The 57671-nt window shown below is 40.9% G+C and carries 41 protein-coding genes (1 of these 41 running past the window's edge); 27 read left to right on the top strand and 14 right to left on the bottom strand.

Features of this window, described 5'->3' with window-relative positions:
- Both RMY16_RS12295 and RMY16_RS12290 read left to right on the top strand, forming a co-directional pair.
- Nucleotides 1-185, top strand: partial view of a hypothetical protein gene (locus RMY16_RS12295; RefSeq protein ID WP_322736590.1) — the 3' end only. Its footprint begins 364 nt before the window's first position; the window shows 185 of its 549 coding nt (coding positions 365-549); the start codon falls outside the window, past its left edge; it ends in the stop codon at nucleotides 183-185.
- A gap of 355 nt (nucleotides 186-540) precedes the next feature.
- Nucleotides 541-2268, top strand: a complete 1728-nt coding sequence (locus RMY16_RS12290; protein ID WP_322736589.1) for a ShlB/FhaC/HecB family hemolysin secretion/activation protein — start codon at nucleotides 541-543, stop codon at nucleotides 2266-2268.
- Nucleotides 2269-2321: 53 nt separating this feature from the next.
- Here RMY16_RS12290 and RMY16_RS12285 read toward each other — a convergent pair whose 3' ends face one another.
- The gene (locus RMY16_RS12285; RefSeq protein ID WP_322736588.1) at nucleotides 2322-3299 is read right to left on the bottom strand and encodes a D-glycerate dehydrogenase; all 978 of its coding nucleotides are present in this window, start codon (nucleotides 3297-3299) and stop codon (nucleotides 2322-2324) included.
- 118 nt (nucleotides 3300-3417) lie between these two features.
- On the opposite strand from RMY16_RS12285, the gene RMY16_RS12280 reads away from it, so the two are divergent.
- The 7 genes from RMY16_RS12280 (at nucleotide 3418) to RMY16_RS12250 (ending at nucleotide 14193) form a co-directional block, all read left to right on the top strand.
- A complete protein-coding gene (locus RMY16_RS12280; RefSeq protein ID WP_322736615.1) occupies nucleotides 3418-6000 on the top strand; it encodes a BsuBI/PstI family type II restriction endonuclease in 2583 nt (860 codons plus the stop codon).
- A gap of 208 nt (nucleotides 6001-6208) precedes the next feature.
- Nucleotides 6209-7264 (top strand): glutathione S-transferase family protein, encoded by a 1056-nt coding sequence (locus tag RMY16_RS12275; protein WP_322736587.1) that lies wholly within the window; start codon nucleotides 6209-6211, stop codon nucleotides 7262-7264.
- Entirely contained in the window at nucleotides 7261-8145 is an 885-nt protein-coding gene (locus tag RMY16_RS12270) for an aspartoacylase (protein ID WP_322736586.1), read from the top strand. The genes RMY16_RS12275 and RMY16_RS12270 overlap by 4 nt, the downstream gene beginning before the upstream one ends.
- Nucleotides 8146-8677: 532 nt before the next feature.
- A complete protein-coding gene (locus tag RMY16_RS12265; protein ID WP_322736585.1) occupies nucleotides 8678-9661 on the top strand; it encodes a polysaccharide deacetylase family protein in 984 nt (327 codons plus the stop codon).
- A 385-nt stretch (nucleotides 9662-10046) separates the two neighbouring features.
- Nucleotides 10047-12479 (top strand): dynamin-like GTPase family protein, encoded by a 2433-nt coding sequence (locus RMY16_RS12260; RefSeq protein WP_322736584.1) that lies wholly within the window; start codon nucleotides 10047-10049, stop codon nucleotides 12477-12479.
- A 116-nt stretch (nucleotides 12480-12595) separates the two neighbouring features.
- Entirely contained in the window at nucleotides 12596-12976 is a 381-nt protein-coding gene (locus RMY16_RS12255) for a KGK domain-containing protein (RefSeq protein ID WP_322736583.1), read from the top strand.
- Between the two features lie 191 nt (nucleotides 12977-13167).
- Entirely contained in the window at nucleotides 13168-14193 is a 1026-nt protein-coding gene (locus RMY16_RS12250; protein WP_322736582.1) for an LD-carboxypeptidase, read from the top strand.
- Between the two features lie 160 nt (nucleotides 14194-14353).
- On the opposite strand, the gene RMY16_RS12245 is transcribed toward RMY16_RS12250, so the two are convergent.
- The 3 genes from RMY16_RS12245 to RMY16_RS12235 form a co-directional block, all read right to left on the bottom strand.
- Nucleotides 14354-14875: a hypothetical protein gene (locus RMY16_RS12245; protein WP_322736581.1), complete on the bottom strand. Its 522-nt coding sequence runs from the start codon at nucleotides 14873-14875 to the stop codon at nucleotides 14354-14356.
- 71 nt (nucleotides 14876-14946) lie between these two features.
- The gene (locus RMY16_RS12240) at nucleotides 14947-15384 is read right to left on the bottom strand and encodes a hypothetical protein (RefSeq protein ID WP_322736580.1); all 438 of its coding nucleotides are present in this window, start codon (nucleotides 15382-15384) and stop codon (nucleotides 14947-14949) included.
- Between the two features lie 128 nt (nucleotides 15385-15512).
- Nucleotides 15513-16376, bottom strand: coding sequence for a DUF2382 domain-containing protein (locus RMY16_RS12235; protein WP_322736579.1), 864 nt, complete (start codon nucleotides 16374-16376; stop codon nucleotides 15513-15515).
- 618 nt (nucleotides 16377-16994) lie between these two features.
- On the opposite strand from RMY16_RS12235, the gene RMY16_RS12230 reads away from it, so the two are divergent.
- From RMY16_RS12230 to RMY16_RS12210, 5 genes are all read left to right on the top strand, one after another.
- On the top strand, nucleotides 16995-17450 hold the full coding sequence (locus tag RMY16_RS12230) for a CAAD domain-containing protein (RefSeq protein ID WP_322736578.1): 456 nt from the start codon (nucleotides 16995-16997) through the stop codon (nucleotides 17448-17450).
- Nucleotides 17451-17713: 263 nt separating this feature from the next.
- Nucleotides 17714-18196: a hypothetical protein gene (locus RMY16_RS12225; protein ID WP_322736577.1), complete on the top strand. Its 483-nt coding sequence runs from the start codon at nucleotides 17714-17716 to the stop codon at nucleotides 18194-18196.
- 392 nt (nucleotides 18197-18588) lie between these two features.
- Entirely contained in the window at nucleotides 18589-19353 is a 765-nt protein-coding gene (locus tag RMY16_RS12220) for a hypothetical protein (RefSeq protein WP_322736576.1), read from the top strand.
- 276 nt (nucleotides 19354-19629) lie between these two features.
- The gene (locus RMY16_RS12215; protein WP_322736575.1) at nucleotides 19630-21117 is read left to right on the top strand and encodes a helix-turn-helix transcriptional regulator; all 1488 of its coding nucleotides are present in this window, start codon (nucleotides 19630-19632) and stop codon (nucleotides 21115-21117) included.
- A 202-nt stretch (nucleotides 21118-21319) separates the two neighbouring features.
- Nucleotides 21320-22939: an NAD(P)/FAD-dependent oxidoreductase gene (locus RMY16_RS12210; protein ID WP_322736574.1), complete on the top strand. Its 1620-nt coding sequence runs from the start codon at nucleotides 21320-21322 to the stop codon at nucleotides 22937-22939.
- A 126-nt stretch (nucleotides 22940-23065) separates the two neighbouring features.
- Here the strand turns inward: RMY16_RS12210 and RMY16_RS12205 are convergent, their stop codons facing one another.
- Nucleotides 23066-23332: a hypothetical protein gene (locus RMY16_RS12205; protein WP_322736573.1), complete on the bottom strand. Its 267-nt coding sequence runs from the start codon at nucleotides 23330-23332 to the stop codon at nucleotides 23066-23068.
- A gap of 347 nt (nucleotides 23333-23679) precedes the next feature.
- A complete protein-coding gene (locus tag RMY16_RS12200; RefSeq protein WP_322736572.1) occupies nucleotides 23680-24804 on the bottom strand; it encodes a THUMP domain-containing class I SAM-dependent RNA methyltransferase in 1125 nt (374 codons plus the stop codon).
- A 274-nt stretch (nucleotides 24805-25078) separates the two neighbouring features.
- On the opposite strand from RMY16_RS12200, the gene RMY16_RS12195 reads away from it, so the two are divergent.
- Nucleotides 25079-26473, top strand: a complete 1395-nt coding sequence (locus RMY16_RS12195) for a hypothetical protein (protein WP_322736571.1) — start codon at nucleotides 25079-25081, stop codon at nucleotides 26471-26473.
- Nucleotides 26474-26717: 244 nt separating this feature from the next.
- Here the strand turns inward: RMY16_RS12195 and RMY16_RS12190 are convergent, their stop codons facing one another.
- Both RMY16_RS12190 and hemW read right to left on the bottom strand, forming a co-directional pair.
- Nucleotides 26718-27605: a UTP--glucose-1-phosphate uridylyltransferase gene (locus RMY16_RS12190; RefSeq protein ID WP_322736570.1), complete on the bottom strand. Its 888-nt coding sequence runs from the start codon at nucleotides 27603-27605 to the stop codon at nucleotides 26718-26720.
- Nucleotides 27606-27615: 10 nt separating this feature from the next.
- Nucleotides 27616-28797: a radical SAM family heme chaperone HemW gene (gene hemW, locus RMY16_RS12185; RefSeq protein ID WP_322736569.1), complete on the bottom strand. Its 1182-nt coding sequence runs from the start codon at nucleotides 28795-28797 to the stop codon at nucleotides 27616-27618.
- 422 nt (nucleotides 28798-29219) lie between these two features.
- Between hemW and RMY16_RS12180 the strand changes: the two genes are divergently transcribed.
- Nucleotides 29220-30296: a PIN/TRAM domain-containing protein gene (locus RMY16_RS12180; RefSeq protein WP_322668409.1), complete on the top strand. Its 1077-nt coding sequence runs from the start codon at nucleotides 29220-29222 to the stop codon at nucleotides 30294-30296.
- A 63-nt stretch (nucleotides 30297-30359) separates the two neighbouring features.
- Here the strand turns inward: RMY16_RS12180 and RMY16_RS12175 are convergent, their stop codons facing one another.
- A complete protein-coding gene (locus RMY16_RS12175) occupies nucleotides 30360-31157 on the bottom strand; it encodes an Rpn family recombination-promoting nuclease/putative transposase (protein ID WP_322736568.1) in 798 nt (265 codons plus the stop codon).
- Nucleotides 31150-31335, bottom strand: coding sequence for a hypothetical protein (locus tag RMY16_RS12170; RefSeq protein ID WP_322668411.1), 186 nt, complete (start codon nucleotides 31333-31335; stop codon nucleotides 31150-31152). Before RMY16_RS12170 ends, RMY16_RS12175 begins: the two co-directional genes overlap by 8 nt.
- A gap of 481 nt (nucleotides 31336-31816) precedes the next feature.
- On the opposite strand from RMY16_RS12170, the gene RMY16_RS12165 reads away from it, so the two are divergent.
- A complete protein-coding gene (locus RMY16_RS12165) occupies nucleotides 31817-33766 on the top strand; it encodes an amino acid transporter (protein ID WP_322736567.1) in 1950 nt (649 codons plus the stop codon).
- Here RMY16_RS12165 and RMY16_RS12160 read toward each other — a convergent pair.
- The gene (locus RMY16_RS12160; protein WP_322736566.1) at nucleotides 33751-33957 is read right to left on the bottom strand and encodes a hypothetical protein; all 207 of its coding nucleotides are present in this window, start codon (nucleotides 33955-33957) and stop codon (nucleotides 33751-33753) included. The two genes, RMY16_RS12165 and RMY16_RS12160, sit on opposite strands and share 16 nt — an antisense overlap.
- Nucleotides 33958-34186: 229 nt before the next feature.
- On the opposite strand from RMY16_RS12160, the gene RMY16_RS12155 reads away from it, so the two are divergent.
- A complete protein-coding gene (locus RMY16_RS12155) occupies nucleotides 34187-37429 on the top strand; it encodes a PAS domain-containing protein (RefSeq protein WP_322736565.1) in 3243 nt (1080 codons plus the stop codon).
- Nucleotides 37430-37526: 97 nt separating this feature from the next.
- Nucleotides 37527-38099 (top strand): 2OG-Fe(II) oxygenase, encoded by a 573-nt coding sequence (locus RMY16_RS12150; protein ID WP_322736564.1) that lies wholly within the window; start codon nucleotides 37527-37529, stop codon nucleotides 38097-38099.
- A 35-nt stretch (nucleotides 38100-38134) separates the two neighbouring features.
- Here the strand turns inward: RMY16_RS12150 and recR are convergent, their stop codons facing one another.
- Nucleotides 38135-38692, bottom strand: a complete 558-nt coding sequence (recR, locus tag RMY16_RS12145; RefSeq protein ID WP_322638705.1) for a recombination mediator RecR — start codon at nucleotides 38690-38692, stop codon at nucleotides 38135-38137.
- Nucleotides 38693-38763: 71 nt separating this feature from the next.
- On the opposite strand from recR, the gene RMY16_RS12140 reads away from it, so the two are divergent.
- The 4 genes from RMY16_RS12140 (at nucleotide 38764) to RMY16_RS12125 (ending at nucleotide 51672) form a co-directional block, all read left to right on the top strand.
- Entirely contained in the window at nucleotides 38764-39015 is a 252-nt protein-coding gene (locus RMY16_RS12140; protein WP_322736562.1) for a hypothetical protein, read from the top strand.
- 236 nt (nucleotides 39016-39251) lie between these two features.
- On the top strand, nucleotides 39252-43388 hold the full coding sequence (locus RMY16_RS12135) for an amino acid adenylation domain-containing protein (protein WP_322736561.1): 4137 nt from the start codon (nucleotides 39252-39254) through the stop codon (nucleotides 43386-43388).
- Nucleotides 43389-43396: 8 nt separating this feature from the next.
- Nucleotides 43397-46669 carry an amino acid adenylation domain-containing protein gene (locus RMY16_RS12130; protein WP_322736560.1) on the top strand — a complete coding sequence of 1091 codons (3273 nt, stop codon included), beginning with the start codon at nucleotides 43397-43399 and terminating at the stop codon, nucleotides 46667-46669.
- Between the two features lie 293 nt (nucleotides 46670-46962).
- On the top strand, nucleotides 46963-51672 hold the full coding sequence (locus tag RMY16_RS12125; RefSeq protein ID WP_322736559.1) for a non-ribosomal peptide synthetase: 4710 nt from the start codon (nucleotides 46963-46965) through the stop codon (nucleotides 51670-51672).
- A gap of 131 nt (nucleotides 51673-51803) precedes the next feature.
- Here RMY16_RS12125 and RMY16_RS12120 read toward each other — a convergent pair whose 3' ends face one another.
- Nucleotides 51804-52721 carry a histone deacetylase gene (locus RMY16_RS12120; protein ID WP_322736558.1) on the bottom strand — a complete coding sequence of 306 codons (918 nt, stop codon included), beginning with the start codon at nucleotides 52719-52721 and terminating at the stop codon, nucleotides 51804-51806.
- Between the two features lie 109 nt (nucleotides 52722-52830).
- Here RMY16_RS12120 and RMY16_RS12115 point away from each other — a divergent pair, with 109 nt between their 5' ends.
- Nucleotides 52831-53856, top strand: coding sequence for a mechanosensitive ion channel family protein (locus tag RMY16_RS12115; protein WP_322736557.1), 1026 nt, complete (start codon nucleotides 52831-52833; stop codon nucleotides 53854-53856).
- Nucleotides 53857-53906: 50 nt separating this feature from the next.
- Here the strand turns inward: RMY16_RS12115 and RMY16_RS12110 are convergent, their stop codons facing one another.
- Nucleotides 53907-54686, bottom strand: coding sequence for an MBL fold metallo-hydrolase (locus RMY16_RS12110; protein ID WP_322736556.1), 780 nt, complete (start codon nucleotides 54684-54686; stop codon nucleotides 53907-53909).
- A 111-nt stretch (nucleotides 54687-54797) separates the two neighbouring features.
- Here RMY16_RS12110 and RMY16_RS12105 point away from each other — a divergent pair, with 111 nt between their 5' ends.
- The 3 genes from RMY16_RS12105 (at nucleotide 54798) to RMY16_RS12095 (ending at nucleotide 57600) form a co-directional block, all read left to right on the top strand.
- Nucleotides 54798-55235: a VOC family protein gene (locus RMY16_RS12105; RefSeq protein WP_322736555.1), complete on the top strand. Its 438-nt coding sequence runs from the start codon at nucleotides 54798-54800 to the stop codon at nucleotides 55233-55235.
- Between the two features lie 299 nt (nucleotides 55236-55534).
- Nucleotides 55535-56428, top strand: a complete 894-nt coding sequence (locus RMY16_RS12100; RefSeq protein WP_322736554.1) for an alpha/beta fold hydrolase — start codon at nucleotides 55535-55537, stop codon at nucleotides 56426-56428.
- Between the two features lie 128 nt (nucleotides 56429-56556).
- A complete protein-coding gene (locus RMY16_RS12095; protein ID WP_322736614.1) occupies nucleotides 56557-57600 on the top strand; it encodes a serine/threonine-protein kinase in 1044 nt (347 codons plus the stop codon).
- The last annotated feature ends 71 nt before the right edge of the window (nucleotides 57601-57671 follow it).

Below are 57671 nucleotides of genomic sequence, written 5' to 3'. Positions count from 1 at the left end.
CTCGCGGATTAGTTTTTTTGGGATATAACCCTGTCTATGCTGGAACTTCCACAAGACACCCTACTTATGCTGCTGATAATTTTTTATTTGCTATTGAGGATGATGGTTCATTTACAGCTTTTACTTGCGATGATCGACGACAATGCTCGCCTGTAGATGTGGAAGAAATGATATCTCAATCCTAAATAAAGATGGCGCAAATTATTTGCCTTTTAAGTTCCCTAGTGATTAGTGAACTGACAAATAGGCGCTTGCGCTATCACATATTTTTTTGTTAATGCATTTATTGTCTTATTTATCAATACGTAAGTACTAAATATTAAAATGACCAAATTGGATCTTGATGATTGCATAAAGGTGCAATCATCAAGCAACCCATCATGGTATTTTAATTAAGTAATAATACTTGATAAATATCTAACTAGTAATGCGATCGCTAAGTCAGTTGGTGGAAATAAAAAGAAGTATGTTACGAAACGTAAGTATATCTAAAAACCTTATCAATGACAAATGATCACCCTTTCAAATCATAAATAAACAATGAGTTCATACTTTCGGTTTTCAAAGCTTTTTTTCATATTACTTACCTGCATCAGCATCACTCCACTTGCAGTATTTGCACAATCAACACCCCCGCCAGGAGTTACAATTCCCCCCGATACACCGGGAAAAGTTGAAGAAACTCTACCCCAACCATCACCAACACCAACTCTTCCACCTACACCAGCGACACCAACTGTCCCCATACTCCCATCACCCCCACAGGAAAATCTACCTGATAACATCTTTCCTAGCGGCGAAAGTTTTTTTGTCAAAGAAATTCAAGTCACAGGCTATTCTGTTTTAAAAGATGAAATCATTAAGTTAAAACAGCCTTTAGAAAATAAAAACATCACATTTGAGCAGTTATTGCAACTGCGATCGCAAATCACTAAACTCTATGTTGATAATGGCTATATTACCAGTGGTGCATTTATTTCTAACAATCAAAATATCGCTAGCGGTGTCGTGCAAATTCAAGTTGTCGAAGGCGAACTCGAAGGAATTACCATTTTAGGGTTACAAAGATTGCAGCCTGGGTATGTGCGTTCCCGGATTAAACGGCTTGCAGGTAAGCCTTTAAATAAAAAAAGCCTCGAACAAGCGCTACAATTATTACAACTTGACCCGGTGATTCAACGAGTTAATGCTGAGTTAACCGCAGGTAGCACTCCCGGAAATAATATTTTACAGGTGACTATTACCGAATCGCCACCATTCCACCTTGGCGTTACCTTTGCAAATAACCAATCAACTAGCGTCGGCTCAGAACAAGGGAGTGTTTTTCTTGCTCACGATAATTTATTAGGATTTGGGGATAAATTTAGTGCTGAATATGCTGGTAGCGAAGGTTTAGACATTTACAATATTAATTATTCTATTCCCTTTAACGCCTTAGATGGAACCATTGGTGTCCGCTACAGCAACAGCACTAGCCGCATTATTGAAAGCGAATTTCGTGATTTAAATATCCGCAGCGAAGCCGAAACCGTTTCTTTTAACCTCCGTCAACCGCTAATCCACACGCCAAACAGAGAATTTGCTTTGGGTTTAGCATTCGATTTACGGCGCAGTCAAACCTATATCCTGAATGATATCCCCTTCTCCTTTACCGAAGGGCCCGAAGATGGGGAATCACGAGTTACGGTAATCCGTTTTTCTCAAGATTGGTTACAACGTAATGCTAACAGTGTTTTAGCGGCGCGATCGCAATTTAGTTTTGGGATTGATGCAATTGATGCAACCGTTAACGATAGTGGTACTGATGGGCGTTTTTTTTCTTGGGTGGGACAATTTCAATGGGTACAACGGCTATCTCCTCGCATCTTGATGCTAGCCAAAGTTAACACTCAACTTACTCCTGATTCCTTACTTTCGTTGGAAAAAATTAGCATTGGAGGAGTTGATACAGTGCGCGCTTACGATCAAAATCAAATTGTTGCTGACAATGGGGTAGTTGGAGGTGTGGAAGTTCGGATTCCCCTGGCTTCAAATGTGGAGACACTACAGCTAATCCCATTTTTTGATATCGGTACAGCTTGGAATAATCGCGGTATTAATCCCGACCCACAAACTATTGCTAGCTTGGGATTGGGCTTGAACTGGCAACCTTTTAACGGTTTGGTATTGCGTGCAGACTATGGTATACCATTAATGGGCACAAGCGATCGCGGTAGTTCGCTACAAGAGAATGGCTTTAATTTTTCAGTGCGATATCAGCCTTTTTAAAAGCGAGATTTCTAGATTGAGTAGGTAGGTATATAATTCACATCAGGCGTGAATTATGAATTATAAATTTCAGGATTGACACAATTAGCCAAACGATCGCCCCTCAACCCGGCAATTAAATTAGCGATCGCCATTGAAGCCATTTTTGAGCGCGTTTGACGGCTGGCACTGCCGATATGCGGTGCAATAATTAGATTTTCTAAGGTCAATAACAGGCTATTACTAGGAATCGGTTCTGGTTCGGTGACATCTACAGCCGCAGCAGCGATTTGACCACTGGCAAGGGCGCGATACAGAGAATCTGGATCTACAATAGTTCCTCGCGCCGTGTTAATCAAAATAGCCGATCGCTTCATCAATTCAAATTGGCGATCGCTAATTAAATGATAAGTATCATCAGCCGATGGTGTATGCAGAGTTACAAAATCCGAATCTTGCAGTAAGTGTTCTAACGTAGCAAACTCCACACCTAAAGATTGTTCTAACTCTGGGCTACATCGTTGCCTACTCGTATACAATATCTGCATTTCAAACCCTTTGGCACGACGAGCAACTGCTTGACCAATCCGCCCAAAACCAACAATCCCCAAGGTAGCACCCGTAACATTTGGCCCCAACAACAAATCTGGTTCCCAAGTTTGCCACAAACCTGCACGAGTAAATCTATCTGCCTCCACTACTCGCCGTGCAGCTGCCATTAGTAATGCCCAGGCAAAATCTGCGGTAGCATCGGTTAACACCCCAGGAGTATTACCGACGGGAATTTTTCGCGCCGTAGCGGCAGCAATGTCAATGTTATCGTAACCTACTGCCATTTGACTGATGACTTTGAGTTTCCCAGACTCAATGAGTTGGCGATCGATTTGGTCAGTTAGCAGACATAGCAATCCATCTATTTCCTTGACTTTTTCTAGTAAAATTTCGTATGGAGGGGGTTGGCGTTCTGGCCAAACTTCCACAATAGCGAGCGATCGCAATTGCTCTAATTCGATGGGTAAGTGACGAGTGACGAAGACTTTAGCTTGAAGCATAATTTTAAAATAATTTTTGGAAAAAGAGACGCTTCTTGCATCGGTTTCTCCTTAAAATATCATGGCGTAAATTCAAAACCTGATAAAGTTGGTTTTTATTCTGTGAAAATGAGCCGTGATGTTCCAATCAAGCAGTAGAGAGTCTACAGACAATAATCACAAGCCGTTGGAATTCAAAAGCTTGTCGAAATGTTCTGCTAGAAACTTACTTGGTGAAGTAGACCTTCTGAGGATTGGTGCAACCTTGAAACAGGATCAAAAGCAAAAAGGAAAACTGGGTCAATTTTTGACTCCTGCTCCAGTCGCAGAATTAATGGCTGGGATGTTTGACAAACTCGATCTTCCTCAAATATCTCTACTTGATGCTGGAGCAGGAGTTGGCTCATTACTTGCAGCCTTTGTGGCTAAACTTTGTTACAGCCAAAAACGCCCAGCCAATTTAAATATTGTTGCCTATGAAATCGATCCTTTTCTGATTGGGTATTTGCATCAGACATTGAAATTATGTGATAGAGAATGTCAAACAGCTGGTATCTCTTTAAACTATGAGATCCGAGATACGGATTTTATCAAAGATGCAGTCAGACTTATTCATCCTAGTTTGTTCGATAATCCTGACAATTGCAGATTTACTCACGCTATTCTTAATCCCCCATATTTAAAAATTAATGCTCATTCCAAAGTTCGTGATTTGTTACGTTCTATAGGCTTAGAAACCAACAATCTATATACAGGTTTTATCGCTGCTACGGTTCAGCTTCTTGAATCGAGAGGGGAGCTTGTAGCTATTTCGCCGCGTAGTTTCTGTAATGGGCCATATTTTAGAGACTTCCGCAGAATGTTTTTGGAAATGATGGCTTTAGACCAGATACATCTTTTTGATTCCAGACAAGAAGCTTTTAGTGATGATGAAGTTTTGCAGGAAACAATTATTATTCATGCTGTCAAACAAAAACCAAAATTTGACAATGTAACCATCAGTACAAGTTCAAATGCTGATGATGATTTTATGCTGTCAAATTCCTTAGCTTATACAGAGATAGTTCTTCCCAACGACTCGCAACAATTTATCCACATTATCCCCGATACACTAAGTCAGCAGGTCATTGAAAAAATGGCTAATTTTACCTGTACATTAAAAGATCTAGAATTAACTGTATCAACGGGACGTGTTGTAGATTTTCGTGCTAAAAAATATCTGTGTTTAATACCAAAAGAAGACACTGTTCCCTTGATTTATCCATTGAATTTCTCAGAAGGATATGTTGAGTATCCCAAGGTAACTAAAAAACACCAAGCTCTGGTATATGCAGAACAAACTCTCTCTCTTTTAGTACCTAATGAACATTATGTTTTAACTAAACGATTCTCCTCCAAAGAAGAAAAAAAACGAGTTGTTGCCGTTGTATATGATGCCAACAAAATAAATTGTTCTTGGGTAGGTTTTGAAAATCACCTGAATTATTTTCACAAGGACGGAAGAGGACTTAATCTTACCCTAGCACGTGGTCTTGCTGCTTATCTTAACTCTAGCCTCGTTGACGCATTTTTTCGGTTGTTTAATGGACATACTCAGGTTAATGCAACCGATTTACGAAATTTAAAATATCCGACAATAGCACAACTAATGACCGTAGGGCTATATATTACTGAGCATTTCCCATCACAGAAAGAAATTGATCAACTTGTGCAAGAAGAGTTATTGAGTATGAACAACAAGTCTGAAAACAACCCCTTAATAATTAAAACTCGTATTGATGAAGCACTGCAAATTCTAATTGAACTTGGACTTCCACGGGCACAACTAAATGAACGTTCAGCCTTAACTCTTTTGGCTTTACTTGATTTAAAGCCGACTCTTCCTTGGGAAAGCGCTGCATCTCCGCTAATGGGAATTACGCCAATGATGGAATTTATGGCACTGCACTATGGCAAAACATATAAACCTAATACACGGGAAACTGTTCGCCGCCAAACAGTCCATCAATTCTTAGATGCAGCTTTGATAATTGTAAATCCAGATGCACCTGAACGCCCCATTAACAGTCCGAAAACAGTATATCAGATTGAAGAAAGTGCGCTTGAACTCTTACGTACTTATGGAACTACTGAATGGAAAAAGAGTATTCATACATACCTTACTTCAGTTGAAACTTTGAAAAAACGATATGCTCAGGAGCGGGAACTATCACGTATTCCGATAGTAATTGAAGGAGAGGTAAAAACTCTATCACCTGGTGGACAGAATATTCTGATCGAAAAGATTATTAAGGAGTTTGCAGAACGTTTTATACCTGGAGGAAAACTGATTTATGTTGGTGATACAGATGAAAAATTCGCACATTTTAATGAAGTGGCATTGAGAGATTTAGGTGTTACCATCGATTCTCATGGTAAAATGCCTGATGTGATTATCCACCATCTAAAAAATGATTGGCTAGTTTTAATTGAAGCTGTAACTTCTCATGGGCCAATTAACCCGAAACGAAAGAAAGAACTTGAAGTTATCTTTGCCAGTTTAAAAATTCCCCTTGTAATGGTAACAACCTTTTTAAGTCGGAAAGCGATGGTGGAGTATTTGGCTGAAATTGCTTGGGAAACCGATGTTTGGGTTGCTGAAGATTCTACTCATCTCATTCACTTCAATGGAGAATATTTATTACAGGCTTACAAAGTAGATAGAGACTCTGAAACAAAATAAACTATTATTGAAAATAAGCGATCGCTAGATTACAAGTTGCTGTAAAAGCAATATCGGTGTTCACAATATAGCTCCAACAGTTCAGGCAAAGCGTAGTAAAGTAAAGTAAGGAATCTCAAGATGTGTGTAAGTATGGGAACCTACTGACTATAAATTTAACAGCATATACAGCAGTAACGTTGATCGCTCCCAAAGCAAAATTGTCGCCATGACTAACTCAACTCCAATGGATGACGAGAAAAAGCTCCCCAAGAAGAAAGGCAAGTCGCTTCCTCCCAAGCTGATTATCTGGGTAGGAAAGTTTGTCTGGACGACTATGTGGCAGATAATGATGTCAAACCTTGCTCCTCGCAATCAGTCGGGAGCATATATTCGTCCTAATAGTCAGTTTCGTAAGTTCATTGGCATAGAAGAAGGGAATCCACACCCACCAGCAACGGGGCGCTACAAACTTTATGTTGGGCTGGGCTGTCCTTGGGCACATCGAACTTTAGTTGTGCGATCGCTTAAAAAACTCGAAGCGGTAATATCAGTGTGTATCGTCTCTCCTTCGCCCATTGAAGGCGGTTGGATATTTAACGAGGAAGAAGAAGGTTGTCGCACACTGGCTGAATTTTATCAGAAGGCAGAACCCGGCTACAGTGGGCGCTCTACAGTGCCAGTACTATGGGATAAGCAAACAAAAACTATTGTTAATAATGAGAGTTCAGAGATTATCGTCATGCTGAACTCTGAATTTAACGAGTTCGCCAACAATCCGACGCTAAATCTTTACCCAGAAGAACTTCAAGAGAAAATTGACTGGTGGAATGAAAAGATTTATCACGCGGTAAATAACGGGGTGTATCGTTGTGGCTTTGCCCAGACTCAAGAAGCATACAATCAAGCCTGTAATGAACTGTTCGCAACTCTCGATGAGATTGAACTTGCATTGCAGACTAATCGCTATCTCTGCGGTGAACATCTGACACTTGCAGATGTACGTTTATTCACGACATTATTTCGGTTTGATAGTGCCTATTATGGGCTGTTTAAATGTAATAAGCAGCGGATTCGAGACTATCAGAATCTTGGAGCTTATCTGCGCGATTTGTATCAGCTTCCAGGTGTAGCTGACACTTGCGACGTAGAAACTGTGAAGCGAGACTACTACGGAAACCTATTTCCACTCAATCCCGGTGGAATTATTCCCAATGGTCCTGATATGTCCTATCTTAATCAACCGCACGATCGCGATCGCATCGGCAAAGTGAATGCTTCATGAACCAGATTAATCGAGTTGCAATTGTCGGTGGAACTCATGGCAATGAATTTACAGGAGCCTACCTAGTCCAGAAATTTGCTCAGTTTCCCGATTTAATTACTAGACCAAGTTTTGAGACAGTCACTCTGTTGGCAAACCCTCATGCTTTTGCCGCTGGAAGACGATATGTAGAGAAAGATTTAAATCGCTGTTTTCTCAAACAAGATTTACAAGATCCGACTCTGGAAAGTTACGAAGAATTGCGAGCTAAATCAATCCAGGCGACTCTAGCATCAAATGGGGATAAACAAGCAGATTTTATCTTAGACTTGCACAGCAGTACAGCTAATATGGGTCTGACAATTATTCTTGATAACAGTCATCCCTTAAATTTAAAATTGGCTGCTTATCTAAGCCAGCTTAATCCTTTAGTTAAAGTTTATCGCTGTTCTTTTAAATCAATTGCAGAAAACCCATTTGTAAATTCTCTATGCGAATTAGGCTTTGCGTTCGAGGTTGGCCCAATTGCCCAAGGACTTTTAAAAGCAACCCTGTTCAAACAAACAGAGGAACTTGTTCGCGCCCTTCTGGACTACTTAGAACAGTTTAACCAGGGTAAAATTCCATCAAATAACGAAACCTTGATTCTCTATGACCATTTATCAGTTGTAGACTACCCAAAAAAATCTGATGGTACAATCTTTGGGATGATTCATCCAGAGCTTCAGGATAAGGATTATCAAGCCTTAAACCCAGGAGATCCAATGTTTATAACTTTTGACGATCAAACAATTGTTTATGAAGGTGCATCTACTGTTTGGCCAATTTTTATTAATGAGGCAGCTTACTACGAAAAGGGAATTGCCATGTGTTTAACCCAGAGGCAACAAATCAACATCTAGTACCGCAAGGCGGAAGTCAAAAGTATTATGGAATAAGCTCTTTACGGATTTTAAATGGTTGCTCTATTTCCGCCGTCGCGTACTAGCTAGGATGTGGCTCGCAAAGTACACACAAGTCTTTTAGAGTGGCTCCACAGACTTTTAATCCCCCCAACCCCTCTCGAAAAACAAAGTATTCCCTCAAAGGCTCAAAAAAGACTTGTGTTGCGGACAAAAGTACTTGTGTTGCGGACGAAAGTACTTGTATTGTGAACCAAAGTACTTGTGTGTACACCGTAGCTCCCAAGGGAGAAGGGGTTAGGGGATGAGGGCGTGAGGGATTTGCAAAATGCCTGTCCGATATAGTTTTCGGCTTAAGTTGACATCAATGCAGATGGATTCACACTAAGCTAGACGCACCAAGGCAATTCCCAATCCAAAATCTAAAATCTAAAATGGTATCAGCCCCCATCGAACTATGGAACTTGACCAATAAAGCCCAAGCCTTAGACTATAATTAACGCTTAAAATTGTCCAAATAATTTAACTCCTAATGAAAACAAAGCAAAAAGGAAACAAACCAATAGCCAGTCTTTCTTTAGATTTGGATAATATTTGGTCTTATTTAAAAAATCAGGGCGCTCCGGGTTGGGAGAATTATCCTTCTTACCTGGATATCGCAGTACCTCGTTTCTTAGATATTCTCAAGCAATGGGATTTGACAATCACAGTATTCATTGTCGGTCAGGATGCAGCGCTAGAAAAGAATACCAAAGCAATACAAGCGATCGCTAGCGCCGGTCACGAAATTGGCAACCATTCATTCTATCACGATCCTTGGCTACATCTGTATTCAGAGAATGAAATTGAACAAGAGGTGGCACTCGCCGAAGAACATATTAAGCGTGTCACTCATCAACATCCTATCGGCTTCCGGGGGCCAGGATACAGTTTTTCTCCCGCAGTATTGAAAGTTTTAGCACGACGAGGATACGAATATGATGCTTCAACTTTTCCCACATTTTTGGGGCCTATAGCACGAGCATATTATTTAATAACTTGTAAATTGAGCAAGGAAGAACGTAAAAAACGGGAAGCGCTGTTTGGTGGTTTTAAAGAGGGTTTGCAGCCGCTAAAACCTTACCATTGGCATCTAGATAAGGATAAACTGACTGAGATTCCCGTTACTACCATGCCAATTTTTAAAGTGCCAATTCACTTCAGTTACATAATGTTTCTGAGTACATTTTCTTCAGAAGTGGCGTTACTCTACCTGCGAATTGCTCTCTGGCTGTGTAAAATTACACGCGTCCAGCCTTCTTTGCTACTCCATCCTACAGACTTTGTAAGTCAAGAAGATGTGCCAGAACTCTCATTCTTTCCTGGTATGAGTGTTCCCACCTACAAAAAGCTGGCAATAGTGAACAAAAGTTTAGAAATTATATCGAGTCAGTTTAATGTTTTGACTGTTGGACAACACGCTAAATTTGCAGCCGATGGGCGTAAACTGCCTGTATTAGTGCCTCAAAAGAGATAAAAATACGATTTATTACCAATTACGAACAGCAAACAAATTAGAGACAATTTAAACTAGTTTTCCTAAAGAGGCTGGTTTCGATAAATGAGTCTGAAACCTGCTTCCAAAACGCGAATACGATTCTAGCTATCGCCATAAGCAGTTAAGGTAATAGCTAGAACTTGTCTATCCATATTTAGTATAAGAGACTTCTAGTTAAAAAATATTCCATAGTAGGGGTGCAAGGTCTTGCACCCCTAAAAATATACGAATAATTTGTGATAATTAGTCATTAATTAGTAGTAATTTCTAGCAAAAAACCACATATAATTCTCAGGAAATTTACTGAACCATCAAGACAATAAATATTACTAATATATAGAGAAATATTGTCAGGATGCTGAATATGTCAGATTTACCGCTTCAGTGCCAAAACTTGAAAGAGCAGGTTGAATCTATATTACAACTTTTACAACAAGAACCAACACTACGTTCCCAAGATATTACACCTGTACGAACTTCTTTAAGTAAGGCGATTTCTCCCAAGTTTGAAATTGTATTTGCAGGTGCTTTTAGCGCTGGCAAATCAATGCTAATCAATGCACTATTAGAAAGAGAATTGCTCTATAGTGCAGAAGGGCACGCTACAGGGACAGAATGCAAAATCGAGTATGCAGAAGTAGATAAAGAACGTGTTGTTTTGACGTTTTTAAGTGAAGCAGAGATTCGAGAACAAGTAGCTTCTTTGTGTCAGCAGTTAGGATTTAAGACAGTACCTAATATCAACCAACCTGATTTAATTAACTTGCTACGTCAATATTCTGAAACAATTATTCAACAGGAGGGTGGTGAGAGTCAATCAGAACGTGCAAAACAAGCGAAGGCGTTAATGTTGTTGCTAGAGGGATATATAGCAAATAGCGATCGCATCAACACGGTGACTAATGCTACATATTCAATGGAGCAATTTAACTTTTCCAATCTCAAAGAAGCTGCTGGATATGCGCGTCGTGGTAGTAATAGTGCGGTATTGAAGCGGATAGAATATTACTGCAATCATCCTCTGCTACAAGATGGCAATGTAATTATTGACACACCTGGTATAGATGCGCCAGTAGAGAAAGATGCACAACTAACTTATGCCAAAATTCAACATCCTGATACTTCGGCGGTGGTATGTGTGCTAAAACCTGCTTCGGCGGGTGATATGACAAAAGAAGAAACAGAACTTTTGGAATTAATGCGCGAGAATGGGGGAGTACGCGATCGCGTTTTCTATGTCTTCAACCGCATCGATGAAACTTGGTATAATACTCAGCTACGGCAACGATTAGACGATTTAATTAGTGGGCAATTTGCCAATTCTAGGAAGGTTTATAAAACCAGTGGATTATTAGGATTTTATGGCAGTCAGATTAAACAGACAAGCCCACAAGATAGATTTGGTTTAGATTCTGTTTTTGCAGAAAGTATTAAAGGTTTAGATGGTAAAGAAGAAACACCACAATTTGTCTATGCATTTAACAACTACTGTGTAAATTCAGGAAAGCTATCTTCCAGTAAATTCCGTGTCTCTGTGAACGGCTTTGAAACTCCAAATCAAAATTATGTGCGGATTCTGGGAGATTGGGGAAATGAACTGATAAAACAGTTAATTCAAGATAGTGGTACTGAAGAATTTCGCACAGCTATTACTCGTTATCTTACGGAAGAAAAGCGTCCACAATTATTTAAAAATCTTGCTGATGATTTAGAAGATATTTGTATTAAGCTCAAAAAAAATTATCAGAATGTCCAACGCAATTTAGATAGTCAGCCTCAAGAAATTGAGACGATGAAGGCGCAAGAGTTGCAACACCTAAATCAGCAATTACAGCAAATTGGGAGAGAATTTAGCGAGCATATCAAAGAAGAAGTTAACCATGTAATTAATCAGTCCTGTGATGCTTTTGAAGCAGATTTTAAGCAATTGCAATCACGAATGATTCGCCGCTTAGATGAATTGCTAGATACTTTTTCTGTAGCTTATGCTTATCGACGTGCAACCATTAGTCATCCTCGAAACGCTACCGCACCTTTGATTGCTATTTTAGTAGAGGCATTTTATTACTTAGCAAATCAATTAGAAGATATTTTGATTGAATCTTCTCAACAAGTAGTTGCAAATTATTTCCAGCGGTTGACTGAAAAGATTCGCAAGTCAGAATATTATCGCCAGCTATATCGTTTATTAGATCATGATGGTGGAATTGAACAAGAGATCAAAAATTTAGAAAAAGTAGTTACTCAAGCATTAGTAAGTGCAGCTAGCGTAGAGTGCGATCGCTTTGTGCGAGAAAGTCCTAGATTTTATGATGAAGGTACTTTTTCTATATATCAATTTCGCCAAACTTTATCCCAAACTTCTCAAGGTTACGACGCTGAAAGTATCGTGGAAGCAGAACCAGCCATTAGGCAGTTATTGAAGTTAGATTTTGAACCAAAAGTTTCCCAAACTATTCGTAAATCTTTCCGTCAAACCATTAATCAAACATTGAAAACTCAATTGATACCAATGGCAAATCAGCAAGCAGATGAGATTTTGCAGCAATACCCACAAGCGCGTGCTTATTTAGAGAAAACATTAGAACAAGAAGCTGAAGAAAAAATTGCGAATAATCGCCGATTGTTGAGTGTTCTTGAAGAAAATATTTCAGTATATAATTCAGCAGCTTCTAGTATTAATAGTTGTTTACAGGCGATGCAATTATCCGATCGTCTTTTGCCTGTCATTGGTGATTCATTTGCTACTATTGGTAAGTTTGCTAATAACGAGTTTTTGGTTTCAGATGTGGTATAAGAGCTTTAACTTTAATCTCAAATCCTCTTTGAAATAATTGTAGCTTTTAGTGAGTGCATTAGCACTCACTAATTCCAATTTTGTGTAAAGTAGAAATTTAAAAACTTGAGGTTGATATGCAAGATGAATTTAAGCAAATAGAGTGCAACGATGGTGATGTTTTAGACTTCGGAGGCAACACATATAAAATTGCTAAATTTAAACAAGCAATGGATACCTCATTTAACTCCACGTTAGAATCTATATTGAATCAAGAATTAAGTAGGCAAGGAATAAATAGAAAACAGTCTCCGAATGGGAATTGGTTTCAGAAAGGCACAGATTGCGAAATTTTAACACTAGGTTCTCCAAGCTGGAAAAAGGGGAAAGTTAAAATTAAAATAAACGTTGAATTTTATGTTGAAGAGGAAGATGTACAAATAACTAACAGTAACAATTCAGAAATCACCGAACCAGAGTCGCCTCTTGATGATCTTCGCCGTATGATTCAGGAGTAAAATTAGTCAATCAAAATTTACATATAGTAATCCTATTTGATTTTTTACAATCGAAAGGTTTACATTCCTGACTTCTTTAATAAGTCAGAAATCTTGTTGTTAGTGAATAATTTACGCTTGCTATAACTACTCTGTACAAAACTGGGTACTAGTTATTAGAAAAACAGTCCCTAGTCCCCAACTGAATGTTTATGACTATCAAGCGTCGGCAATTTCTTACAACCTGTGGAGTCGCTACCTTAGCCACTCAAATACCAGCACTTACCCCCCAAGGTAAGCCATCTCTAAACACCATCCGCAAGCCGCCCCGCCTGCAAGTTGGCGATACCGTAGGATTAATTGCCCCTGCGGGTATCGTTGACGCCAAAGATATCGAAGCAGCGCAGAAATCTATTTCACAGTTAGGGTTAAAAGTCAAGCTAGGGAAGCATATTTTAGATCGTTACGGCTATTTAGCGGGTAAAGATGCCGATCGCGCCCAGGATGTAAACTTGATGTATAGCGATCGCACCATAAAAGCAATTATTCCCATGCGTGGAGGTTGGGGTTGTAATCGCATTCTACCCCTACTCAACTATTCGCTAATCCGCTCCCATCCGAAAATTATCATCGGTTACAGCGATATTACAACGCTGTTGTTAGCAATTAATGCCCGTAGTCAAATGATTACTTTTCATGGGCCAGTTGCCACATCTACCTGGAATCAATTTACAGTCGATTACTTCAAGCGCATCCTATTTAATGCTGAAGCGGTGACTATGCAAAATCTCAACCCTAGCGAAGTGCGGGTGGAGATAATAGCACCAGGAAAGGCGAGAGGTAAACTCGTGGGTGGAAACTTGTCAGTTTTATCAGCAATGGTAGGTTCACCTTACCTACCTTCTTGGAACAAAAGCATTCTGTTTGTGGAAGAAGTTGGTGAGGATGTTTATCGTATAGATAGGATGCTGACGCAATTAAAAACTGCTGGGATACTTAATCAAATTGCTGGTTTTATCTTTGGGCAATGTACTAAATGTAGTCTTGGAGATGAACCGTCATTTACATTAGTGCAAGTATTGCAACAACACATACTTCCTTTAGGTATTCCTGCTTGGTACGGTTCAATGATTGGTCATATTAAGGATAAATTTACCTTGCCAATCGGTGTAGAAGTAGAAATAAATGCCGAACTTGGGACAATACGAATGTTAGAGGCAGCTGTTAGCCTTGTGTGAATGAGGCAGGAGGTTGGAATAAAAAATAGTGGCTCACATTTTATCTAAATTGCAAGCCACTAAATTGGAGATTTTGGTGTTCTTGACTATCTGTGCAAAAACCTGAAAACTCTTTCGCCCCCTTGCAGTCTTAATGATAAGTCTTTAACCGGACATGATATTACTTATGACGACCAAACCATTTAGAGGCGATCGCTCCTAAAGCTGCACCTACCATTGGATTACTAAGAAACTTCAGAATCGCTGGTTGTTCAGCCATCACCTCTTGGAAGATGTCAGGATGGCTATGATATGTGAAAGATGCCAGCTTGCTGAGGTCATCTGCATTCATGTGGTTGGGGTTGTGGGTAGAAAGTCCCAAATCTCGCTCCAGATGGCGCTCGTCTAGACCTCTTTGCTTTAAGTGCTTGAAAAATGCCCGTGCAACATCATCCCGTTCATTAGGCTTAATCTGAGCGATCGCCTTTTGAAGTTCTGGCTCCAGCTGGCTTGGTGGAATGCTGTTATGGTTGAAAGATTGACTAAACAATTGCCGACGTTGATCGTGAGATGAACGCTGGGCAAAATCGTCAAAATTTTGGTATTCCTGAGTTGGGTCAGATGAAACATCATCTAAAGACTCTGTATTACCGTGAGCCAACTCGTTGAGAATTTCACGTTTATACTTGTCACTGCTGCTCATTTTAAATGTCTCCTTTTTATACAGATTGCAATCAACTGAATTAACTCAGGCTTTGTCCAAAAAATGAGTTCTTATTTATACTCAACTTGCTGAGATTGCACATCATACTGAGCCGTCAAAATCAGTTTTTTGTCTGGTGCATACATCAAAACTTTTAAGTCTTGATTGGGGAAATTTTTGTGAAAACCTTGGAGTAAAGATTTTGCTAATGGTCGGACTTCGGTCGGACGAACTTGAGGCGCAATCACGACACCTAACTTATTGTTGTCACGTACATAAGCATCTTGGACAATTCCTTTAGCTGTGCTGATAACCCAGTTCCCAAAATCTTGACCCTGTACACTGTTACCGCGTGACAACAAGGCATAGTCGGCACTATGACTGATTCCAGACGGTAATTGAGTTGGTTGTTTAGCTTGAACAGTACCACTACAGGCGGCAGTCGTTGTTAGTACTAATACCAAGACTAAAGCTGTTAAAACCCGACGAAACTGTTGAATTATTTTCAATTTAACCACCTCATCTAAACTAATGACTTTTCTGCAATATCAATCTACTGAAAGTAATTTTGAGTAGAAGTAGATAGAAAACCCACTCCTACTAGCTCAAAAGTAATGACGTTCGTAGTTTAAGTAGGTTAACCCCGGTCAGTTTTATTCTCTATTCGAGTTCCATCAGTATCAACATCTAATTCTTCGCGTCGAATGGTTTCTTGAGCTTCAACGGTTTCTTTGTCTACAACTTTCTGCACTTTGACTTCTTCGCGCAAAAAAGCTTCCTTTCGGATGTCTGGAACTTCTTCATAGAGGTCTATATGCGCTACCTCGCCCTCGGAAAAGTCAGTCGCTTCAGCCGACACAACTTTGCCTGTGTCTTGAGAAGTCACTCGCTCAATTACGACTCGCTCTTTTTCCACCGGAACAGCAACTCTTGCAGTTTCGGTTTCAACATGCTTACTAATCGATACTTCTCCACTTTTCCGGCGCTGTTTATTAGCAACTAGCCTTTCTTGGTAGAGTTTGAAGGTTTGGTCTTCGTGAGCGCTGACATCATATAAATCCGCGTCGTCTGCGTAGGTGTAGCTGTCAGGACTAGGAGTAGTACCGCCAGCTGTCGCTCCTAGCGTAGCTGAACTTTCTACAGACGGTGTGCGATATCTTCCACGCACCTGTTCTTCATAGTCGTAGTCAAGCGTTGTATGCTCTTGATATTCAGGTAAATTTTCCGCTTGCTCTCTTGTTATACCAACGACATATACACGGTTTGCTGTAGAGTCAATACGCGATTTACCAACTGGTAGTAAGATTTTCTTGCCAAAAATCCAAAAGCCTATGTCAACAATTAAATAGCGGAATGCTCCTTGGTCATCTAGTACAGCATCATTTACTGTGCCAATCTTCTCATCAGTTCCTTGAACATACACACCCATTCCTTTGATGTCGTTACCTTCAAGAGTATTAAGGTAGTCTTGATCAAATTCACTTATTTTTTGGAGTGGCATTATTTTATTCCTGAAAATCTTGCTGTGTCTTTTTATAAATTACCCAATTTAGTTTAAATACATCTTCTCTCCAAAGATTGACTTAAATTATGTAGATATTTAATCAATCGAAGTAATTAAATATATTTTCATAGCCCATAAGTATGATATAAAACAACTTTTTAGTATTAATGTATTGCTACTTATAAAATTCATTTAAACTAATTTTTGTAAATACTGTGACTAGTTTCTAGCATCTATGTGACTAGCTTCTAGCAGTAAATCTCAAAACTAAACTTAGCTAAATCAATACATACCATCAAACCTAGCTAGTTTGATATATTTATTAACACCTTACACTTAAATCAAATATCCTCACATTGTTAAAGGTTTATTTGCTGAAGTTGTAATACCTCATCTATCACTCTTATAGAAGACAAAATCTCTGCCAAAAGATTGATGAGAAGGAAATCTAAAAATGTCTAAATATTATTAAAGTCCTAATGAATTTGCAAATAAATATTTAGCTGTGCCGCTAAGGAGTAATAAATCTAGTTAAAAAGCAAGCTTTGCCAAAATTGATAATAACAAAGTGTAAATTTTAAAACTGCTCTCATTGCAGAAAATCAGGAGATAATTATGAATACCGAATTACAGCAAGACCAGTATGCCAATACTGCCTCCCCAAACCAAATAGAAGCACTCAAAGGTTCAGAGCCTGGAAACCTGGCAATGTTGCCACCCGCCTCGGAAAATGAAGAACAATGGCAAAAAATTGGTAGCCAGATTTCTATATTTTTGGCAAAAATACCTGAGTATATAGGTAGATTCTACCAAGAATACAAATCGCTGATTATCAGCTTTGGGTTGCTTGTGCTAACAGTTACGGCACTAAGGATTTTTCTAGCGGTACTCAACGCCATAAATGATATTCCCCTACTTTCTCCATTTCTCGAATTAATTGGACTTGGTTACACAATTTGGTTTACTTCCCGCTATTTGCTCAAAGATTCTACTCGGCAAGAATTAACAGCAGAAATTCGCTTGCTTAAAAAACAAACTTTAGGCATAGAAGAATCACAGACTTTAAACTAACTAAAGTATCGTGGCGGATATATGTGTATCTAAAGTTTTGGTCAAGTAAAAAGCTGAGTTTTGCTTGACCATTGTATAAAACTGTAGATTCTTGGTGTTCTTCTCTTCGAGACGCTTTGCGAAGGCGTTCTTCTCTAACGAGACGCTAGGCGTTGGCGGAAGCCTCTCGTAGAGATGGCGGCTCGATAAATTAAGCTTTTTAGCACTTTTGCGTAAGTCCTATCTTATACCACATCAGCTAAATTAGCCGGAAAAGAAAATGTATGATCAAGACAAATAGATTAGCTTCGCTAACAACAACAGTATTTCTTTCAACATTGCTAACAATCCCTCTGCTTAATAGCTGCGGCGGAAGTTCCCAAAATGCTGCGCCACCTCCAGTTGACGATACTGTTGGTAGAAATTTAAATAATCGCGCCCCCGTAAATCAACCCCAAGCTAGGAGGGGATTAAGTACAGGGCAGAAAGTGGCTATCTTGGCAGGTGCTGCTGGACTTTACTACCTCTACAATCAGCGAAAGAATGCCCAAGGAGCGGGAGCGCAGGGGAAATACTACCTTTCTAAGAATGGGCGTGTTTACTATCGAGATGCTCAAAATCGCCCTATCTGGGTAACACCGCCACAAGAAGGCATTCGTGTTCCAGAGGAGGAAGCACTACAATACCGGGATTTTCAAGGATATAATAACAGTCCCACAGGGCGAGACTTAAGGGGTTTGGGTGCAGGTACTGTTCCAACAAATTAATTTCTGTACAGATTATAAATAGATGGCGTTTAACCGTCATCCTATTTTTTAATAGAAACTTTTTCCGTATTTAAAGTTAATAAGACTTATAAGTATAATATCAAGCATCATTATGCTTTCTCAGAAAAGTCTTTTTTAAAATTTTATACAAGTATATAGAAATACTATTTAATTGTTGAAAAGATTTTGACCTCTAATTCTTGTACAAGAAGGGTTTTAGTCTCAGGATACTTTCAAAATTCAAACCGGAGTTTTATGTACTAATGGTTATACTTTTATCGAAGTAAAAGTAACTTTTGATAGATGATTTTGAAAAAATACAACAATTAATATATTAAAAGTAATTATTTTTCCGTTGATAGTTTAGTAAAATCACAGTTTAGGAGTCACAAATGAATCTATTAGAAAAAATCTTCGGTGGCGGTGAGGCACCAGAAAATGACTACCGCAATTTTGTCAACCGTTACGAGCAAGGCTTACCTCATGAGGGATACTCAGATGAAGAAGTTTTAAACCGTTATCAGCAAGTATCTAGACAGTTACCTCCAGACCTTTATCAGGAATCTGCACAAGAAGCCTTTAGTCGGATGTCACCACAAGAGCGGATGCAGTTTGGTCGCTCTCTTCAACAGCAGACGCGCTCTTCAAACTTGAATTTTCCTGATCTAAACCAAGATGGTATAGACGATCGCTTTCAAGACCCAAATTATCTTGCTCAAACGACAGGCCGGGTTCACCAGCAACAACCAGATATACTCAGTCAAATTATGAGTGGTGCTGTGGGGAGCTTTACAGGTGGTCAAGGTGGTAACATTATGAGCAATCCATTAGCGAAGGGAGCGATGGCTGGTATCGCCGCCCTAGATATGAAAAAGTTGATGCAAGGAGGCAACCAAGGAAATTACGGGCAGTATGGTAACGTCCGCCCAGCTAGCCAAGACCCGTATGGCGATCCGGCGGATTACGGGCAGTACGGTAACGTCCGTCCAGCTAGCGAAGATCCCTACGGCGATCCGGCGGATTCCAGGCAGTATGGTAACGTCCGTCCAGCTAGCGAAGACCCCTACGGCGATCCGGCGGATTACAGGCAGTATGGTAATATCCGCCCAGCTAGCGAAGACCCCTACGGCGATCCAGCTGACCAACAGTACCGCTAGTAACCTCAAGCAGCAAAGCTGCAATTCGTAATTACAATCAGTGAAAGCTTCAACTCATCACTGATAATTATGGTCAAGTAAAAAAATTGATTTTTACTTGACCAATTTTTATTAGATTAGTATCACTTAGTAGAAAATCTCTTGGATTGTTGGTGATTGTTTTAAGCGACTTAAAGCGATTGAGAGTTATATTCTAGCAAGGTCAATTAGAAGAAACTCAGGCTTTATTTCATTATTGTAAATTACCTACGTGAGCAATAAATTGGTAGTAGGAAAATGAAACACTTAACAAAAACATTATATAGTAAACTTCTGTATCTATTTCACCAGTTAATGGGAATTACCATTTCCCGTAATCCAAATCCAAAGGAAACTAATGTTGCTCTTGATGAAGAATCTCTGGAACACTCAAATACTCAATTAAAAAAGCAAATTCCTCTTCAAGACAGAGTTAATCAATCTGAGCAAAACTTACAATTAAATTACCAGGATTCAGCAAAACCTCGGCAATTCAAAAAAGCTTCTTTATTTCCTGATAGTAAGACTAATGTTGCTGCATTGTCGCTAGTTTTGTATGGAGTTGCTGAAGTCTTATCTCAAAAAATGAATCTGTCATGGAATCAAGTAAATAATACTTTTAGTTATGAAAGAGAAGCTGAAACGGGAAAAGGAAAAATCTTTTACTATGTAACAGATAATCCCGAAACTCCACAACCAGAAACACTGGCAGAAGAGGCAGCTTTAGTTGTTATAAACGAATTTGATCCAAGGGCGTGTGCTATTCACCTGATTTACTGTGCCTTAGTAGCTAGCCTAGATAAACCTTGGTCAGGCAATTTTGTAATTGATGATAAGCAACTACTTGAATACACAGGGCTTGTTAAACGCAGGGATTTATGCAAGCATGAAAAATTGAGTATTTTGTACTCCTTACTACGGCAACCTGCTCAAGTACTAGCTTGTATTGCATCGCCTAAACAGGGGAAAGCTGGAGCTTTTACTGTTGCTGATTTAAAGATTTGGGACATCAGCATAATACGAGATTTTGAAACAGATAAAGCTGGCAATAACAAGCTAGTGGGTTTAAAGGTGATAGGTCAAGCTGGAGTATGGACAAAATACTTCCTCAACAAATCTAAATGCCACTACCACACTGGAATTATTACCAAGAAAACCGTACAGAAACTATTTAGTATTGGTAAACAAAATGCTGGCGCGGCTAGAATGCTAGTTTGGCTAACCTTCCAAATCAAACCGGAATTCCAGGATTGTGTAATGGGCAAGACTCTGATGGAGATTGCTTACGGTGCAGAGAAAGTGTCAACAGCAGAGCAAGACAGACAGCTTAGACGGCAAATAGCTGATGATTTGGAAACTGACTTGAAAGTTGTCAAAGAAGCTGGATGGCAAGCAGAACTAGAAACAGGCCCACCTTGGTTAACAAGCAGCAAAACTGCTAAAAGACCTATAGGTTACTGGAATCAAATACTCAATTCTAGATGGCGTTTTCATTTACCAGCAGAAGTACAGGAACGCTTGACCGTGGACTCGAATCAGCTGAGTGCAAACAATATCCAGCCTCTATCAGGTAATGTCATTAGAGAAGCGAGAAAAGCAAAAGGCTGGTCTAGAGCATTTTTCGCTACAACGATGGAGAAAAGCGTTTCCTGGGTTGATGCAGTCGAGACGGGTACACGTCAGGTTTCTCAAAAAGACTTGCCTAAGTTGCTCAATACACTGGAACTACACCTTAACAGGTATTAATTTCAACTAAACTTTTCTTGTTTCTCTGAGGTAATTATTGCTATGTATTATTACTCGTTGCAACTGTGTTGGGAGGAACGTTAGGTTTTTCCATGACGTGAAAAGTTAGTGTTTATGTAAGGTTTCGGCAAAAGGCAGTATTCGTCATGCTTCCTGCCTCTCTTGTTAATATTTTGATAGACAGTATGCATTTCTCCTCGCTATGTTACGCCTAACAGAAGTAAAGCTCCCGCTTGATCATCCTGAAGATGCCATCAAGACTGCCATCCTCAAAAAGCTGCAAATCACGGACGAAGATTTGATCGGTTATTCTATCTTCAAGCGTAGCTACGATGCCCGTAAGAAAGGAGAGATTACCCTTGTTTATATTCTGGATGTAGAAACGATTCAGGAAACTCATCTACTCAAGCGCCTGAAAAAAGATCCCCATGTAATGGTCACGCCAGACATGAGTTATCGCCCAGTAGCACAAGCACCGAGCAATTTGACGATTCGCCCCATCGTGATTGGTACTGGGCCTTGTGGCTTGTTTGCGGGTTTGATGCTGGCGCAAATGGGGTTCCGTCCGATCATTTTAGAACGTGGCAAACAAGTCCGCGATCGCACTGCTGATACTTTTGGCTTTTGGAAGAAAAAATCAGACTTCAACCCAGAATCTAATGCCCAGTTTGGTGAAGGTGGGGCGGGTACATTCTCCGATGGCAAACTCTACAGTCAAGTCAAAGATCCTCAGCATTATGGGCGTAAGGTGCTAACCGAACTCGTCAATGCGGGAGCCTCACCGGAAATTCTCTATATCAACAAACCGCATATCGGCACTTTTAAACTGGTGGGAATCGTCCAAAGTATGCGTGCCAAAATCGAATCCCTTGGCGGTGAAATTCGCTTTCAAAGCCGGGTGGAAGATATCAATATCGGAAATGGACAGGTGCGGGGAGTCACCCTCGCCAGTGGGGAATATATCGCCAGCGATTATGTAGTTTTGGCGGTGGGTCATAGCGCCCGCGATACCTTCCAAATGCTATTTAATCGTGGAGTTTACATAGAGCCGAAACCATTTTCTATAGGCTTTCGAGTCGAACATCCCCAGTATCTCATTGACCAATGTCGTTTCGGCGCTCAAGCTGGTCATAAGCTTTTAGGTGCTGCCGATTACAAACTGGTTCACCACTGCCAAAATGGTCGTTCCGTCTATAGTTTTTGTATGTGTCCAGGGGGTTTGGTGGTTGCAGCCGCATCAGAGCCTGGGCGAGTCGTCACCAATGGGATGAGCCAATACTCTCGGAATGAGCGCAATGCCAATAGTGCGATCGTTGTCGGCATCACACCTGAAGATTATCCGGGGAACGCTTTAGCAGGAATTGACTTTCAACGGCGCTTGGAAGAACGAGCATTTAAATTGGGTGGTGGAACTTATGAAGCTCCAGGGCAGTTGGTGGGAGACTTTCTCAACCATCGCCCTTCTACAGCATTTGGCACAGTTAAGCCGTCTTATACACCAGGGGTACATTTGGGTGATTTGAGTGAGAGTTTACCAGATTATGCGATCGCAGCCATCCGTGAAGCACTTCCCGCTTTTGACAAACAAATAAAGGGATTTGCGATGGATGATGCCGTGTTGACTGGGGTAGAAACTCGCACTTCATCACCGATTCGGATTAAACGCAAAGAGGATTATCAGAGTTTAAATACAGTCGGTCTTTATCCGGCTGGTGAAGGCGCGGGATACGCTGGGGGAATCCTCTCGGCTGGTATCGATGGGATTAAAGTAGCGGAGGCGGTAGCTTTAAGTATATTGCGAACCGTAAATCACAAAATCTGAGGGGATAGAAGGAACAGCCAATTCTAATATCAAGCCCCACCTAGATGCATTTCGAGGTTGGGCTTTTGTTTGTTATGGCTGGAATCGATATGCAATCATGTATTAAGCGCGATCGCAGTGCAGAATTTATCCAATTGTTAAAGCTGGTTCTTTACAGAAGTTAAATAGGGCTGACTCAGTTTCTGATTCATCTTCAAATACAGCAGAGATGTACCATTCACAGGGCGAACCATTCGTATATTCAGCCCAAGCAATTGTTGCTGTTTCACCTGATGGAATCCCTGATTCACCCAAATTAAATGAGGCCCACTCTTCATCATCGACAGATACCCACAACTCTGTAATTGCCAATTCAGTTTTATTGGTAACGGTAAAGGTGAATTGGTCTGACATAAATAGCCTTGCCTTTTAACGATAAATAAATTGCAGATTGTCAGTCAATGATTATACTGCCACTTGTTTCAAAAGTTGTTATACTAACTGCCAGAATATAGACATACAGATAGTTTCAAGTTTGTTTGACTTAATAAATTTCTTAAAGAGTATTAAAAATATCACCGATTCAGATTAAGTCTATCGAGATAGCTAATGCCATACAACAGCAGATTTAGGTCGCGGTTCTCACAAACTCCGATAATACAGCACATCCCCAGTGTCACAAAATTTTCAGGCAATGTATTTTTTACCGATCAGAATGTAGTTGAGAGCGATCGCCTTCAACATACTACAAACCGTAAATCTTAATACAACTCATATTTCATTAACTGACAGGGCAACGCTCCGTTGTACACCGCAATTCGCTTGGATGATTTTAGCCCAATCGATTGAGACAGTTCCTTGTTGCCACTGAGTACAAAGGCAGTCCAGCCTTTGAAGCGTTGTTTCAGCACATCGCCCAAAAGTTTATAAAATGCCCCTAAATCACTATCTCGCCCCAGTCGTTCGCCATAGGGTGGATTGCAGAATAAAATCCCACTGTCTGCGGGGGCGACAACATCAGCAAGCTCCATTTGAGAAAACCATACATGGTTATCAACGCCGCAGTTTTGAGCATTGTTAATCGCTTGCTCAATTATATTTTCATCGCGATCGCTTCCCCAAATAGGTGCGGGAAGGGTATCAAGTTGGCTGTCCTTAGCTTCTTGGAGCAGCTTTTCTAAAAGGGACAGATCGAAATCGAGCCAATTTTCAAATCCAAAGGATTCGCGAAACAACCCTGGTGCTATATTAAGTGCCTTTAAGCTAGCTTCCAGAGGTAAAGTGCCAGATCCACAGAGAGGATCGTAGAACATCTGGTTTGTTTGCCAACCCGAAAGTTGAATTAGGGCAGCAGCCAGAGATTCCTTTAGAGGGGCTGTTCCAACCGCAGGACGGTAGCCTCGGCGGTGCAGACTATTTCCCGAACTGTCGAGTTTAACGGTACAAAAATCGCGTTCAATGTGAACATTAACCCGCACATCTGGGTCATGAAGCTCTACATTTGAACGCTCGCCCAGATTTTCTTTTTGTTGGTCAACGATCGCATTTTTGACCTGGAGAGATGTGAAGTGGCTGTGGTTGAGGCGATCGTTTTTGCCCGTGACATTCACCGCTAGTGTCATGTCTGGCGTCAGATAGTTTACCCAATCGATGGTCTGGATACCGCGATAGAGATCCTTGGCATCAAGGCAAGGAAACTCATGGATATTCACCAAAATTCTGAACGGCAGCCTAGCCCAAAGGTTGACGCGATAAAGTAGAGCGCGATCGCCCTCAAAGGCTACACCGCAAAACCCCGGCTCTACGGAATGTGCACCCAGTTGCTCTAACTCCTGAGCCGCAAGGGTTTCTAATCCGCGAGCAACCGTTGCAAAATACTGATTCATCCTCTAATCCAAAGCATTATCTTCACTGTTCACCCATTGACGCACTTTAGCTTAACTCATATCTTGTAACATTCTCTCTCGTTAAGTCTGCGATTATAACCTTAGTAGGGTAGAGGCAGGAGTCAGGACACAGCAAATATTTTTTGAAAGAGATTATATTTTCTTCAATTTAAGTACTATCTTAAATCAATTAACCCTGCTAATATCAAGCTGAAATAGCATTCAGGCACTTTCCAATACAACCCATCAATAAAAATAGTCAGAAGGAAAAACTGTGAGTTTAGTATCTGATATTGTTCTGCTGCAAGACTTAACATCGTCATCTGATGAGAATTTAATCCAGCTTAAAGCTGTACTTCCTGCGACGGTAAATCACTTAACCAACCCGACGTTAGCAAAGATATTTGGTGATGACCTGAAATTTGGTATGGCCTCTTTCAAGGATAAGCCACTTGCGCCTTTTGGGGGTTACGCTGACTATGTATATCAAGCAGAAGTAGCTTTGACAAATAATGTGACAACAATTAAAGACAAAATCTTTGACTTTCAAGCTTTTGGTGGCAATGATGGGTCAGAATCACAATTAGATGCACTCTTGTTCGCAGCTTTAGATAGCGGCAGTCTTGGTTACAGAGTAGGTTCATTTCGTGTTGTGATAATAGCCACCGATAGTATTTATCACGTTGCCGGCGATCGCGCAGCAGTTATTCCCAGTGATACTATTGCCAATAATGGAGATGGGATAGCTGATGCTTTTGAAGATTATCCACAGATCGGACAAGTAAAAACTGCGCTAGAAGCAAATAACATTATTCCAATTTTTCTAACTACAAGTGATGTTGCAGCCGATTACGAGACGCTAGTTACCCAGCTTGGTCGAGGTAGTGTACTGACTCTTGGTTCTGAAAGTGAGAATCTTGCTGATCTCATAAAAGAGGCAGTTGCTCGAGCCACAAATGCGATCAGTACTGATGTCACTACAACCAAGGGAGACGATACCTTTAGTAGAGCGGATTTTTCGGCTGGCGATAAAGTTATTTTTGCTGGGGATGGTGATGACAGTATTTCGCTTTCTGGTGTTATTGGTAATCATTACATTGATGGGGGGGCAGGTTTTGACATCCTTTTTGGTGGAGCGGGTGCAGACATCATAGATGGGGGTAGTGATGACGACAACCTCCTGGGGGGCAGAGGTAATGATACTCTTTTTGGCAGTAGTGGCAAAGATATTCTGAGCGGGAATCAAGGCAACGATTACCTACAGGGAGATAGTGGGGACGACTTACTAGAAGGAGGCCCTGGTTCAGATAAGTTTGCATTTGCAACAGGATCAAAGTTTAATATTAGGGAACTCGGAGTTGATACTATTAGTGACTTCACTCCTGAGCAAGACAATATCCAACTATCCAAATCTACCTTTACAGTTCTAAGTAACTCAGTCTTCCCGACTCAATTAAATTCCGCAGACTTTGCCACCGTTACGAACGATACTTTAGCTGCAAGTAGTAGCGCGGTGATTGTTTATAATAGCGCAAATGGTAATCTCTTTTATAATCCTAATGGTTCGGCAGATGATTTTGCTGAGATTAATTTTGGGGGTAAATTTGCACAATTGGATGCTATCTCTTTCCCTGCTCTAACTACCGCTAGTTTTGAGGTAGTTTTTTAAAGAGACAGTAGGAAGGAAGTAAAAATTCTTTGTGTCTGATTTTGAGTTTGGCATTTTGTAACTCATCTACCTGAAAACTGCTTGAACAAAAAAGGAGGTTGCCACCAGGGCAAACTAAACGGTATAGTTTTAAGACGCCTCAAGTTTTTGCTCATCGCTCTGTTTACTTCAATGGATTACAGTCTGCTTAAATCATCTTAAAAAGTGAGATCCTCGCAGACAAACGAATTGAACTAAGATTAATCTATATTTTTCTAAAATCAATCATTGTCTGACGATAAGCATCTGGCAAACCTGTATCAAAACACTTGCCTTTAACAACATATCCTGTTATTCCCTCTTCCTGACGCAATTTTTCAAGGCAAGATGTTAACTGAAATTCACCTCGTTCTCGGAAATTTTGGTTGATATGTTCTGCTAAAAAGTCAAAAATTTTCGGCGTTAGTAAATATAAGCCAAATATACCTAAAAACTCATTTTCTGACATTCCCTCTACACGTAAATGCTGTTGTGCATACTCAATAGTAGGTTTTTCATAGAGTTGGGTAACTGACAAAATCGAGTTTAACTCTTGCCAAACTCCTGTGATACACCCAGCTTTATGAATAATTTCTGCTGGCATTGTAGTTAAGCTAACAACATTTTGATTAACTTGTTCGTAAACATCTAAAACTTGGCTAGCACAAGATTTTTCAATGTCAGATGCATAAATGTGGTCGCCCAACATGAGCAAAAATGGCTCATTTTGTACCCAATCCTTGGCACAAAATACCGCATGACCATAGCCTAATTGTTCCTCTTGTAACAAAATGGTAATTCTGCTACCTAAATCTTCAAGATATCGGCTATATTCTTGATTTTGTGGTGAAAGTTTTTCTAAAAGTTCTTTTTTAGGTGGTTTTTTCAAGAAATCTGCAAATATTTCTTTGTCATCTGGCTGCACCACAATCCCCACTTCTGTAATTCCAGCACTAATTGCCTCTTCAATAATTGCAAGAATCACAGGTTTTGCCCTACCATCTCGATCGATAATTGGGAAAAGTTCTTTTTTGACAACTTTGGTAGCTGGAAACAAACGAGTACCGAAACCAGCTACCGGAATCACAGCTTTTTTAACTTTATTTTTTTGCATAAGCAGTTCATCACCCCAACTTCTCAAACAATTCCGCCAATACCACATTAGAAAATAAAAACCCTTGGGGATCAACCAAACGCAATCTTCCCTTTACAATTTCCACCCAACCTTTCTCAAAATACAATTGCAAACACTTGCAAATTTCCTCCACCTTCTCTTCCCCAAATACTTCCCCCAACGCTGCCAAACTCAAACCCTCTGCCAAACGCAACCCCAACATTAACGTTTCTAACAATACTTCCTTTGGGGGAGTCACATCACAATCAATGACAGCGCCAGCTTGTACCCACTGGTAATACTCTTTAGTTTTACGCAAACGAGTGAACCGCTTCCCCCCAACATAACTCGCCGCACCCATACCGAAGCCATAATAAGGGCGGTTTTCCCAATACACTCGATTATGCCGACATTGATGGCCAGGTTGAGCATAATTAGAAATTTCATAATGCTCATAACCTGCACTAGTTAAAACCTGCTGACCCATCTGGTACATTTTGACTGTGGTTTCATCCGTAGGCAAAGGAGTATCGCCAGGTTTGTAATAACGACCAAAGGCTGTACCTGGCTCGATGGTGAGATCGTAAATGGAAATGTGAGTGGGTGCGATCGCCACCGTCTTTTCTAAGGAATCCTGCCATTGATCCAAAGACTGATGCGGCAATCCAGAAATTAAGTCTAAGCTAAATACGGGAATCTCGACTTGGTGGATTAGTTCCACAGCTGCAAAAATATCTTCAACTGAGTGCGATCGCCCCGCCCTTTGCAATAATTCTGATTGAAAGGCTTGTACGCCCAAACTTACCCGGTTCACGCCTGCACTGCGATAGCCTGCTATATGGGCTAAATCAAAGGTGCCTGGGTCAATTTCCATAGAAATCTCTGCCCCAGAAGCAATCCCAAAATGTTTTTGTAGCTCTGTCAGTATCCGTTGTAGCTGCTCTATTGAGAGCAACGAAGGAGTACCACCACCGAAGAAAATTGTCTTTAGGGGTTGACCAAATGCTGGTGTAATGGCAATTTCTTGACATAGCACCTCAACATATTGGGAGATAGTACCAGATGTTTCGCCCCGCAAGCGATCGCCCACAACAGACACCGGGAAATCACAATAAAAACATCGCCGCCTGCAAAAGGGAATATGCACATAAGCAGAACTCGCAATTCCCGAAATACTAAATTTTTGACTCATTTTGAGAAAAGTTTTAAGTTAACACAACTGCTAATTAGAGACAATGAAAATGAGGAAAGAATTCAGGAGTCAGGTGGTCACTGAGCGTAGTCGAAGTGAGTCAAGAGCCAGAATAATCGTAAAAGCAAGCGTGCAATAACTTCTTGATTTTCTTAAAATTATTAACTTTGGGTATCAAAGTCTTCTTAATTCTGACTTCTGGATTCTGAATTCTTAGAAAATGAGTAGTTTATTTACAAGTTTTTGTCTTTTTACAACAAAACAATGAAAAATATTAAGATAAAAGCCTTTAGTTATAATAATTGCAGATATTGTTAGCCTAAACCCTTAGTGTAAATCAATATCGATCAGTTTATCTTACCGATGAAATAAAAAATACTTAACTTTATCGGTTAACACAGTTGCAGGAAAACAAGACAACCATGCTTGACGCCATTATTATTTTCTCATTTATCTTAGCAGCGTCGGGAATAGGGTTCTACAGCATTGAACTACTACCCAATGGGGCGCTAGATCAGGTAACGAATCTAGAAGCTTTACGCTTAGTTGTTGCCGTCTTTGCCGCTATTATTGGTGGTGCGATCGGGCTGAGTTTCCAGACGACATATCGTCGCCTGGAATCACAAGTCAAAGAAATGCCTCTGGAAATGATCTTAACTCGTGCCATTGGCTTAGTGATTGGGCTATTACTAGCCAACCTGATGCTAGCCCCACTATTTTTGCTCCCGATCCCGGCAGATTTTGGATTTATTAAGCCATTGGTGGCAGTTGTCGGTAGTATTATCCTCTCCGTCACTGGCATGAATTTGGCAGACACCCACGGGCGAGGCTTATTGCGATTCATTAATCCCAACACCGTTGAATCGATGGTAGTGGAAGGAACATTAAAACCAGCCAATACCAAAGTTCTAGATACTAGCTGTATTATTGATGGTCGTATTGAAGCCTTACTAGAAACAGGGTTTCTGGAAGGGCAAATTCTCGTACCACAGTTTGTCTTGCAAGAACTTCAACAAGTAGCGGATGCTAGCAAAGACCAAAAGCGGGTGCGGGGAAGGAGAGGACTAGAAATTCTCAACCGTATTAAGGAAGATTATCCCGATCGCATCCTGATTAATACAGTTGACTACGAAGATATTCCCACAGTGGATGCCAAGTTAGTACGCTTCGCCCAAGAAATCAGCGGCACACTGCTAACCAACGACTACAACTTGTCTAAAGTTGCCAGTGTTCAAAAAGTACCTGTTTTGAATGTAAATGATTTAGTGAATGCCGTCCGCCCCAGTTATTTACCTGGCGACAACCTGGATTTAAAAATCCTCAAGGAAGGCAAAGAACCCAGTCAAGGCATTGGCTACCTAGATGACGGCACAATGGTAGTTGTTGAAGAAGGTAGCAGTTATGTGGGTGGTGAACTGCGAGTAGTAGTTACCAGTGCTTTGCAAACTACAGCAGGAAGAATGATTTTTGCCAAACCCCAAGCTTCAGCATTGGCGTGAAACAATGGGATGTTCAATTAGAGTAACACTTATTAATCGGTGCAGGTTGACTGCACCGATTATTTATTGATTGGACTCACTTGCCTGTAAATACTGTAACTGCTCAATTGATAACCCTGTGACTCTGCCAATCTGTTCTAATGACATACCAGTACTAAATAGATTTTTTGCCACTTCAAGTAACGCTTCAGCCTTGCCTTCAGCCTTGCCTTCAGCCTTGCCTTCAGCCTTGCCTTCTTGTAGAATGTCTTGATAAATCGCTGACTCGCGCATAATATCTGACCTCAAAACTCGTTTAATAACCTCTTTATCTAATACTAAACCAGCTAAAATCGCTGTAGAAGCAGCAATATTACTTTGAGTTCTTAATTCTGTAATACCGTTAATTTCGCGTGCCACTTCATTAAGTATAACTTCTGGATCAATTGTATTGCTTAACACTGCCAAAGGTAAAAGTCCAGGTGTTCTCAAAAATACTTCAGTTGGTTGTTCCCAAAGTCTGATAACTGCAAATTCATGTCGTGTCCCAGCAATTGTAAATGTATTTTGTTGCACCAAATTTGAATTTGTCTGCTTGAGGTAAATTACGACTTGATGCATTGCTTTATCTGGAAAGCGGCGATATGCTCGTAATCGATAGTCAATCATCCGAAAAGGAATTTCCGGATCGACTTGGGTTTGAAATTCTAAATGCAATATGCTTTGCTCCGACTGCAACAGAATTAGAGCATCAGCCCGAATGGGTTCGAGAGATAATTCTTTTGGACTTAGTTCTGTTAAATTAATAGATTCGCCTAATAACCATGTAGCAAAGTCACTGGAGAAGTTCTCAACTAAGAATTTGCAGATATTGTCAAACATTTGAATTAATGTAGTTGGTGTAGATTGGTTCGCGTGATGCTACGAGCCTACCTAACAGATTGCCTGTATATGGTGTACGACTATATCTCCATAATTCCATCAAACTAAAATCTGCGGCTACACAAATAGAGTTATAGATTAGCAGGTTAATTAAGCCGTTACGCAAATAAGATTGCACATCAACTGGTGAGGTTTTCCTAAGTCAATTGTCCAAAGTCCAATTGGTAAACACAAATGACTAATGACTAATGACGGTCTACACGGAAAATAGTGCAATATGTAGGCGCGTTAGCTTATTTTATGGTCAATTACACAAACATCATATAACTAAAAGTGACTTTTGTTTTGGGGCTGATTTGTTAATTGCGTACATACCTTGTTTAGCAGCGCCGTTTTTTTAACTAATACAGCTTGAAGGTACTAAGGATACGAAAGCGTTAAACCCAAAATATACGGTTGCAGTGTTGAGTCTTCCTATACCAAAAGCTGCAACCGATCTTGATATGGTAAACGACTACGAATAGCCACTATATATTTTGTAAATCGGACAGGATGCTTAACATACAATAATAGTGCTATGCCTTTGTAGTTAAAAATTTTAATAAACCATGAAGGCTTAAAAAATCACAAAGCCGACTTTTGCAACACAACCGTATTTGATGACTAAATCAATTGTTTCAACAAAACGGCTCGGCAACCAGTTAATCCATTGGTTGCTTGAAGAAGACCGACGACGAGAGAAAGAAGGCCCTTATCGCAAAGAAGAACCACATCGCCAGCATCCTTGGTGGCAGGTGATGTGCTTGACTGGTGTAGATTATTTCTCGACCCTTGGCTATCAACCAGGGATTGCAGCATTGGCGGCTGGCGCTCTTTCTCCTATAGCTACCCTGGTTCTGGTTTTGCTAACGCTCTTTGGAGCGTTGCCAATTTATCGGCGCATTGCTGCCGAAAGCCCTTATGGTGAAGGGTCGATCGCAATGTTAGAGCGTTTACTTCCTTGGTGGCAAGGCAAATTACTTGTACTGTGCTTACTTGGTTTTGTGGCAACCGACTTTATTATTACCATTACCTTGTCAGCAGCTGATGCCACAGCCCATATCATCGAAAATCCGCTAACACCTATTTGGCTTCACAATCAGACGATCGCAATTACCCTAATATTAGTTGCATTACTAGGTGCAGTTTTCTTGAGAGGTTTCCGAGAAGCCATTGGGATTGCAGTAGTTTTGGTGGCAGCTTATCTGCTGTTAAACTTTATTGTCGTTGGCGTCGGTGTGTACCAAATATTAACTCACACAGAAGCGATCGCTAACTGGCAAACTGCAATTTTTGCTCGCCATTCCAACCCTTTGCTCCTAATCGGCATCTCTCTCCTCATCTTCCCCAAATTAGCGCTGGGATTATCAGGTTTTGAGACTGGTGTTACCGTTATGCCTCTGGTTAAAGGTAGCAGTAACAGCACTTCGCAGCATCCCAAAGGGCGGATTCGGAATACACGCAAGCTGCTCACCACTGCTGCTCTGATTATGAGCTTCTTTTTGCTTACCACCAGCTTTATAACCACTCTACTGATTCCAACCGCAGAATTTGCATCTGGGGGCAAAGCCAACGGACGGGCCCTTGCTTATTTAGCACATCTGTATTTAGGCGATGGCTTTGGCACAATTTATGATTTAAGTACTATTTCCATTTTGTGGTTTGCAGGTGCATCTGCAATGGCAGGGCTGTTAAATATCGTGCCTCGCTACCTACCACGCTATGGTATGGCACCCAATTGGGCACGGGCAACGCGGCCTTTGGTGTTAGTCTACACAGCGATCGCTTTTGTTGTCACAGTTATCTTCAAAGCAAATGTAGAAGCCCAAGGTGGGGCTTACGCAACTGGTGTGCTTGTGTTAATCACCTCAGCCGCCTTTGCCGTCACCTTATCAGCCCATCGTCACAGACAGAAGCGAACAAGATTCGTTTTTGGCCTCATTGCACTGTTATTTGTATATACCACCATTGTCAATATCATTGAAAGACCAGAAGGCATTAGAATTGCTGGGTTTTTCATTGGTGCAATCATTTTTACCTCACTGGTTTCTCGTGTTTGGCGTTCAACGGAACTGCGAGCAGAGCGAATTGAAGTTGACGAACTTGCTAGCCAATTCCTTGCTGAAGATACCCAGGGAACAATACGATTGATTGCAAATCGGTTGAATACGGGCGATGTTCTAGAGTATTTTCTGAAAGAGAAAGAGGTACGCGAAGACAACCATATTCCAGCCAACAATCCAATTCTGTTTCTAGAAATTCATGTATCCGATGCTTCGGAATTTGCAGATGTGATTAAAGTAAAAGGGGTACAAGTTGGCGATTATCGCATCCTCCGGGCTGAAAGTGCAGCAGTACCAAATGCGATCGCAGCTTTACTACTTTACATTCGTGACCAAACAGGTAAGATTCCCCATGCTTACTTCGGCTGGGCTGAGGGAAATCCCATACAATACCTATTGCGTTTTATCTTGTTTGGCGAAGGTGACATTGCTGTAGTTACCCGTGAAGTACTGCGTCGGGCTGAAAAGAATCCCCACATACGACCTGGTATTCATGTTGGGGGTTGATTTGGGAGTGCTAAGTGATGAGTGCTGAGTGCTGAGTGATGAGTGCTGAGTACTGAGTTTTGAGTACTGAGTTTTGAGTGCTGAGTGCTGAGTACTGAGTTTTGAGTACTGAGTTTTGAGTGCTGAGTTTTGAGTGCTGAGCGCTGAGTGATGAGTGCTGAGTTTTGAGTGCTGAGTTTAATTTTCTGCATAGGTTCCCTAAGTCTATAAGATTTAAGAGTGCTGAGTGCGCAGTGCCATTATTACTTTTTTTACTCAGCACTCGTTACTCAGCACTCAGCACTGTTTCGGTGATAGAAGTAGCGATCGCAGCTCGTACCTCAAGTTTGAAGAAATTGCCTTAAAATTTATGTAAATATAAGTCGCTCAATTTTAGATTAACTTTAAAATTATTTAACTAAAATTATTTAACTTTTTAGAATGCCAGACGCGGAAAAGTTCCACAACCAGCTGGCTAATCACAAGCTGCTGCATCGGCAAGTTAGTAAAAAGGCAAATTCTTCGCTAGTAGCCAGTCAAGAAGAAGGAATGGTGCTTCAGTTGCCTGATGGCACTATTCAGGCTTGCAATGCTGCTAGCGATCGCATTTTGGGACTGACCCCACAACAGCTTGTAGGGCAAAACTTGCTCGATCCCAAGTGGCAATTTATTCATGAAGATGGCTCTCCTTTACTCAGTGAAACTCACCCTGCGATCGTTACTCAAAATACAGGTAAACCTTGCTTAAATGTGGTGTGTGGCTTTTATAAGCCAAATGGTGAGCTAGTCTGGCTCTTGTTATCCTCGCAACCTCTGTTTCAAACTGAAGGAAGTAATCTGTATGCGATCGTGACAACTTTTTCAGATATTACGGCATCTAAGCACGCCCAGTTCCAGGATGACTGTAGTTGTGAACAAGATACTCAACAAGTTGATGCAGATGAATTTCAGGCATTGTGGGATAGTCAACGTCTGTTTCAACAAATTGCTGGGACTCTTCCAGGGATAATCTACATTTATGACCTAATTGAACAGCGAAATGCTTACGTTAATTACGAAATTGCTCAAGGTTGGGGCTACACACCAGCAGAAATCCAGGCGATGGGAAAGGAGTTATTTACTCAACTTCTACACCCTGAAGATTTGGCTCGACTCCCTAGCTATTTGGAACAATTTAATTCTGTTCGTCAGGGTGAAGTCCTCAGCTTTGAATACCGAATTCGACACGCTAATGGAGAGTGGCGCTGGTTTTGTAGCTATGACACTTTACACAGCAGAACTGCTGATGGATTGCCGCAATATCTTTTGGGGATTGCTTTTGATATTACAGAGCGACGACACATAGAAATTTCCCTACGGCAAAGTAACGAAAGGTTTGAGCTAGCAGCGGCGGCGGTTAATTGCCTAATCTATGACTGGGAGATTGGGAGAAATACTGTGGAAAGAACTCAGGGTCTAACCCAGGTTTTTGGCTACACACAACAAGAAACGGAACCTACTTTCCAGTGGTGGCAAGAACGCATCCATCCCGATGACCAACAAAGAATTAATGACCAATTCATGGCTAGTATGGTCAATGGAAACCGTTATCGCATCGAGTATCGAGTGCGTCACCAGGATGGCCGCTATTTGTGGGTGGTAGACCAGGGGTTTGCAGTTCGAGATGCAAATGGTCAGGTAGTTAGGGTAGTTGGTGCGAGTACTGATATTACCGAACAGCAAGCTGCTCTATGGGAACGTCAAAAAATTGAAACAAATCTGCGCGAGAGTGAAGAAAGGATACGGTTGGCCACTACCGCTGCTGAACTGGGTATGTGGTTTTGGAATATGACTACCAACGAGTTAATTTGGACAGAGAAATGTAAGCAGCTGTATGGACTGTCCCCAGAAGCCGAAATCAGCTTTGAGATTTTCCTCAACAGTGTACATCCAGAAGACCGCCACTGCATCCATGAAGCGATCGCCTACTGTCTTGAGGAAAAGATTGACTGTGATATCGAATACCGCACTCTTTGGTCTGATGGTAGCATTCATTGGATTGCTGCTAAAGGTCGCGTCTTTTATGATGCCGAGGGTAAGCCAGTACGGATGATGGGTACTACCCAAGATATTACCCAACGGAAACAGGTAGAAAATGATTTGCGCCACCGCGAAACTCAATTAAGGCGCTTAGTTGATTCCAACATTATTGGCATTATGTTCGCCACTCCCGATTACATTACTGAGGCAAACGAAGCTTTTTTAGAAATGGTAGGTTATACGCGAGAGGAACTATTAGAGGGTAAGATACGCAGACAACACATCACTCCACCTGAATATCATGCTCTCGATCGGCAGGGGCTAGAGCAACTTTTAACGGTTGGGCTATTTACTCCTTTTGAAAAAGAATACATCCGCAAGGATGGTTCCCGTATTCCCATACTAATTGGTGGTGCTTTGGTGGAGCGAGATCCCGCATCTTGGATCTGTTTTATTCTTGACTTAACCCCTAGAAAGCAATTAGAAAAGGCACTTAGGCAACAAGCAGAAGAACTCAAACAGGCAAACCGGAATAAAGATGAGTTTCTCGCTATTCTCTCCCACGAATTGCGATCGCCCCTCAACCCTATTTTAGGGTGGTCATCGCTACTCAAAAGCCGCAAATTTGATGAAGCTACTACAAATCGGGCTTTGGAAACCATCGAAAGAAATGCTCAATTGCAGATTCAATTAATTGATGAGTTGCTGGATGTCTCCCGAATTATTCGTGGTAAGTTGAACTTGACTTTTGCCACTGTTAACCTGGTAGCTGTAATTGATGCTGCATTAGAAACAGTCCGGCTAATTGCCGAAACCAAATCTATCCAGATTAAAGTACAGCTCGATCCCAATGTTGGCAAAGTGTTAGGCGATTATAATCGCTTACAGCAAGTTGTAGGGAATTTACTCTCGAACGCAGTTAAGTTCACTCCCTCTCGTGGTTCAGTGGAAGTTAGCTTGTCATTGAGTGGTGAATTAACCTCCCCCTCAGCACTAATTCAAGTTAAAGACACAGGTCAAGGTATTTCCCCTGAATTCCTACCCCACGTATTTGAATATTTTCGTCAAGCTGATAGCAGCACAACCAGGAAATTTGGCGGACTGGGGCTAGGATTGGCAATAGTTCGTCACTTAGTAGAGTTGCATGGTGGCACTGTAAAAGCAGCCAGTCCAGGAATTGGACAGGGAGCAATTTTTACTGTCAGACTGCCGATTATGAAGGAAAGTGAGAGTGCAGGGGAAGCAGCAGGAGCAGGGGATAAATTTAACTCGTCAGTTCTCCGTGGACTACGGGTATTAATTGTCGATGACGATGTTGACACACGGGAGTTTTTGCACTTCTTGCTACAACAGAATGGAGCGTTAATAACTGCCGCTGCATCGGTAAATGAAGCGCTTCAAATTCTAGCACAAACTGTACCTAATTTATTAATTAGTGATTTAGGAATGCCAGAAATGGATGGCTACAGCTTGATTAAGATGCTCAGAGCTATGCCTAAAGAAGAGGGCGGGGAAATTCCGGCGATCGCTCTTACCGCCTATGCAGGGGAAGGCGATCGCGATCGAGTTTTAGCAGCTGGTTTTCAGAAACACATTGCCAAACCAGTACAACCGACTGAATTACTGACTACAATTACAGAATTGTTAGGGTCAAATCACCGCTAAAACTCTATTTCTGTTCATTAGATTTTAGGCTCAACTGAATCGTATTGAGTTATAAGGAATACATTCTCATCAGGCTTAAATCTCAATCGGCTTAACCATGACCAAGAAAGATTTGCTTCGCAACCAAATTTTCACGCTGAAAAATATTCTTTCGCCAGCAGAATGCGCTGAGTATATTACTTTAACAGAAAATATTGGCTATACAGATGCTCCTATTACTACCCACCGAGGTTTTAAAATGCGTCCCGACATCCGCAATAATCAGCGCGTTATTCTAGATGACCGGGAGCGTGCTTTTGATTTATGGCAGCGTGTGTCAAATTATATCCCCAAAACCATTGGTAGATGGCATCCAGTTGGGCTGAATGAGCGTTTTCGTTTCTATCGCTACGATCCAGGTCAGAGGTTTGCACCTCACCATGATGGTTCTTATCGCCGAACTAACGGTGAGGAAAGTTTATTGACTTTTATGATTTATCTGAATGAAGGCTTTGAAGGCGGCGAAACCCGCTTTTATCTTCCTGAATACTACCAAGATTTATCTAATCTAGCTGTGCTTCCAGTAACAGGTATGGCTTTGTGTTTTGTCCACGAACTAGTACATGAGGGCGCTACTATTATCCAGGGACGAAAGTACGTTTTGCGATCGGATGTTATGTACAGTCAATAGTCAAGAAAGTGATTAACTAGCAAAATCACCAAAATTTAATCTAACTCTCGGCGTCCTTCCAACGCCCTCGCCAAAGTAACTTCATCTGCGTACTCTAAATCGCCACCTACAGGTAAACCAAAAGCAATCCGCGTCACTTTGGTAAATGGTTTCAACAGCTGACCGATATACAAGGTTGTTGTCTCCCCTTCTACACTCGGACTAATTGCCAGAATTACTTCTTGAGGTTTTTGCTGGCTCACTCGGCGCTGCAAAGCTAGTATATTCAACTGATCTGGGCCAATTCCATCAATTGGCGAAATCACCCCGCCCAAAACGTGATACTTGCCTTTGTATTCGCGGGTTTTTTCCAGCGCAATCACATCGCGAGGATCTGCAACAACACAGATAGTGTTATTGTCACGGTTGGCATTGCGGCAAATTTCACAAACAGGTTCAGCAGATAAGTGAAAGCAAACAGAACACAAGCCTATCTGTTTTTTTGCCTCAACTAAAGCTTGCGCCAAAGCTTCTACTTCTGCTTCTGGTCGCTTTAAAATATGCAAAGCCAGTCGTTGGGCACTTTTGGGGCCAACTCCCGGTAGGCGTTGCAATTGTTCAATTAACCGTGCTAAAGGGCGTGCGTAAACCGTTGTCTTGTCTCCAGAATGTTTTCACTTTAACTATGATGACATTTTTTGAGTACTTCCATCAGGCGCAACACTTCCAACTCGCGATCGCTCATACCATTTCACTAAAATTGCTGCCGTCTCATAGCCCTGTTGGGGATGGGGGCATTGGCAAAACTTCCCTAGCTGCTAAACTGGTTCAAGATTTGCAAGACGAGTTTGAGTTTATGATCTGGCGATCGCTAGACAATGCCCCGCAACTGAAAGAACTACTAGGGGATATCGTGCCGTTTCTCTCCCGCCAATAAGATGTCCAGGCGACCCCAGAACGCCTACTGCACTGGTTGCGAACCCATCGTTGTTTGCTGGTTTTGGACAACCTGGAAACTATCCTCCAACCGGGTCATCGGGTGGGAGTTTATCTGCCGGGATATGAAAACTATGGGACATTGTTGCATATGCCGTAGATGACCTCAATCCATCCCTCTATTATGCAACGCCAAAAGTTTCCACAAATTCCACCACAACTGTTTGCCATTCACTTATGAGCCAGTATATTTACAGCAGTCTCACAGATGATGAAGAACTTAATTTTTCTGAAGAAGCAGAGGTTTTCGTTTTTCCCACTTCTTTCGCCCAGCAGCGATTGTGGTTTCTCGACCAATTAGCACCGGGGAATTCATTTTACAACGTGTCAACAGCACTTCACCTGACAGGTTCCCTCAACTTCACTGCCTTAAAGCAGACATTCAACGAAATTGTACGTCGCCACGAAACGTTACGTACTAGATTTGTTATGGTACAGCAACCAGTACAGGCAATTGCACCTAGCTTAACCATACCTCTTCCCTTAATAGACCTACGCAATTTCGACAGCCCAGAACGCGACACACGAGTGCAGCAAATCGTAACCCAAGAGGCTCAACATCCTTTCAATCTCACCACTGGGCCATTACTACGAGTAAAGCTGCTGCAACTGGATGAAGCAGAATATCTGCTGCTGCTAAATCTACATCACATAGTTGCCGATGGCTGGTCAATTGGAGTGCTTATTAAAGAATTGGGGGTATTATACAAAGCCTTGGCAGAGGATAAGCGATGTCTGACGACTAGCTACTCCGTATCTACGCTCCTACCAGAACTACCCATTCAATATGCAGATTTCGCTCAATGGCAACGGGAGTGGCTACAAAAAGTGGCAGCAAACGGCACTTCGCCCCTACAAAGCCAGTTAGTTTATTGGCAAAAGCAATTAAACGGGATTTCGGTATTGAATCTCCCCACCGACCGACTAAGACCAGCAGTTCCTAGCTACAGGGGTGCAAAACAATTTTTAGAGCTACCACACTCCTTAACTCAAGCGCTAGAGGCACTAAGTTCTCAAGAAGGCGTTACCTTGTTCATGACAATGCTGGCAGCGTTTCAAACTTTGCTCTACCGCTACACACAGCAAGAGGATATTGCAGTTGGTTCACCTATTGCTAATCGCAATCGTAGCGAACTAGAAGGATTAATTGGTTTTTTTGTCAATAGCTTGGTGTTACGTACCGATCTATCAGGAAACCCGACGTTTCGAGAATTGTTGAATCGAGTGCGAGAGGTAACTTTGGGAGCATACGCCCATCAGGATTTGCCCTTTGAAAAGCTGGTGGAGGAACTTCACCCAGAGCGAGATTTAAGCCACCATCCCTTATTTCAGGTTGTATTTAGCCTCCAAAATACTCCCATTGAAGCGTTAGAGTTACCTGGGTTAAAGCTTTCGCTATTCGAGTTCGACAGCAAAACTGCAAAGTTTGATTTAGAGTTCCATCTGTGGCAAGACTTAGAAACTCTGAAAGGACAAGTGGTGTATAGCACCGATTTATTCGATCAAAGCACCATTACGCGAATGGTGGGACATTTCCAAACGCTGCTAGAAAGCATTGTTACCAGTCCAGAACAGCGGATTTCAGATTTGTCTTTGCTTACTGAAGAAGAACGACAAGAGTTATTAATTGATTGGAATGACACTAAAACAGACTACCCAAAGAACAAGTGTTTTCATCAGTTATTTGAAGCGCAGGTAGAGAAAACTCCCGATGCGATCGCAGTGGTCTTTGACGATGAACAACTCAGCTACAAAGAGTTAAATATACGCAGCAACCAACTTGCACATTATCTGAAACAATTGGGGGTAATCCCTGACGTTTTAGTAGGTATTTGTGTAGAGCGATCGCTGGAGATGATAATCGCCTTATTAGCCATCCTCAAAGCAGGTGGAGCATACCTGCCTTTAGATCCGAGCCTACCTCAAGAGCGTCTTAACTTCATCTTAGAAGATGCACAAGTTTCAGTCTTATTAACACAAGAAAAGTTGCTCAAGCATTTTGAAGACTTCTCGAATCCAATTATTTGCATAGATAAAGATTGGGCAACTATTATACAACACAGCCAAGAAAACCCAACCAGTTGCGTAACATTTGACAATCTAGCTTATGTTATCTACACCTCTGGCTCAACAGGAAAGCCTAAAGGCGTTTTGCTCCAGCATCGAGGATTGTCAAACTTAGCAAAAGCTCAGATTGAAATTTTCAATTTACAACCGAGTAACCATATTCTGCAATTCGCCTCATTAAGTTTCGATGCCTCAATTTTTGAGATTGTCATGGCACTGCAAACAGGAGCAACTCTTTATTTAGCAAACAAAGAATCTCTTTTACCCGGACAACCTTTGCTCAAATTATTGTGCGAAAAAGCTATTACTCACGTCACCCTTCCGCCAGCAGTTTTAGCAGTCTTATCTACAGAATCACTTCCGGCATTGCAAACTATTATTTGTGCAGGCGAATCCTGCACCGATGATATTGTAAAACGTTGGTGTAACTCTCAGCGTCGGTTTTTTAATGCTTACGGCCCTACTGAAGCAACAGTTTGGTCAACCGTTGCAGAAATTAGTCATATAATTGAAAACCCGCCTATTGGCCGCCCTATTCCTAATACCCAAATTTATATATTAGATAAACATTTACAACCTTTACCAATTGGAATTACTGGCGAATTATACATAGCTGGTGAGGGATTGGCACAAGGTTATCTTAATTGCCCCGAATTAACTATTGAAAAGTTTGTTCCCAATCCTTTTAACGAGAAAAAGGGAGCGCGACTTTACAAGACGGGTGATTTAGCTCGGTATCGACCAGATGGTAATATTGAATTTTTAGGTCGTATTGATAATCAAGCAAAAATTCGGGGATTCCGCATTGAGTTGTCAGAAATAGAAACAGTGCTGAGTCAGCATCAAGCTGTCCAAAAAGCAGTAGTAATTGTTAAAGAGAACATATCTGGTGATAAGTATTTGGTGGCTTATATTGTTCCAAATATAAAAACGCAAAATTTATCGTCACTACTACGTAAATTCTTAAAAGAAAAATTACCAGAATACACGATCCCAAAAGCTTTTGTAGTACTAGATTCTCTGCCGCTAACAGCTAGTGGTAAAGTGGATCGTTTGGCACTAACAGAACTCGACAGTCCGACTAGCGGCTTAATAGATAAAACATTTATCGCTCCTCGGACTGCAACCGAGTCAAGTTTGGCAAAAATTTGGGCTGAAGTGCTTAATATTGAGCGTGTGGGAATTTACGATAACTTTTTCGACTTGGGAGGAGATTCACTGTTAACTGTAGGCCTCATGAAGCAGATACATAAGCAGTTTGAGAACGAATTACCGTTATCTACCTTATTTTTAAATCCAACGATTGAAAGTTTAGCAACTGCTCTATCAACAAAAGCAGATTCTCTCCCGTGGTCTCCCTTAGTTCCGATTCAACCTGCTGGTTCAAATCCACCTTTTTTCTGCGTCCATCCAGTTTTTGGTGTTGTCTTTCCTTATTACGAATTAGCTGCTAATTTGGGAAAAAAGCAACCATTTTATGGGCTACAACCTATTGGACTTGACGGAAAAAGTTCTCCATTAACTCAGATTGAGGATATGGCTGCTCACTACATTGAAGCATTGCGCTCAGTTCAGCCTAAAGGCCCTTATTTTTTAGGAGGTTGGTCTTTTGGAGGTTGGGTTGCTTTTGAGATGGCTCAACAACTCCAAAAGTCTGGGGAAGAAGTGGCTCTACTTGCTGTGCTTGACACTTTAGCGCCAATTCCAGGCAATATACCTTCTTTAGGTAGTGGTTTCAAGTTTATGCTGACTACAGTGGCGCGATATATATGGCCTTTTTTCCTCGATTATTTTTATCTAATTATTGCGATCGCTAAGAATCGAATTAATAGTTTAACTTCTCACTCTTTTTGGGAGTCGCTAATGCGATCGCTCCAAACAAATCTCTTCTCTCACCTCACCCTAAAAGAGGATGCCACAGTCAGCATTATGCCTGAAGAATCCAAGTTAAGACTTTTAAGCGAGTTAGCAATTCGTCCAATGCTTCGTGTTTTTTATGCCAATAGCCAAGCAGTTCTTAACTACGTTCCCCAAGCCTACCCTAAACGAATTAATCTTTTCAAAACAAAGGTTCAATCAAGCATTGCCAAAGAAGATCCGAGTATGGGTTGGGATCAGCTAACTGTAGGAGGAACGGAAATTCATCATATTCCTGGCAATCACTTAACTATGTTGAGAAAACCCCATATTCAAATTCTCGCCGCACAGCTAAGAGCCTGTATTGAGAAAGCCCAAAATTTAAAATAAGGATCAATATGTCTTCTGAAGAAGTCTTCGTTTTTCCAGCATCTTTTGCTCAACAACGGCTATGGTTTCTCGACCAGTTGATCCCCGACAATGTTATCTACAATGTGCCGACAGTAATTCGTTTGACAGGTTCGCTGAAATTAGCCGCACTAGAACAGACTTTTAACGAAATCGTGCGTCGCCACGAAACCTTACGCACCACTTTTATTGTGTCGGATGGGCAACCTTTACAGGCGATCGCACCCAGCTTAACAATACCTCTTTCTGTATTAGACCTCCAACAATTGCCAGCTGATGAACAAGAAGTTAAAGCAAAATGCATTATTACCGCAGAGATAGAACATCCCTTCGAGTTATCCTCCGGGCCATTGCTGCGAGTAATACTCCTCGTCCTTTCTGAGACAGAACATATTCTATTATTGAATATGCACCACATTATCTGCGACGATTGGTCTATGGGGGTACTGATTCGGGAATTGGGAACGCTGTACGCAGCTTTTGCACAAAACCAGCCTTCTCCTCTATTAGAACTGCCTCTTCAGTACGCCGATTTTGCTCACTGGCAGCGCGAGTGGTTGCAAAGAGAAGTACTTCAAACCCAGTTAGCTTACTGGCGGGAGCAATTAAACAATATTTCCATACTGCATCTGCCTACTGACAAACCAAGGCCAGCTATACAAAGCTATCAAGGAGCAACACAATTTCTAGAGTTACCAAAAAAGCTAATTGATACACTAGAAAAGCTGTCACAGCAAGAAGCTGCAACCTTATTTATGACACTGGTGGCAGCATTTCAAACATTACTTTACCGCTATACCCATCAAGAAAATATCGCGGTAGGTTCCCCAATTGCTAATCGTAACCGCAGCGAAATTGAAGGAATAATTGGTTTTTTTGTCAATAGTTTGGTGCTACATAGCAACTTATCCGGAAACCCAACTTTTCGAGAACTATTAGGCAGAGTACGCGAAGTAACTTTAGGAGCATACAGCCATCAAGATTTGCCGTTTGAAAAGTTAGTTGAAGAAGTGCATCCAGAGCGAAACTTGAGCCACCATCCGCTATTTCAAGTGGTGTTTGGTTTCCAGAATGCACCAATGTCAGCGCTAGAACTGCCTGGATTAGTACCTAGCTTTCTGAATATTGACTTGAAAAAAACACGTTTTGATTTGGAACTGCATCTGTGGAAGTGTTCTGAAGATTTTAGGAGCTTATGGGGCGGAAACTGGGAGTATTCTGAAGGTCTCCGAGGCGTAATGGTTTACAACACAGATTTATTTGATCAAGCCACTATTAGCCGGATGGTGGAACATTTTAAAACTCTGTTGTCAGGCATTGTTGCAAATCCAGAGCAACGAATTGCAAATTTACCGTTATTAAGTGAAGCAGAGCTACATCAGGTATTGGTGAAATGGAATAACACCCAAGCCTATTATCCTCAAGATAAATGTATCCATCAATTGTTTGAAGAAAAGGTACAGCAGTATTCTGATTTTATAGCAGTAAACTTTGCTAACGAGCAGCTGACTTATCAAGATTTGAATACTCGCAGCAATAAACTGGCACACCATTTACAAAAAATCGGAGTATGTTCAGAAGTTTTAGTCGGCATTTGTATTTCACAGTCTATAGAAATGATAATAGGGTTTTTGGGTATTCTGAAAGCAGGGGGAGCGTATGTTCCATTAGACCCCAGCTATCCTCAAGAGCGTCTAAATTTTATGCTTGAAGATGCACAAGTTTCAGTGTTGCTGACACAAGAAAACTTGCTCAAGCATTTTGAAGATTTCTCAAAACCAATTATTTCTATAGATAAAGACTGGGAAATTATTACCCAAGAAAAGGAAGACAATCCCAAAAGTGATTTAAATAGTGATAATTTAGCTTATGTTATTTACACCTCTGGTTCTACAGGAAAACCCAAGGGAGTTGCTGTACCTCACAAAGCTGTAAATCGGTTAGTGTGCAATACGAACTATATAAAATTATTACCATCTGATAAAGTCGCCCAAGCCTCAAACGTTTCTTTTGATGCAGCGACATTCGAGATATGGGGAGCGCTACTTAACGGCGCTCAACTTGTGGTAGTTAGTAAAGATGTAACCCTCTCACCTCACGAATTTGCATTACAACTACGAAAAAAAGGTATCAATATTCTGTTTTTGACTACCGCCTTGTTTCAACAGATTGCTAGAGATGTTCCGCAAGCTTTTGCAACCTTGAAATATTTACTGTTTGGTGGCGAAACTATCGATCTGAGATGGATTAAAAAAATTCTTAAAAATGGTACGCCAAAGCATTTAATTCATGTTTATGGGCCTACAGAAAATACAACATTTTCTTCTTATTATTATGTTCAAGAGTTTTCATCAGCTACATCTTTGCCTATTGGTCGCCCCATTACAAATACCCAAATCTATATATTAGATCCCCATTTACAACTAGTGCCTGTTGGCGTTACTGGCGAATTATATATGGGTGGGGAGGGGCTGGCGCGAGAATATCTCAATCGCCCTGAAGTCACTACAAAACACTTTATTCCTCATCCTTTTAGTAATAATCCAAAAACACGTCTTTATAAAACTGGTGATTTAGCTCGCTATTTATCTGATGGCAATATTGAATTTTTAGGTCGCATTGACAATCAAGTAAAGATTCGCGGCTTCCGCATTGAGTTGTCAGAGATTGAAGCGGTGTTGAATCAACATCCAGCAGTGAGAGAAACTGTTGTCATTGTTGGTGAGGATGTACCTGATGATAAGTACTTGGTAGCTTATGTTGTTCTCAACCAGGAACAGATAGTGATGCAAGAGGTGCAAGGCTTTGCATTCTTACTTCGTCAATTTCTCAAAGAAAAGCTCCCAGAATACATGGTGCCAAGAGCCTACGTGATACTGGAATCTCTACCTCTAACACCTAATGGCAAACTGGATCGGCATGCTTTACCCATGCCTGATACAATTTCTTTCAATAATCAAGATTATGTGGCACCGCGATCGCAAGTTGAAGAGTTACTTGCCCAAATCTGGGCTAAAGTCTTGGGGAAAGAGCAAGTAGGTGTCCATGACAATTTCTTTGAATTGGGCGGTCATTCTCTCTTAGCGACTGTGCTAACTTCCCGTATCCGTGACACCTTCCAAATAGATTTGCCTGTAAGCAATTTGTTTGAAGCGCCAACTATTGAACAACTTACTAAGTACATTGAAACAACATATTGGGCGAAAAAAAGTTTAGATAAAGTTGGAACTACGAGTCAGGAACGAGAAGACGTGGAATTTTAAGTAAAAACGCTTGAGTTTGAGCAGTTAGCCACCCGACTTCTTAAATATAGATCCCACTGCCAAGTACCCCAAGCGACAGCAGTTGAACCAGCCATACAACTAGAAAATTATGAGGCATGAATATTATGAGCCTAAACCTTGTAATATTTTGTTAACTGCTTTTAGCTTCATACCATAGTTAAAATCATCCAACTTTCACTCCCAAGAATGATTTATAGGGTGTTGTAAGTGTGATAAAAATGCTGGGTTAGTTAATAACTAATAAGTAATAACTGTTGCGAAGAGGTGTAATTTTGAATACCGTTGAGTTTTTATCTTATCTTCGCAGCTTAGATATTCAAGTTTTTATTGATGGTGAAAAGTTTCGCTGTAACGCCCCTGAAGGAATTATTACACCAGAACTGCGTGCAGAAATTCAAGAGCGTAAAGCAGAAATTATTGAATTTTTAGAAGCATCTAATCGTACTAATAACCACAGTTTTAAACCTCTTGTACCTATTTCGCGATCAGGAAATCTTCCCCTCTCCTTTGCTCAACAACGGCTGTGGTTTCTTGACCAATTAATCCCTAATAATCCTTTCTATAACATTCCACTAGCACTACATTTAACAGGTTCGCTGAAATTAGCCGTACTAGAGCAAACTTTTAACGAAATTGTGCGGCGGCATGAAGCTTTACGCACCGCTATTGTCGTACAGAAAGGGCAACCAGTTCAGGTAATTAATCCTACCCTAACAATACCTTTACCAATAATAGATTTACGGCAACTGCCACAAGCCGAACGAGAAATACAAGCACGACGACTCACTACACAAGAAGCTCAACGTCCTTTCAATTTATCAACTGATTCGTTGTTGCAAATAAAACTGCTGTGGTTAGATGATACACAATACATCCTGCTGCTAACTATGCACCACATTGTCTCTGATGGTTGGTCTATTGGGGTGCTGATTCAAGAGATAGCAGCACTCTACACAGCCTTTACCAACAATCAGCCTTCTCCTCTATCGAAACTTAGAATCCAATATGCAGATTTTGCATACTGGCAACGCCAATGGTTGCAAGGGGAAGTATTAGAAAAGCAGCTGAGTTACTGGCAGAAGCAATTAGATGGCATTTCTATACTAAATCTGCCAACTGACAGACCAAGACTAGCTGTACAAACTTATCAGGGTGCAAGGCAACCTCTGCAATTATCAAAAAGTTTGAGCAAAGCACTTTTAGCTCTAGGACAACAAGAAGGGGTAACTTTATTCATAACCCTACTAGCAGCATTCCAAGCTTTACTTTACCGCTATACACAGCAAGAAGATATTGCTATTGGTTCACCTATTGCCAATCGCAACCGTAGTGAAATTGAGGGATTAATTGGTTTTTTTGTCAACAGCTTAGTACTGCGTACCGATCTATCAGGAAACCCAACTTTTCGGGAACTATTGAGTCGAGTTAAAGAGATAGCTTTAGGAGCATACAGCCATCAAGATTTACCTTTTGAAAAACTCGTAGAGGAACTGCATCCAGAGCGTAATTTGAATCAAAATCCGCTATTTCAAGTTGTTTTTGCGCTCCAAAATGCGCCGATGACAGCCTTAGAGTTACCTAGTTTAACTTTAAGTTCGCTACCATTTGAAACAGAAACAACGCGCTTTGATTTGGAGTTCCACTTGTGGGAGCCAAATACTCAAAATGGGTTATGGGCAGATAGCTCAGAACGAATTAGTGGTTTTGTAATTTATAGCACTGATTTGTTCGATGACGCTACTATCACCAGGATGCTAGGACACTTCCAAATATTACTGGAGGGTATAGTTGCAAATCCAGAAGACCGAATTGCACATTTACCACTTTTAAGCGAATCTGAGCTACATCAATTGTTAGTTGAATGGAACAATACCCAAGCAATTTATCCTCAAGATAAGTGTATTCATCAGTTAATTCAAAGTGTAGCAGAGCAGAATAGTGAGGCAACTGCGCTAGTATTTGGCGAGGAGCAACTTAGCTACAAAGAGTTAAATATACGCAGTAATCAACTTGCACATTATCTAAAAAAATTAGGAGTTAAAAGCGAAGTTTTAGTAGGACTTTGTGTAGAACGCTCTTTTGATATGGTAATCGGGATGTTGGGCATACTGAAAGCAGGTGGAGCTTATGTACCTTTAGATGCAAGCTATCTATCTGAGCGTTTAAATTTTATGCTCGAAGATGCTCAAGTCTCAGTTTTATTAACTCAGGAGCGATGGCTTGAACGTCTAAAAAACTCTGATTCACAAATAATCTGTTTAGATAAAGATTGGGAGATTATTTCTCAAGAGATTGAAGATAACCTTACTAGTAAAGTTACAGTAGATAACCTCGCTTATATAATTTATACCTCTGGCTCAACTGGAAAACCTAAAGGAGTTAAAATTGAACATAGAGGATTGTTAAATTTAGTATTTTGGCATCAAAAAGCGTTTGCAGTTTCACCCCTTGACCGAGCAACGCAGATTTCTGGAGTTGCCTTTGACGCTTGCGGTTGGGAAATTTGGCCTTATCTGAGTACTGGGGCAAGTATCTATATTGTAGATGATGAAATTAAGCGATCGCCTGACTATCTCCGAGATTGGCTAGTATCAAAAGCGATAACAATTTCTTTCATCCCAACACCTTTAGCAGAGAAAATTTTATTATTAGATTTTCCTCAGAACGCAGCTTTACGAATATTGCTCACAGGTGGAGACAAACTAAATCAATATCCTTTAGCTTCCCACTCTTTTCAAGTATTTAATAATTATGGCCCAACTGAGAATACAATTGTTACAACGTCGGGATATGTTTCTGTTAAAAATAAAGGTAATTTAGCGCCTGGAATTGGTTGTGCGATCGCTAATACAAAACTTTATATATTAGATAAACATTTGCAACCAGTACCTATTGGCGTTCCGGGAGAGTTATATATAAGTGGTGATGGGTTAGCACGAGGTTATTTAAACCATCCTGACTTAACTGCTGAATCCTTCATCTATCATTCTTTTACTAATAAGTTAAAAGCACGACTTTATAAAACAGGTGATTTAGTTCGCTATCGAGTAGATGGCAACCTTGAATTTTTAGGTCGCCTCGACAATCAGATAAAAATTCGTGGCTATCGTATTGAGTTGGGAGAAATTGAAGCGGTACTGAGTCAACATCCAGCAGTGCAGCAAACTGTAGTAATAACTCGTGAGGATGAACAGGAAAAGCGCGTAGTAGCTTATGTAGTACCAAAAACTGAATACAGTAACGAACAGGAGAATTTGCAATTAATGCAATTGCAGAATGAGCAGGTTTTGCAATGGCAGATGTTGTATAACGAAACTTATAATCAATCTACTGATTCAGATCCCACATTCAATTTTGTCGGCTGGAATAGCAGTTACACAAATCAGCCTATTCCAGCAGAGCAAATGCGTGAGTGGGTGGATAACCAAGTCGAGCAGATTTTGGCTTTGCAACCCAAACGAGTGTTAGAAATTGGTTGTGGAACAGGTTTGATTCTATTTAGAATTGCACCTCACTGCACTAAATATTGGGGAACAGACTTTTCCTCAGTTTCACTTAACTGCATTCAGCAACAGCTACAAAAACAAGAAATGCCGCAGGTAACACTATATCAGCAAATGGCTACTGACTTCGAGAAAGTAGAAACAGCAGCTTTTGATGCAGTAATTCTGAACTCGGTTGTACAATATTTTCCTACTATTGATTATCTAATTAGTGTATTAGAAGGCGCAGTGAAAGCAACTGCTCCGGGTGGCTTTATTTTTATAGGGGATGTGCGTAGTTTGCCACTCTTGCAAGCTTTCCATGCGTCAGTCCAACTGTATCAAGCTGAACCTTCCCTTACCTGCTTCGAGTTGCAACAACGGATACAAAGGCAAATATTTCAAGAAACAGAGCTAGTTATTGATCCAGCTTTTTTTACTGCAATCAAGCAACGCTTTCCGCAAATTAATCACGTACAAATCCAACTGATGCGGGGTAAACATCACAATGAGTTAACTGAGTTTCGTTACAATGTGATTCTTCATATTAGTACCGAAATTGTTAATCATACTGAAAATCATTCAGTGCTGAACTGGTCTGAAGATAATCTCACAGTCTCAGCAGTGCGTCAGTTATTAATTGAGAATCAACCAAAAATATTAAGCATTATCAATGTACCTAATGCACGGGTAATATCAGCAGTTAAAACAACAGAATGGCTATCAGACGCAGAAAGTTTTAAAACTGTAGGTCAAATACGTAAAGCTTTGCAAGAACTTGAAAATTTTGGAGTAGACCCAGAAGATTTTTATGCGCTCAATGTACCTTATAGGGTTGAGATCACCTGGTCGCTTTCAAGCATTGAAGGATATTATGATGTAGTTTTTGTACGGCAAGATGCAGTAAGTAAGAAAACTATTTTTTCACATAGCACGGCTCATCCTCGTCCCTGGCAATCTTACGGCAATAATCCCCTGCAAGCCAAAGCTGCGCGTAAGTTAGTGCCACAGTTGCAGACTTACATAGCACAAAAATTGCCTGAGTACATGATGCCATCAGCTTTTGTAGTATTGGAGTCATTACCTCTAACAGCTAATGGTAAAGTCAATCGCCGCGCCTTAAAAGCATTCCATGATGCAATTAAGCTCCAATTGCCTGAAAATTACATCGCACCTCGGACTCCTGTTGAACAAGTGCTGGTGAAAATTTTTGCTGAGGTTTTGGGGCTTAAGCGCATAGGAATTTATGATAATTTCTTTGAATTAGGCGGTCATTCATTACTGGCAACTCAGCTTGTCTCTAGAGTGCGCGACGCCTTACACGTGGAGTTGCCTTTGCGTAGCGTATTTGAAGCACCGACAATTGCAGAATTATCTCAGGTGGTAGAAAGCTTGAAAGAAAGCAATGCTGAAAGTCAAGCTCCGATTTTAATGCCCCTATCGCGTGAAAGTCGGCGGATTAAGTTATCTTCCTTAAACGAAGAGAGCGTAAAATTTTAAAAAAAGATCAGGCACTAGATTGAATTGTTACATTAAGAATCAATTTTAACGTGAGTTCGACGGGTTGAAAAAGCCAAAAAGCTATGTGTATAAAAACTTTACGATTTCGGTTACTATTACCCATTAAATGACTATAGTTTATACTGCTGATAAATTTGACTGGCGGCGCGATGTAGCAGGGAGTGTCGCCATACTAAAGATTTCATATCATCGGCATAACCGCCGCCAATGACGCAGGCCACTGGATAACCACTACTCATACAGGTACTCAAAACCTGCATTTCTCGGCGGAAAATGCCAGCATCTGTAAGGGCTAATTTGCCCAAGCGATCGCCTATATGAGGGTCAACACCTGCATCATAAAATACTAAATCTGGCTTGACTTTAGACAACAAATCTGATATATAATTCGCCAAGGTTTGTAAATAAGCGTCATCTTCCATTCCTATCGGCAAAGGAACATCCAAATCGCTGTTTTGTTTCGTACCGGGGAAATTGACTTCGCAGTGCATAGAGAAAGTAAAAACGCTGTCGTCGCCTTGGAAGATAAAAGCTGTGCCGTCTCCTTGATGGACATCCAAATCGACAATCAGGATTTTTTGGACGAGTCCAAATTTTTGTAAAACGCGACAGGCGATCGCTAAATCGTTGAAAATACAAAAACCAGACCCATAACTGGGAAAGGCGTGATGAGTTCCACCAGCCGTATTACAAGCTAAACCCTGACTTAGTGCCAGTTTTGCAGTGAGTATCGTACCACCTACCGCTACACAAGTACGATTTGCTAGTGCTGGACTCCAAGGCAAACCAATGCGACGTTGTGCTTTCGCATCTAGGGTTCCTTCGCAATAAGCTTGAACGTAGCTTGGAGTATGGACTAACTCTATCAATTCTAGTAGCGGACGTTCGGGAGTGTGAAATTGTTCTTGATTCGCTACACCATCAGCTAACAGCAATTCGTAGAGTTGTCGGAACTTAGACATCGGGAAACGATGTCCTTCAGGTAGAGGAGCAATGTAATCTGGGTGGTAAATAATTGGCAAGTCCATAAGGAAAGACAATCTCAAGCAGCTAATCCGGCAACAAGGTAAAATTTAGCCATAATTGCAGCAATAGTACTGTTATTCTAAAATATAAAACTCCAAATTTAAAATTTATATGATGGAATGGGTTACGCCGATAGTGTTTATTGTATCTGGCTTTCTGGCTGGAATAATTGGTGAAAAAGTTATCTTTAAAAAACTAGAAACATTTGTTACTAATAAACGAATTGCCGGCAGTAGAATTATATTTCACTCTCTACACCGGATGACTTTTCTTTGGTTTGTCATTGGCGGTTTTTTTTGGGCAGTTCTGAGTGCCCCCCTCAAACCAAATATTGCCATAGTACTGCAAAAAATTCTGACGATGGCATTACTATATTCAATAACTTTAGTCTTGGCTAAATTGACTGCTGGTTTTGTGAATTTATTTATTCGCAGAGCAGAAGGGGTTCCCACATCACTAATTTCTAACCTGGCTAAAATTACTGTTTTAGTTTTGGGAACATTAATTATACTGCAAACTGTGGGTGTTCAAATTACCCCGATCATCACAACTTTAGGTATTGGTGGTCTAGCAGTTGGTTTGGCACTTCAAGACACATTGGCAAATTTATTTTCTGGTTTTTACTTAATTATTTCTAAGCAAGTTAGAACCGGAGACTATGTAAAATTAGATGCTGGACATGAGGGATATGTTATAGATATTTCTTGGCGTAATACAACAATTAAAGAAATTTCCAATAATATAGTCATTGTTCCTAATTCTAAGTTGTCTTCTGCAATTTTCACAAACTATCATTTACCTGCAAAGGAAATTACTTTAACAATGGATGTTGGCGTAAGTTATGATAGCGATTTAGAACAAGTTGAAAAAGTGACTGTAGAAGTTGCTAAAGAAGTGATGCAAGAAATTGCTCCAGAATTAAAAGAAAACGAACCATATATCAGATTTCATACTTTTAATGATTTTAGTATAGATTTTACGCTTTATATGCGCGTAAGCGAATACTTTGATCAGCGTATGGGTAAACATCTATTTGTCAAAAAATTACACAAACGCTATCAGCAAGCAGGAATTCAAATTCCTTTTCCGATTAGGGAAGTGTATATGCAAGATAATTCAGCTATGGAAAAAAATTAGTAGTTGCCATGTTATTAAACTAACATGGCAAACAGTATCTGTCCTAGAATTTAAATTGCTAATGCTCGTTTTTCTAATGGTAGTTCAAAGCGATCGCCTGGTTTCGGCTCAAGTACCTGCGTCGAAAGATTGTTCTTTTCTAATAACGAACAAAATTCCTCAGCACTTCCTTTAGTTTGAATGAGTTTCATCAGCAAGCCCTCAAAGGACACATCTCCACCAGCGGCAGTAGGTATTATTACTTGAGGCTGTAATGATTTGACGACTTCTAAAGCACTATTTTGTCCTTTAATAATCGGCCCAAGCAAAGGTAGCGTCATGTCAATAAACGGCGTAATCACTACATCGATAGGTGCAGATTGCTGAAGTTGTGGAGAATGATACCCGTGAGGCTCATAGTATACAGTTAAACCACTCGCCAATTCTTTGAGAAGATAACTATTTTCTACCAGAGTCGGGCCAATTGGAGAGCCAGGGAAAGCCTTGATTTCTACTTGATTATTTAAAGTGAAAGTTTCACCATGAGCTAATACTGTTACTTGGGTGTAATCTAACTGCTGTACTACCTTAGCTGCATTGGGAGAAGCTACAACCTTGATGCTGCGATCTAACAGCTTGAGCGTTGGTGGGTGAGTATGGTCTTCTAAACCCTGAGATAGCAGAATCAAATCAATATTATCTGGGATTGGGCGATTTTGCGATCGCGACCCTTTAAATAACCAATCCAAATTGCTGAAAATTAACGAACCAACCAGCCAAGGGTCAATTAGTATTCGTTTCCCGCCGATTTCCAGTAACCAAGAGTTGCTGTCGAACCAAGTTAAAAACATAAATTTTGTGAAGATAACGCCTACCTTCATTATCAATGGTGTCACCTTTCTTAGTAAGCACTGATGCCAACACCTACATTCGTGCGGTCAAGTCTACCACGGAGTTTTTTTATGTCTGATCTTGGTTTTACTCACATTGCACTTGCAGTCAGTGATGTTGATGCAAGTATCTCATTTTATGCAAAGTATGCCCAGATGACAGTCGTGCATCATCGCATTGATCAAGCGACTCAATCAGATGTTGCTTGGATTAGTGACCTGACTAGACCTTTTGTGATTGTCCTAATTAAAGTACCTAAAGTAGAAGGCGCACTTTTACCACAATCCCATCTTGGGGTAGCTTATCAGAATCGTGGGGAAATCGATCGCCTGTGCAATAAGGCACGCACTGAAGGAATACTGCTGGCTGGGCCAAATGACTGGGGCCCTCCCGTTGGTTACTGGGCTTATCTTCGAGACCCAGATGGTCATACCCTGGAAATTTCTTATGGTCAGGTAGTGAATTTTACAGTTGAGCAAGCTAGAGACGCGATTCATCGCGTCTCTTAAAAAATGGTTACTTATTACCAGGGCTGCGTCCACCTTCATCATTACTGCCACCGTGAGGGTGTGAATTGCCTGGGTCACATCCCTCAGAACCATTACCAATTCCTTGGTTGCAATGGCGACGCGGTTTTACGCCCTCCGTTGAAGTTTCAGTTTGTTCTTCAACTGCAACTTGTTGTTGTCCAACGACGTACTGCGAGGAAATGTTTGCTACCTGTCCTTTTTACTCAGCACTCGTTACTCAGCACTATTTCGGTGAGAGAACATTACTATATTAAAGAAACACTTTATTAATCTTAATAATGACTGTAACGACACAACAGCTTGCAACCCAAGATGCCTTTGAAAAATTCATTTGGAATTGGCAGGGCTACAAAATTCAGTACACTGTCATGGGCACAGGACGCCCTCTAGTACTGGTTCACGGCTTTGGCGCTTCCATTGGACACTGGCGCAAAAATATCCCAGTTTTAGCTGATGCTGGCTACCAGGTGTTTGCCATAGACCTTTTAGGTTTCGGCGGTTCTGATAAAGCGCCGATTGATTACAGTGTAGAAGTTTGGGTGGAACTGCTGAAAGATTTCTGCACAGCACACATCCAAGAACCTGCTGTATTTATTGGCAACTCCATCGGCGCACTTTTGAGCTTGATTGTACTGGTAGAACATCCAGAAATTGCTGCTGGTGGTATTCTAATTAATTCTGCGGGTGGTTTGAGTCATCGTCCCCACGAACTGAACCCGCCACTACGGATTGTGATGTCAACTTTTAATCGGTTTGTGCGATCGCCAATTACAGGTAAATTTGTCTATAACCGCATCCGCCAAAAAGCCCAAATTCGCCGCACCCTCTATCAAGTTTACCGCGATCGCCAAGCTGTCACCGATGAATTAGTCGATTTACTTTATACTCCCTCTTGCGACCCAGGAGCGCAACAAGTCTTCGCATCTATACTCACAGCGCCTCCTGGTCCCAGTCCAGAGGAACTTTTGCCCAAAGTAGAACGTCCTTTATTAGTAATTTGGGGTGCTGACGACCCTTGGACACCAATTACCGGGGCCAAGATTTACGAAAAGGCGCGGGAGAATGGCAAAGATATCAAAATTGTTCCCATTCCCAATGCCGGTCATTGTCCTCACGATGAGGTTCCAGATGTTGTCAATGCTCAGATTGTCGATTGGCTAGCGCAAAGGTAATAATTTCGCCTTTCTGCCGATATGTATTAGCCCAAGCAAGGTAAACATGGGGCTAACAATCTGGGTGAGTGGATTTTAATCTTTGAATTGCGCCTTGACATAATCAAACTCGTATGGTGTGTGAAGAAATGGAGCTTGATGTGCGTAATGGAGATAAAAGGGTAATACCCTTAAATCACCATCCAGATTTTTCAGAACTTGGCTATCAAGTCATCAGCGAATTAGGACGCAACCGAGAAGGGGGAAGGATTACTTATCTAGCTAATGTTTTCAAATCTAATCAGCAGGTGGTAATTAAAGAGTTTTGTTTTGCTCGTGCAGGTGCTGATTTATCAGGTGTGAAAGCATATCAGCGCGAAATAGAAATTTTGCAACAACTCAATCATCCCCGCATTCCTCGCTATATAGATTCCTTTGAAATGCCAGGAGCTTTTTATCTCGTACAAGAATATAAAAATGCCCCATCCTTGGGATTAAAACGTAGCTTTCATCCTGAAGAAATTAAGCAAATTGCTCTTTCAATCTTAGAAATTTTGGTTTATCTGCAAAAGCAACTTCCCGCAATTATTCATCGAGATATTAAGCCAGAGAATATTTTGGTTGATAAAGAACTAAATGCTTACCTGGTTGATTTTGGATTGGCTAGAAGACAGGGTGCGAAAGTAGCTCTGAGCAGCTTTATAGCCGGAACTCCAGGTTTTATGCCACCAGAGGAACAGTTTGGTCATTCCCTGACTGAGGCATCAGATTTATATAGTTTAGGAGCAACACTAATTTGCTTACTTACTAATACCCGTTCTGTTGAGATTGGTAAATTAATTGATGATAACTATCGCTTTAATTTCCAGCAATTAGTTCCTCAAATTAGTCCGCGTTTCCGATGGTGGTTGATGAAAATGGTGGAACGTAACCGAAAACGCCGCTATGCTAATGCGGCTATTGCTTTAAAAGCACTTGGGACAATTGAGGTTGTTGGTAGTGCGACTGGGTTAGATAATTTCATCAGTACAATCAAACCTAGAAAACGAGCCACTTTGCTGGGACTAGCTACTGCTGTTACATTAGCTGCGCTTGCAGGAGCTTTGATAAGTTATCAGCCTGGTAATACGGTTAGGCAATTGTCGGAAGCTAGAGAATGTCAAAGTTTTGATTTAAGCTCAGATTGCCAATAAAAAATCGAAAATTAAGATTAACCTGAGTTCGGGATAAGGAAAGGAGCAGGTAGTAAGCTGAAAATAACGAC

This window comes from Nostoc sp. DedQUE12b, from assembly GCF_034530835.1.
GTDB lineage: Bacteria > Cyanobacteriota > Cyanobacteriia > Cyanobacteriales > Nostocaceae > Nostoc.
The sequence above is the reverse complement of the archived record's forward strand: the minus strand, read 5'-3'. Positions and strand labels throughout refer to the sequence as shown.

What these genes read in the sequence shown, in the direction of transcription:
- RMY16_RS12235 (WP_322736579.1), bottom strand. Translation starts at nt 16,376, where the DNA reads ATGCCACTCCAAAAAATAAGTGAATTTGATCAAGACTACCTTAATACT.
- RMY16_RS12245 (WP_322736581.1), bottom strand. Translation starts at nt 14,875, where the DNA reads ATGAGCAGCAGTGACAAGTATAAACGTGAAATTCTCAACGAGTTGGCT.
- hemW (WP_322736569.1), bottom strand. Translation starts at nt 28,797, where the DNA reads ATGAGTCAAAAATTTAGTATTTCGGGAATTGCGAGTTCTGCTTATGTG.
- RMY16_RS12280 (WP_322736615.1), top strand. Translation starts at nt 3,418, where the DNA reads ATGTTCCAATCAAGCAGTAGAGAGTCTACAGACAATAATCACAAGCCG.
- RMY16_RS12120 (WP_322736558.1), bottom strand. Translation starts at nt 52,721, where the DNA reads ATGGACTTGCCAATTATTTACCACCCAGATTACATTGCTCCTCTACCT.
- RMY16_RS12165 (WP_322736567.1), top strand. Translation starts at nt 31,817, where the DNA reads ATGACTAAATCAATTGTTTCAACAAAACGGCTCGGCAACCAGTTAATC.
- RMY16_RS12100 (WP_322736554.1), top strand. Translation starts at nt 55,535, where the DNA reads ATGACTGTAACGACACAACAGCTTGCAACCCAAGATGCCTTTGAAAAA.
- RMY16_RS12135 (WP_322736561.1), top strand. Translation starts at nt 39,252, where the DNA reads ATGAGCCAGTATATTTACAGCAGTCTCACAGATGATGAAGAACTTAAT.
- RMY16_RS12190 (WP_322736570.1), bottom strand. Translation starts at nt 27,605, where the DNA reads ATGCAAAAAAATAAAGTTAAAAAAGCTGTGATTCCGGTAGCTGGTTTC.
- RMY16_RS12200 (WP_322736572.1), bottom strand. Translation starts at nt 24,804, where the DNA reads ATGAATCAGTATTTTGCAACGGTTGCTCGCGGATTAGAAACCCTTGCG.
- RMY16_RS12140 (WP_322736562.1), top strand. Translation starts at nt 38,764, where the DNA reads ATGATGACATTTTTTGAGTACTTCCATCAGGCGCAACACTTCCAACTC.
- RMY16_RS12270 (WP_322736586.1), top strand. Translation starts at nt 7,261, where the DNA reads ATGAACCAGATTAATCGAGTTGCAATTGTCGGTGGAACTCATGGCAAT.
- RMY16_RS12095 (WP_322736614.1), top strand. Translation starts at nt 56,557, where the DNA reads ATGGAGCTTGATGTGCGTAATGGAGATAAAAGGGTAATACCCTTAAAT.
- RMY16_RS12285 (WP_322736588.1), bottom strand. Translation starts at nt 3,299, where the DNA reads ATGCTTCAAGCTAAAGTCTTCGTCACTCGTCACTTACCCATCGAATTA.
- RMY16_RS12220 (WP_322736576.1), top strand. Translation starts at nt 18,589, where the DNA reads ATGAATCTATTAGAAAAAATCTTCGGTGGCGGTGAGGCACCAGAAAAT.
- RMY16_RS12130 (WP_322736560.1), top strand. Translation starts at nt 43,397, where the DNA reads ATGTCTTCTGAAGAAGTCTTCGTTTTTCCAGCATCTTTTGCTCAACAA.
- RMY16_RS12255 (WP_322736583.1), top strand. Translation starts at nt 12,596, where the DNA reads ATGCAAGATGAATTTAAGCAAATAGAGTGCAACGATGGTGATGTTTTA.
- RMY16_RS12105 (WP_322736555.1), top strand. Translation starts at nt 54,798, where the DNA reads ATGTCTGATCTTGGTTTTACTCACATTGCACTTGCAGTCAGTGATGTT.
- RMY16_RS12275 (WP_322736587.1), top strand. Translation starts at nt 6,209, where the DNA reads ATGACTAACTCAACTCCAATGGATGACGAGAAAAAGCTCCCCAAGAAG.
- RMY16_RS12290 (WP_322736589.1), top strand. Translation starts at nt 541, where the DNA reads ATGAGTTCATACTTTCGGTTTTCAAAGCTTTTTTTCATATTACTTACC.
- RMY16_RS12225 (WP_322736577.1), top strand. Translation starts at nt 17,714, where the DNA reads ATGATCAAGACAAATAGATTAGCTTCGCTAACAACAACAGTATTTCTT.
- RMY16_RS12175 (WP_322736568.1), bottom strand. Translation starts at nt 31,157, where the DNA reads ATGTTTGACAATATCTGCAAATTCTTAGTTGAGAACTTCTCCAGTGAC.
- RMY16_RS12215 (WP_322736575.1), top strand. Translation starts at nt 19,630, where the DNA reads ATGAAACACTTAACAAAAACATTATATAGTAAACTTCTGTATCTATTT.
- RMY16_RS12265 (WP_322736585.1), top strand. Translation starts at nt 8,678, where the DNA reads ATGAAAACAAAGCAAAAAGGAAACAAACCAATAGCCAGTCTTTCTTTA.
- RMY16_RS12210 (WP_322736574.1), top strand. Translation starts at nt 21,320, where the DNA reads ATGTTACGCCTAACAGAAGTAAAGCTCCCGCTTGATCATCCTGAAGAT.
- RMY16_RS12150 (WP_322736564.1), top strand. Translation starts at nt 37,527, where the DNA reads ATGACCAAGAAAGATTTGCTTCGCAACCAAATTTTCACGCTGAAAAAT.
- RMY16_RS12160 (WP_322736566.1), bottom strand. Translation starts at nt 33,957, where the DNA reads ATGCAGAAAATTAAACTCAGCACTCAAAACTCAGCACTCATCACTCAG.
- RMY16_RS12230 (WP_322736578.1), top strand. Translation starts at nt 16,995, where the DNA reads ATGAATACCGAATTACAGCAAGACCAGTATGCCAATACTGCCTCCCCA.
- RMY16_RS12205 (WP_322736573.1), bottom strand. Translation starts at nt 23,332, where the DNA reads ATGTCAGACCAATTCACCTTTACCGTTACCAATAAAACTGAATTGGCA.
- RMY16_RS12110 (WP_322736556.1), bottom strand. Translation starts at nt 54,686, where the DNA reads ATGTTTTTAACTTGGTTCGACAGCAACTCTTGGTTACTGGAAATCGGC.
- RMY16_RS12115 (WP_322736557.1), top strand. Translation starts at nt 52,831, where the DNA reads ATGATGGAATGGGTTACGCCGATAGTGTTTATTGTATCTGGCTTTCTG.
- RMY16_RS12155 (WP_322736565.1), top strand. Translation starts at nt 34,187, where the DNA reads ATGCCAGACGCGGAAAAGTTCCACAACCAGCTGGCTAATCACAAGCTG.
- RMY16_RS12180 (WP_322668409.1), top strand. Translation starts at nt 29,220, where the DNA reads ATGCTTGACGCCATTATTATTTTCTCATTTATCTTAGCAGCGTCGGGA.
- RMY16_RS12260 (WP_322736584.1), top strand. Translation starts at nt 10,047, where the DNA reads ATGTCAGATTTACCGCTTCAGTGCCAAAACTTGAAAGAGCAGGTTGAA.
- RMY16_RS12250 (WP_322736582.1), top strand. Translation starts at nt 13,168, where the DNA reads ATGACTATCAAGCGTCGGCAATTTCTTACAACCTGTGGAGTCGCTACC.